This is a genomic window from Rhodococcus sp. NPDC003382 (assembly GCF_053589135.1).
Map to the genome: position 1 here is coordinate 1 of NZ_JBSFRH010000040.1, position 56,930 is coordinate 56,930.

A 56,930-nucleotide genomic window follows, 5' to 3' on the forward strand; every position below is an offset into this window, starting at 1 on the left:
GGTCGGTCTTGGACAGCCGCGCACGGGGGTGGGGGTGACTTAACGGCGCGGGGGCCCCCCCCCTCCGGGGCCCCCCCCGCCTCATCCGTTTGCGTCGACCCTCAGCGGTGGACCGCGAATCGTGCAGCCACCAGGGCGCCCACCTCGGCCATGGCCGCCCGCGCCCGCGCGACCGTCGCGGTCTGCATCGCGAAACCGTGCCCCACGCCGGGATACCGCAGCTGCGCCGTCGGCACACCGGCGTCGCGGAGGCGGTTTCCGTAGTCTTCGACGCCGTCGCGCAGTGGGTCGGCGTGTCCGACCGCGATGATCGCCGGCGGTAGCCCGGCCAGCGACGAAGCGAGTGCGGGTGTCCCGTACTCGTCGTCGGTGGCCGGATCGTCGCCGAGATAGAGGTCCTTCATCCAATCGATGTCCGCCGCAGTCAGGAACGGGCTGTCTCCGAATTCCCGCATGGACGGCCGGTCGCAGCGGCGCTCCAGACCCGGGTAGAACATGACCTGCTGGGCGATCGCCGGCCCGTCTTCGTTGCGCGCGCGCAGTGCTGTCGCCGCGGCCAGGCCACCTCCGGCGCTGTCCCCGCCGACGCCGATGCGGCCGGCGTCGACCCCGAGGACGGACGCCTGTTCATGGAACCAACACAGCGCCGCGTACGCCTCGTCGTGGGCGACGGGGTACGTGTATTCGGGGGCAAGCCTGTAGTCGACGTTGGCGATCACCGCGCCGGTGGCTTCCGCGACGTCCCGGGCCAGGCGGTCGAAGGAATCCAGCGAGCCCATGATCATGCCACCGCCGTGGAACCACAGCAGCGCGGGTGCGTCGGCTGCGGGCGCGACCACGGGACGGTAGACGCGGACCGCCACCGTCCCGTGGGGGCCTTCGAATCCCGTGTCGGCGATCGAGCGCATTTCCGGACCTGCGGGACGGACGATCGACTCGAGGTTGCGTCTCGCACCCTCGACTCCGATCTCTCGCATGGGCCGTGCGCCGGAGGCGGCCATGCGCTGCACGATCACCTCCACATCGTCGTCCCAGACGGATTCGTGCCGGACGTCGGGTTCGGTGGCAGGCAAGTCGGGTTCTCCTCGGTCGGCCGGACCTCGGCCCGGGTGGGGGAACGTGACGGGGTCGTATCAGGACTCGGTGCGGGTCGTGTTGCGCAACAACATCCCGGTGCCGGCCTCTCCGCCACGTCGGTGCTCGTTCATCAGTGCGATCAGGCGCTCGTTGTCGTGGTCGGCGAGCGCGTCGATCATGGCTTCGTGTTCGGTCACGACCCGTCGGCGCACTTCGGCGTCGAAGAGGTAGGCCGCGTGATACGGCATGGCCAGGCGCCACAGTCTGCGGATCTCGGTCACCACCAGACCCAACGGTGATCGGTCGAACATTGCGAAGTGGAAATCCTGGTTCGCCAGTCGCATTTCCAGGAGGTCGTTGCGGTCCGCCGCGGCGGCGACGCGGTCGCCGAGGCCACGGACCTCGGCGAGTGCCGAGTCGTCGAAGGCGGGGAGGGAAGCCAGCACCTCGCGCTCCAGGGCGTGCCGCATCAGGTAGATCTGGTCGAACTCCGACTGCTCGAGTCTCACGACGGCATAGCCGACGTTCCTGCGGTGCTCGACGAGGCCCTGCGAGGCGAGTTCGCGCAGTCCCTCCCGGATCGGGAGGCGACTGACACCGAGCCGTTCGGCCATCATTTCCTGCCGGATGGGCTGACCGGGGAGCAGGTCGCCGGTGATGATCATGCGTTCGATCTCGGTGGCCACCCAGTCGGCGCCGCGAACGGACGCGCCTCCGCGCGAGCCGGTGGCATCCCCATCGGCCGCTGTAGCGTGTCGGCTCACCTCGGTCCCTCCTCGCGCCACTGTCGGACCGGTGGCTGTCGGTCATGCCCTGTCGAGCGCACCGTCGCTTCTCAGGGCGTCGACGTCGTCCACGCCGTACCCCATCGCACCGAGGATCGCCTCGGTGTCGGCTCCGCGCGGTACGGCTCGACGCGGGGTTCGCGTCGAGCTGCGGCCGAGTTTGATCGGTACGCCCAGGCCACGATAGTCGACCGTGTCGAGGAACAATCCGCGGTGAACGGTTTGCGGGGCGGTGAGCGCCTGGTCCACCGTGTTGACCGGGCTGGCGGCGACACCGGCACGTTCGAGTTCGGCAGCGAGGTCGTCGCGGTTCCACCGGACGATCCGTTCGGCGAGCAGGGCGGAGAGTTCGTCGCGATGCCGGGAACGTGCGCCGTTGGAGAGGAAGCGCGGGTCGTCGGCGAGTTCCGGGACGCCGAGCACCGCGACCAACGAGCGGAACTGCCGGTCGTTGGCGGCGCTGACGAAGAAGTCGCCGTCGCGGGCCGCGAACACCTGGTACGGCACGACCGTGGGGTGATAGTCGCCCGTGCGCTGCGGCACCTTCCCGCTGGAGACCCAGTTGGAGGCGTGCGGGTGCAGGAGAGAGATCACCGAGTCGAGAAGCGTGATGTCGACGAGTTGTCCGCGGCCGCTGCGTTCGCGTTCGGTCAGGGCGAGCAGGATGCCGCTGACGGCCATGTGCGAGGCGACGATGTCGACGACGGGGACGCCGACACGCAGCGGGTTACCGTCCGGGTAGCCGTTGACGCTCATCAACCCGCCGAAGGACTGCAGCACCGCGTCGTATCCGGGCAGACCTGCCATCGGCCCGTCGACGCCGAACCCGGTGATCCGGCAGTACACCAGTCGCGGGTTGGTCTCGGTCAGCACGGTCTCGTAGTCGAAGCCCCACCGGGCCATGGTGCCGGCCTTGAAGTTCTCGATCACCACGTCGGCACCGTCCAGCAGGTGGCGCAGCACGTCGCGACCGGCGGTGGTGCGCAGGTCGAGGCAGATGTTCTCCTTGCTGTGGTTGAGCCCGGCGTAGTACGCGCTGCTCTGTCCGCCCTCGTCGAAAGGTGGTCCCCAGCCCCGTGTTTCGTCGCCGGTGGGTGCTTCCACCTTGATGACTTCCGCGCCGTGGTCGGCCAGTGTCTGGGCTGTGTACGGGCCGGCCAGGACCCGGCTGAGGTCGAGAACCCGCAGACCGGCCAGGACGCCGATCCCCGTGTTCTGCTCCGCTGCACGCCATGCAGCGCGGCCGTCGATGACGGGGCTGTCAGCAGCGGTCGGTTGTGCGGTTCCGCCCGCCGGTGGGGAAATGCTCACTGCCGGCTCCTGTTCGTGGTCGTCGGTGACTCGTCGTGCGCCGATCGGGTTCCGACGACGACATCCCAGACGTCCGCGCCGTCGTCGAGGATGCGGCGCGCCAGGGCATCGGCCCAGAACCCTTCCGAGCCGTGGCGGTCGCGCCAGCTCCACAGAGACGTGGTGAACCGGCCGAGCGGGTGTTCGGACGTGGTTCCGATGGCGCCGTGGATCTGGTGGCCCGCGGAAGCGACAGGCTGGGCGGACATCGCCGTCACCACCTTCGCGGCGGCCGTCGCCACGTACGGGTCCTCGGGGGTGTCGTCGGCCGCGGTCGCCGTGTCCACCGCGATCTCCATCATGGTGGTCAGAGCAGCGAGCTGTGCCAGTCGTTGCTGAACCGCCTGGAACTTTGCGAGGGGCCTCCCGAACTGGATGCGTTCGGAGGCATAGCGCAGCGTGTGGTCGTGTACGGCGGCGGCCGCCGCGGCCGTGGCGGCCGCATAGGCGAGCGCGCCCCGCCGGACGAACTCGTCGAGCGAGACCGGGGCAGCACCGTGGAACAGGACGGGCGTGTCCTCGAAGGTGACGTCCCCGATCGAGACGCCGATCGGATCCACTTCGGCTGTGACGGTGACGCCGGGTCCGGACATCGCCACTATCGCGACGGCCGATCCTTCGGCGCCGGGTTCGGGCGGGAGCAGCACGACGAGCGTGTCCGCGTCCCCGGCGTAGGCGACGTCGGTGACCGTGCCGTTCAGAACGGTGGCGCCGTCGAGGGAACGGACCGAGCACGAATGTCCCACTGCGGCAGACGCGGTTGCCGCGGTCGGTGTGTGACCCGCCGATGCGGCGAGCCAGTGGGCCAGGACCGTGTGTTCGATCAACGGGGTCAGCGCGCCGCGTCGCGCTGCGACCGCCACGATCGCGAGCACGTCGGCGAGTGTCGCCCCGTCGCCGCCCGCGGTTTCGGGGATACCGACGGTGGTGAAGCCGGCGGCACCGAGCTGTGCCCAGATCGCGCTGTCCATGCCCCGAGCGGGGGTCTGCAGATCGACGCCGATGCGATCGATCATCGACGTGGTGGCCGAGATCAGCTCGGCGGTGAACTCGCTCATCGAACCCCCAGACCGCGGGCGACGATCCCGCGCAGGATCTCGTTGGTGCCACCTCGAAGGGTGAACACCGGTGTGTGCAGGACACTTTGGGCCAGCATGCGGGCGAGTGGATCTGCACTGCCGCGGCGTGCTCCGACACGGCCGGACGATCGCACGGCCTCGACGAGGTCGCCTTCGAACGTCGAGCCGAGGTCCTTGACCATCGCTGCGAGTACGTCGGGCTTGCGTCCCGCGGTGAGTTCGGCGGCGACTCGCAGCGACATTCGCCGCAGGGCCCAAGCACGCGCCGTCAGTATGCCCAGGGTCTCCCTCTGGCCGGGCGTCGCGCCGGCCTCGGCGAGGTGCGCGGACCATGCGCGTAGGAGCGGCATCGTGCTGAGGTAGCGCTCGGGTCCCGAGCGTTCGAACGCGAGCTCGCTCATCACCTGGGTCCAGCCGCTGCCACGGACCCCGAGCAGTGCGGACGCGGGCACGCGCGCGTCGTGGAAGACGACCTCGTTGAAATGCTGCTGCCCGTCGATGCTACGCAGCGGACGGATCTCGATGTCGGGATGGGGGAGATCGACGATGAACTGGGACAAGCCGTTCTGCCGGTCGGCGGGTTGTCCGTCGGTGCGGGCGAGCACCACCATCGCGTGCGCGAGATGCGCGCCGGTGGTCCACACCTTGGTTCCGCTGATCGTCCACGAATCACCGTTGTCGACAGCGCGCGTGCGGACCGCTGCCAGGTCCGAGCCCGCGTCCGGTTCGCTCATCCCGATCGCGAAGAAGGTCGTGCCGGCGGAGATTCCGGGAAGATAGCGCTGCTTCTGTTCCTCGGAACCGTTCGCGAGGATGCTCGGGGCCATCTGCCGGTCGGCGATCCAGTGCGCCGCGACCGGGGCACCGTGAGCGAGCATCTCCTCGTTGACGACGAAGCGTTCGAGGGGGCTGCGTCCGCGTCCACCGTATCGGGTGGGCACCGTCAGGCCGAGCCAGCCTCGCTCGGCCACGCGGCCGCTGAAACCGGGGTCGAACCCGGTCATCCAGCTGTCGACGTCCGGAACGTAACTGCCGCGGTCGAGTTCGTCGGCGAGGAAGCCGCGCACGTCGGCGCGCAGGTCCTCGAGTCGGGTATCCGTGGGAGCGGGATGTTCGGTACGCACAGCGGTCATGAGCGATTCGGTCCTCGGGACGACCACGCGGCGTTGCCTTTCCGCGACATCGACCACATCTGCACGCCGCGCTCGATTTCGAGTGCAGACGCCCAGCCGACGGCCGGGGGACCGAGTTCCAGACGTGCGCTGGTCATGATGCGGCGGGTCAATTCGGGATCGGCAGCGGCTGTTCTCACCAGCTCGTCGACCGTTCGGGGAATGTCCTCGACCGCGACCGCGGTGTAGGCCAGACCCCGGGCGACGGCTTCGGTCCCCGTCAACGTTCGGCCGCAGGCGGCAAGAGCGATGGCTCCCGACCAGCCGAGGGCCCGCCCGAGCAGGGAGATGTGCCCGCCACCGGGGTGGATCCCGCGGGCGGAGAAGCCGCTGTCGAGCAGGGTGTCCGGGGTGACCACCATGATGTCGGCGGCCATCGCGAGATTCAGTCCGGCACCGACTGCGCCGCCGACCACGACCGCGATGGTCGGCACAGGAAGCGAACCGACGCGCACGAATGCGCCGTAGACGGCGGAAGTGCGGCGAACCGACTCGGGGGCAGCAGGATCGGAGGACGACGACGCGAGGTCGCGGGTGTCGGCGCCGCTGCAGAAGTAGCTGCCGTTGGCCTCGATCACGGCGACGCCGATCGTCGGGTCGGATTCGACGCGGTCGCAGAAGGCGACGATCTCTGCGGCCATCTCGAGGGTGATCGCGTTCTTGCGACGTGGATTGTTGAGGGTGAGGCGGGCGACGCCGTCTGCGAAAGAAGTGAGAACGGGCGGTTCCGTCGGGCCTGCACCCAGGTCCGCATCGGGAGAGGTCTGGGTCATGCGGCGACGGTAGCAGATTGGATCCACTTTTTGGATCCAATTTTGATTGACAAAAACTGCCGGGCTGCTGTGCACTGGCTGCACCACAAGTCGCCGCGCAGGCGGCGTCGGGAAGGAGTACCTGTGTTCAGCTTGGCGGGACGCATCGCGCTGGTCAGTGGAGGCGGACAGAGCGTCGGTGAAGGAATCTCGAAAGTGCTGGCGCGACAAGGCGCCGCGGTCATCGTCAACGATCTGCATGCGGAGCGCGCCGAAAAGGTCGCGGCTGCAATCGTGGAAGAGGGCAACGTCGCCGTCGCCTCGGCGTTCGACGTCACAGACTTCGACGCCACCCTGGAGCACGTGCGCGCCGCGGAAGCGGAACTGGGTGGGCACGTCGACATCGTCGTCAACAACGCTGGTGTCGCCGAAGGTCGCGTGATCAAACCGTTCCGGGAGCTGTCGCCCGAAGAATGGCGGGCGCCGATCGACCTGAACATCTTCGGGTCCATGAACTGCATCAAGGTCGCCCTCGACGGAATGTGCGACGCCGGCTGGGGGCGGGTCGTACAGATCTCGTCGGGATCCGCGCGGACGGGCCAGGACATAAACCAGACGATGTACGCGACCGGCAAGAGCGGCATCGAAGGCTTCATCCGTCATCTCGCCGCCGAGACCGGCAAGTACGGTGTGACCGCCAATATCGTGGCGCTCGGCCACCAGAAGAACCTCGAGGACAAGATGAGCCCCGAGATGATCGAGCAGATCCTGCGGACCATCCCGATCCGCCGATTGGGCGACCCGATCGAGGTCGGGGCGTTCTGCGCCTATCTCGCATCCGACGAGGCCGGTGGTATCACCGGACAGACGTTGGACTTCAACGGAGGGTCGCAGACGCGGTGACGCCGGACGCGAGCCCACAGACGACGATGTCGCTCACCGCGCTGCGGGTGGCCGATCTCGATCGCGCCGTCGAATTCTACATTCGGGGTTGCGGATTCGTGCACGACAAGGATCTCACCACCCCGGCGTTCCGTGCCGCGATCGTCCGGGCCGGTGTCGCCGGACTCGAACTGGTGCTTCCGACGGACGGGAGCGCGGACGCCGCGCCCGACCACGGCAACATGCTCGTCAAGATCGTCGTCAACACCACCGACACCGAAGCGCAGATGGCCGACGCCTGTGCGCACGGCGGTACCGAGGTGACCCCGGCGACCGGACTCGAGGCGTACGGCATGGTGATCGGATCCGTCCGCGATCCGGACGGCTATCTCGTCGAGTTCGTACAACGCGCGGTCTCCGAGCCTTCCGACCGTTGAGCGGGCGACCCGCTCGCTCCGAGGCGTAGGCGCCGTCAGGGTCCGTGACGGAGTTCCACGGACTCCGACGGAACGCGCGGTAAATACTGCTGCGAGGCAACACGTTCGACGTGGAAGTAGCCGGTTCGGGGTGACTGCTCTCTGTGGCGCCGTCGCCGCAACAGCCCGCGGCATGTCGGTGTCCGCCTGAGATCGGAGAACGTCCATCGGCCGCGGTGCCTGCAGGGGACACCGCGGCCGACGTGTTCGGTGACAGCGAGGTTCGACGAACCGGCTCGGTGTTCGACGAAGGGGCTCAGTGGGCCGCGAGGTCCGCGGCCACGCAGCGCTGCCAGATTTCTCCCGCGACCATACGCAGGGGAGCGACCATCTTCTGATGGTCGAACGTGCCCACGGGCGCGCAGACGGACAGCGCCGCCAGGTTGCCGTACATGTGATCCGGCGGGCCGATCGACACGCCGACGCACGCGATGCCGGGGAACGCCTCACCTCGATCGAACGCGGCGCCACGGTCTCGGACCAGGGCCATTTCCTCCTCGAAGCGGCTCGAGGCGGTAGGGGTGCCGTGCTTGCTCTCGGTGGCGCCGTGGAGCCCACGGGCCGAGGATGTCCCGGAGACCGCAGAGTGGGCCATGACGACCTTGCCGAGCGCGGTGAGGTGCGCCGGCACCCGCTGTCCGACAGCAGTCGGGGTGGAACCCGATGCGCGCCCGTTGATCTTGGTCAGGTAGACGGTGTCCCCGCGGTCGACGACGCCGAGCTGAATCGTGATCCCGGTGCGCTGCGCGAATGCGTGCATGACGGGACGCGCGTGCTGGAGGAGCCGGTTCTGATTGAGCGCGGCCTGCCCCATCTCGTAGGCCTTGACACCCAATTCGTAGGTCTGCTCGGGCGAGCGGGCAAGCCATCCGGCATTGGCGAGTTGTTCGAGCAGGCGGTGCGCCGACGACCTGGGTAATCCGGTACGTGCCGTGACCTTGGCCAATGTCATCGGGCCCGCGCTGAGGGCATCGAGGACCAGTGACACCCGGTCCACCACGGAAACCGGAACTCCATCGGTGCGTGACGTACTCAACCCATCCTCCTGACACCCGAACTCGGTGTGATGCCCATCACGGTACCTGCGGTGTGCTTCGGACATCAATGCACTCGAGACCGTTCTCCCGACGCGCGCCGCGTCGGGGGGCCGGCGTGTACGAATCCACGCCGTCGTCCCGGCGGAGACGCCGCCGGAACTGCTCTCCCGTTGTACGGGAGACCCGCGTCACAGAGCAAGCCCCGCTTGCCAAGCTGACCACATACCACGGGCGAGTTGTCGCGATCAGCCGATCAGGAGGCGAGGCACAGTGAGTTCCACCGATTCCGAGGATCAGATTCGCATCATCGACACCGGCATGCCACCGGCACGGTATGCGCGCGGTTGGCACTGCCTTGGGCTGGTGCGCGACTTCGCCGACGGTGAACCGCATCAGGTGGACGCATTCGGGACCTCCCTCGTCGTGTTCGCCGGCGAGGACGGGCAGCTCAATGTCCTCGACGCGTACTGCCGGCACATGGGTGGCAACCTGGCTCAGGGCACCGTCAAGGGCAACTCGATCGCATGCCCGTTCCACGACTGGCGCTGGCGCGGTGACGGGAAATGTTCCGGAATCCCCTACGCGCGCAGGGTTCCTCCCCTCGCCCGGACGCGTGCGTGGACTACGACGGTGGTCAGCGGCCAGCTCTTCGTGTGGCACGACCCCGAAGGGGCCCGGCCGTCCGGCGAAGTGGCGATCCCCGCGATCCCCACCTACGGCGATCCCGGCTGGACGGACTGGGTGTGGAACTCGATCGAGGTCACCGGTTCGCACTGCCGCGAGATCGTGGACAACATCGTCGACATGGCGCACTTCTTCTACGTGCACTACGGGATGCCCACCTACTTCCGCAACGTGTTCGAGGGACACACGGCGACACAGGTGATGCGCTCGCGGCCGCGGGCCGATGCCGTCGGAGTGAGTCAGTCCACCAACTACAGTGTCGAGAGCCGATCGGATGCAACGTATTACGGTCCGTCCTACATGATCGACAAGCTGTGGAGCGGCGGCCGGGATCCCGAATCCGAGCCGAACATCTACTTGATCAACTGCCACTACCCGATAACGCCGACGTCGTTCCGCCTGCAATACGGGGTGATGGTGGAGAAGCCCGCCGGAGTCCCGGACGAGCAGGCCGAGCAGATCGCTCAGGCGGTCGCGAAGGGCGTCGCGATCGGTTTCGAGCAGGACGTGCACATCTGGAAGAACAAGTCCCGCATCGACAATCCGTTGCTGTGCGAGGAGGACGGTCCCGTCTACCAATTGCGCCGCTGGTACGAGCAGTTCTACGTCGATGCCGCCGATGTCCGACCGGAGATGGTCAACCGGTTCGAGTACGAGATCGACACGGAACGTGCCCTCGCGAGCTGGCAGGCCGAGGTGGACGAGAACCTCGCAGCCGGGCGCAGTGCCTTCGCGCCGAACCTGACGGCAACCCGTGCGGCATCCGGGACGACCGGATCCTAGCGCGCGTCCCCCACTCGACGATTTCATCCGATTCCTCACAGGAGTACGACCATGAGCTACGAAGTGCTCGACAACATCGTCGCGATCGCGGACGACCTGCGTGCCGCCGCAGACGAATCCGACGCACTCGGCCGGCTGACCGACGACATGGCCAAGAGCCTCAAGCGAGCCGGGATCATCCGGCTGCTGCAGCGCAAGAAGTACGACGGCTACGAGGCGCACCCGCGAGAGTTCGCCGAGACCGTCATGAAGACGGCGAGCATCTACGGTTCTGCGGGTTGGGTCGGGGGCATCGTCGGCGTCCATCCCTGGCAGCTGGCGTTCGCCGACCCCAAGGTTCAAGAGGAGGTGCTCGGCTGGAACTCGGACACCTGGCAGGCGTCGCCGTACATGCCGGGCGGTATTGCGATCCCGGTCGAGGGTGGATACCGCATGACCGGACGGTGGCAGTTCTCGTCGGGAACCGACCACTGCGACTGGATCTTCCTCGGCGCGATGGTCGGCGGGCAGGACGGAGCTCCGATCATGCCGCCCAGTGGATTGCACGTGATCCTGCCGCGATCCGACTACGAAATCGTCGACGACTCGTGGGATGTGATCGGACTGCGTGGAACGGGCAGCAAGGACATCGTCGTGAAGGATGCCTTCATCCCGGACTATCGGGTGATGAAGTCGCAGGACGTGATCGACGGAACCGCGGCCAAGGAGTACGGAGTCACCGAGACCCTGTACCGGATGCCGTGGTCGACGATGTTCCCCCTCGGCATCACCTCCGCCACGATCGGCATCTGCGAAGGTGTCCTGGCCGCCGGAATCGCGTACCAGCGTGAACGGGTCGGCGCCGCCGGAACGGCGATCAAGGACGACCCGTACGTCCTCCATGCGCTGGGAGAGGCAGCCGCGGAGCTGGACGCGGCGCGGCAGCAGTTGCTCGCGAACGTCGACCGTATCTGGGATCTGGTCGACGCGGGTAAGGAAGTCGACTTCGAGACTCGGGCCTCCTCCCGGCGCAATCAGGTGCGCTCGGCATGGCGAGCGGTCCGTGCGGCCGACGAAGTCTTCGACCGCACGGGCGGCAACGCGCTGCGCGTCGACAACCCTCTGCAGCGGTTCTGGCGGGACGCGCATGCCGGCCTGCACCACGCCATCCACGTGACCAGCACGACCTACCACGCCTCGGCCATGGCCTCGTTGGGTATCGACGTCCCGAACGGCCCTCTGCGCGTGATGATCTGACGCTGTTTCCGGTGAACAGGAAGGGAACACTGTGACCGAGATCAAGGGCCTGGGATATGTGCGCGTGCTGGCCACCGACATGGATCGCTGGCGCGAGCTGGGATTCGACGTACTCGGATTCGCACCGGGTAGCGGTGTCGAAGAGGACGCGCTGCACTTCCGGATGGACGAGCGACCGTCCCGGATCACCGTAGAACGCAGCGATGTCGATCGCGTCAGCGCAGTGGGCTGGGAGGTCCGGGACGGCGCGTCTCTGCGCCGGCTCGCTGAGCGGCTCGACAGTGCCGGCTGCGAGTACAGCGAGATGCCGTTCGAGATGTGCGAGGCACGTCGCGTCGAAGGTGGGATCCTCATGAAGGATCCGGGCGGTACTCCGTTGGAGTTCTTCTTCGGCCCGGCGCTCGATCACAGCCCGGTGATCACCCGCTACGGCCAGAAGTTCGTCACCGGAGTGCAGGGGCTGGGGCACGTGGTGATGCCCACAACGATGTTCGACGCGTCGTTCCGCTTCTATACCGAGGTACTGGAGTTCCTGCCGCGCGGCGCATTCCGCATGCCCTCCCCGCCCGGCACTCCACCTCAGCGGATCCGTTTCCTCGGCGTCAACCAGCGGCACCACAGTCTTGCCATCATGCCGAGCCTCGAGGGACGAGACCCCGGGCTGATCCACGTCATGGTGGAGGTGGATTCCCTCGACGCGGTGGGGCGTGCCCTCGATCAGGTCGAGGCGCACGAGTTCCCGGTCTCGTCGACGCTCGGCAGGCACACCAACGACAAGATGATCTCGTTCTACGTCCGGGTACCCGGCGGATGGGACATCGAGTACGGCACCGGCGGAAAACTCGTCGACGAGACCTACTACACGGCGGAAGAGATCACCGCGGACAGCTATTGGGGCCACGAGTGGATGTGGGCCCGGCAGGCGGAGGCCGCGAGCGCATGACCCCGTCGACCGATTCGCAACTGGGTGAGCCCGGACCCACGGACTCCCGGACAAGGATGTGACCAGAATGGACATGCAGAGAACAGATTTCGATGCAGTTGTCGTCGGAGCCGGCATCTCGGGACTGTACGCGGTGCACAAGCTTCGTGCACGGGGAATGACCGTGCGCGGCTTCGAATCCGCGGCAGGCGTGGGGGGTACGTGGTTCCACAATCGCTATCCCGGAGCGCGGTGCGACGTGGAGAGCGTCGACTACTCCTACTCGTTCGACGAGGAGCTCCAGCAGGAGTGGACCTGGACGGAACGGTTCGCCACCCAGGCGGAGATCCTCGCCTACCTCGAGCACGTGGCAGACCGATACGACCTCCGCTCTGCATACGAGTTCCTCACCCGGGTCACCTCCACCGTGTACGACGAGGAGACGGCGCGATGGACGGTCACCACGGACACGGGTCACTCGGTGACTGCGAGGTTCTGCGTCATGGCCACCGGTGTGCTGTCGGCGACCAACCGCCCCGACATCCCGGGCCGGGACTCGTTCACCGGTGAGTCCTACCACACCGGCGAATGGCCGCACAGCCCGGTCGATTTCGCCGGCAAGCGAGTCGGGGTGATCGGAACCGGATCGTCGGGAATGCAGTCCATCCCGCTGATCGCCCAGGAAGCGGCACACGTCTTCGTGTACCAGCGCAGCCCGAACTATTCGATTCCCGCCGGAAACCGGCCGTTGACCGCCGAGCAGATCGAGGCAGTCAAGGCCACCTACCCGGAGCGTCGCCGGCTCGCGCGTCTGAGCGGAGGCGGAACCCCCTTCACGCCGTACCCGAAGGGGGCGATGGAAGTCGACGAGGCCGAGCGCCGACGGGTGTACGACGAGTGGTGGCAGCGCGGTGGATACCTGTTCGCGAAGGCATTTCCCGATCAGACCGTGAATCCGGCTTCGAACGACACCGCACGCGAATACGTCGAGGCGAAGATTCGCGAGATGGTGAACGATCCGGAGATCGCGGACCAGCTCATTCCCACCGACCATCCCATCGGGACCAAGAGAATCGTCACGGACAGCGGGTATTTCGAGACCTACAACCGGGACAACGTGACCCTGGTCAATCTGCGACGCACTCCGATCGTCGAGGTTACCGAGACGGGCGTGCGAACGAGCGAGGAACACCACGAGCTGGACATGCTCGTGTTCGCGACCGGCTTCGATGCGATGACCGGTGCGCTGTCGCGGATCGACATTCGCGGGCGCGGCGGCCGCGCTCTGCGTGACGAGTGGGCAGCGGGGCCGCGTACCTACCTGGGACTCGCGTCCCACGGCTTCCCCAACATGTTCTTCATGGTCGGTCCGGGCAGCCCGAGCGTGCTGGCCAACATGGTGCTGATGGCGGAACAGCAGGTGGACTGGATTTCCGACTGCCTCGATCACCTCGACGAACACAATGCACGGTCGATCGAGGCCGGCGAACAGGCCGTCGACGAGTGGGTCGCCGAATGCAACGAGAAGGCCGCGGGCACTCTGTTCCCGACCGCGAACTCGTGGTACATGGGTGCCAACATTCCCGGCAAGCCGCGAGTCTTCATGCCATACATCGGCGGTTTCGCCAACTACTGCAACATCTGTGCCGAGGTCGCGGCCGCGGGCTACAAGGGATTCGACATCGTCGGATCGGAGAAAGCCTGAGATGACTACGGCACATCCATCGACGAGGGGACAATCATGACCGAGACGGTGCCCGTCGACTCCGGTGCGGACGTCGACGCCCAGAGCCGCGAATCACAGTTGCGCGCAGCGATCGACGTATGTGATCCGGCGCCGCTGCTCATGTCGCTCGTACACGTAACCGGTGATACCGGCCTCCTCGACGAATTCGGGTCCCGGCTGACGATCGGCGAACCCGGCAATCACTACCGCACCGGCACTCGCCCGACCGCTCCACCCGGGCAGTACCCGGCCGAGGTCGTCGCCGACATCCGGACCCGTGCGCACGAACTGCTCACCGTCGAAATGATCGATCGCCTCGGTGTTCCCGATCGCGAGACATTTCTCCGCATGGCGACGATCGCGACGTCGGAGCGCGTCGACGACGAATTCGTCCCGATCCTGCTCGAGCAGGCCGGCTTCGTCCTGGGGGAGCGCCGCGTGCCGGTGACGGTCACGCCGCCCTCCGACTTCTCCGTCATCGTCATCGGTGCCGGGATCGTCGGAATCAACGCCGCGATCAAACTGCAGGACGCCGGCTTCACGTACCGCGTCTTCGAGGCACGGCACGAGATCGGCGGAACCTGGTCGCGCAACACGTATCCGGGCGCTGCCGTCGACACGCCCAGCCACTACTACTCGTACTCCTTCGAGCTGAACCCCGGCTGGTCGAAGTACTACCCCTCGGGCACCGAGTACCAGCAGTATCTGAAGGGTGTCGTCGACACCTACGGGATCGCCGAGAATATCTCGTTCCGGACCCGGGTGCTGTCCGCACGTTGGCTCGACGACCGGCACGTGTGGGAGGTGACCACCGAGTCCCCCGACGGATCCCGTGAGGTGCACCGCGCGAACGCGGTCGTGACCGCGCTGGGCATGCTCAATTCACCGAACATCCCCGATGTCGAGGGCCTGGATTCGTTCGGCGGCACGGTCGTCCACACCGCCGACTGGGACGAGGGTCTCGACCTGACCGGCAAGCGGGTCGTGGTCCTGGGCACCGGATGCACTTCCGTGCAGGTGGTCGCCGACATCGTCGATCGGGTGAAGACGCTCGACGTCGTAGTCCGCTCACCGCACTGGATCGTGCCGGAGAAGGCCGTCGTGAACGACGTTCCGGAGGAGGAGAAGTGGGCCCTCGCCCACATTCCCCGTTACCACGAGTGGTTCCGGCTGCGTTCGTACTGGTTCGCGTCCGACAATCTGTACACACTGCCGCGAATCGATCCCGAATGGGCGCAGACCCATTTCTCGGCCTCGCCGGCCAACGAGATGGTGCTCAACACGGCTCGGAACTATTTGCAGGACAGCTTCCCGGACCGCCCGGACCTGATCGAGAAGCTGACCCCGGACTTCCGTCCGTACGGTAAGCGGATCGTCAAGGACCCCGGGTTCTTCAAGGCACTCACCCGGGATCATGTGACATTGCATCGAGCATCGTTCGAGCGCGTGACACCGGACGGCGTCATCACAACCGAGGGCCGGTTCGTGCCCGCCGACGTCGTCATCCTGGCGACCGGATTCGCACTGGAGTTCACCACGTCGATCGAGATCACCGGGCGCGACGGTCGCACCCTCGCCGACCGGTGGAAGGGCGGTGACGATCCGCGTGCCTACCTCGGTATCCAGGTCTCCGGATTCCCGAACCTGTTCGTCACGGCAGGGCCCAACTCTGCGCCGAATCACGGTGCGGGACACAATATCCTGAGCGAAGAACACGTCCACTACATCATCGAGTGCCTGCAGTACCTCCTCGAGAACGGGCACGACGCGATGGACGTGCGTCAGGACGCACTCGACGACTACAACCGCAAAGTGGACGAAGCGCTCGACAAGACTGTGTGGGTGCATCCCGGCGCGGAGATCAACGGCTACTACCGCAACAGCCAGGGACGGGCGGTGGTGCCGTGTCCGTGGCGCCTGGTCGACTACTGGACCATGCTGAGAGAACCGAACCCGGACGTTCTGGAATTCATCGACCCGGTGGTTCCGGGATGACGATGCAGCCGCTGAACTGCGAGACGTGCGGGCGTGGTGTGCTCGTCGAGAAGTTCAGCGCCGCGCACACCTCGATCCAGTGGACCTCAGAGGCATCGGAATGTCCGATGATCGGGGACGCAGCGCAATCGCTCGGTGACCAGCGGCGCGGCTGCAGTGCGCTGCGTCGCTCCATCGACCGTGCGGTGGAGCGTCACGAACTGAGCGAATCACGGATCGATCTGCCGGCCGGATCGGATCTGCCGCGGCTGCATTGATCAGCAGTAGCACGGCTCGCTGCGGAATCCCGCAGCGAGCCGTGCTGTCCGATCGGCGTCAGGCCGGAATGTCGAGTATCGGCCACCCTGGGACGGTGGCCCTTCGAGCGCGCAAAGGGCGGTGCTGTGGGTATCTATGCGGTGACAGGATCGGCGTCGGGAATGGGCCGTGCGGTTGCGGATCGGCTCCGGTCCGCCGGGCACACCGTCATCGGTGTCGACATCCAGGAAGCCGACGTCGTCGCCGATCTGTCGACCGTCGGCGGACGGCAGAAGGCGGTGCGGGGGGTGCTCGCGGCCGCTGGCGATCGGCTGGACGGTGCCGTGCTTGCCGCCGGTCTCGGTCCGGCGCCCGGGCCGGAGCGTCCGAGGCTGATCGCAGAGGTCAACTATTTCGGTGTCGTCGATCTCCTGGAGGGGTGGCGAGACGCGCTCGCGTCGACCGGTAACGCCAAGGTCGTCGTCTTCTCCTCCAATTCGACGACCACCACCCCGGCCGTGCCCCGCCGCACGATCAAGGCCTTCCTCGACGGCGACTCGGAGCGTGCGGTGCGTTCGGTCCGGATCTTCGGACGAGGAGCTCCGGGAATCATCTACGCAGGATCGAAGATCGCCGTCAGCCGATGGTTGCGACGCGCCGCTGTACGGCCCGAGTGGGTGGGTGCCGGAATTCGGCTCAACGCTCTCGCGCCCGGCGCGATCATGACGCCGTTGCTGGAGAAGCAGCTCGCCACACCGTCCGAGGCCAAGGTCATCCGTTCCTTCCCGGTGCCCGTCGGCCGATTCGGCGACGCCGGGCAGCTCGGCGACTGGGTGGTGTTCATGCTGTCCGAAGCTGCCGAATTCCTCTGCGGAAGTGTCGTCTTCGTAGACGGCGGCTCCGACGCGTACTTCCGGCCCGACGACTGGCCTCGGTCCGTCCCGGTCGGTCGCATCGTTTCCTACCTGCGCAGGTTCCGCGCATTCGGCCGGTAGTCACCGGCCTCTCCGGAATACACACGGGAAAGGAAGGGAACCGACCCATGGGGCGATTCGGGCGCAGATCCGTGAAGCTCGCAAACTGGCGCTTGTCGTACAAGCTGACTGCGATTCTCGTAGTTCCCCTGCTCGCGGCTGTCGCTCTCGGCGCGCTACGGATCTCCACGCAGCTGGATGAGGCCCGCCGCTTCGAATCACTCTCCGAACAGCTCGCTACTATTCCTGCGCTGTTCAACTTTTCCTATGACGTTGTCACCGTGACGACTGCGGCGAGCCTCGGCATGCCGGCCATCATTCGGCCGGAACAGTTCAGGCAATCCACCGCGGACGTCCGGGCACTCGCCACTGCCGGAATCCTGGAGCCTCGAATCGTCGAGGGCCTTGCCCGCCTGATCCAAGACGGGCAAACACTCCACGACACCACGCACACCGGGGGTACGTCGGCCGAGGAACTCGATCGGCGCACGATCGACTTTCTGATCCGCTGCGAGGCGACTTTTCGTGAGTTGCTCGATCTGGCCGAGGGCACAGAGGTGCTGACCGACGGTGCCAACATGCTCAATGCCTGGAAAGCGCAACGGACGATGCTCGACCAGGCGAACGCACTCGGCTTGTTCGCCGTCGATCCCGAGACAGCACGGCTCACTGCTCAGAACGCCATGCACATCGAGGAGGCCACTCTCGGGCTGCTGCGCGGAAGTTCGCTCGATCAAGGCCGACTCGACGGCTTGCTCGAGAATCTTGCCGTCCGCTGGGCGCTGGTTGCCGATTTCGATCCTCCACGGGATTCGGGGACGGAGTTGAGCAACGCGATGTTGGCGGCTTTCCCTCCGTACCAGGAGATGAACAGCAAGGCGCACACGCAGATCACCGAGACGCTGGACCGGCTCACCGCCGACGCGCGGACCGCCGCGACGCGCGACAGTATCCTCGTCACCGCGATCCTCGTGATCGCCCTCGGCGTTGCCCTTCTCGTGGCGCGCGCTCTGTCCGTTCCGATCCGGCGACTTCGCGAGGGCACCCTCGCCGCCGCCCACCACGAACTGCCCGCCGCAATCGCCGCAGTCAATGACGGAATCGACATCACCACCGTCGAACTCACTCCCATCGAGGTGCACACCGACGAGGAAGTCGGCGAACTCGCCCGCGCCGTCGACACCGTGAACTCCGAAGCCCTCCGTCTCGCCGGCGAACAGGCACACCTGCGCCGACAGATTTCGACGATGCTCGAGACTCTCGCTCGCCGCAACAAGACCCTCGTAGAACAGCAACTGTCGCTCATCGACTCCCTCGAATACGAAGAGAAGGACCCCACCCGACTCCGGAGCCTGTTCTCCCTCGACCACCTCGCCACGCGAATGCGCCGCACCGGCGACTCGCTCCTGGTCCTGTCCGGCACCCGGCCCCGTACCCGCACCGCGGCCACCCCGCTGGGCGACGTTCTCCGGGCCTCCGTGTCCCAGGTCGAGAACTACGACCGTGTGCGGATCGGAAGAACACCTCACGGTTACCTCGTCGGCACCGCCGTCACGGACGTCGTGCACCTGCTCGCCGAACTCGTCGACAATGCGCTGCGGGCCTCGCCGCCGAACAGCACCGTCACGTTCGAATTCTCACCGGCCTTCGGTGGAGGACTGCTACTCGAAATTGCAGACTGTGGCATCGGTGCACCAGCCGAAATCCTCGGCGAGATCAACACACGTCTCGCTGCCGGCGACAGCGCCGAAATTCATGCACCCCGGCAGATGGGCTTGTTCGTGGTCGGCCGTCTCGCCGCCCGAAACGGCATCAGCGTCCGGCTGCGGCCCACGTTCGAGTCGGAGACCAATGCCGGCATCACTGCGGCCGTCTACTTCCCGGCCACGCTCCTCGCCGAGGTCCATCACGCGGAGCCCGAGCAGATGAAGGAGCGTCCCCGTCGCCTGTGCCGGTTCGACGATTCCGCCCGGCGCGATGACGACCCCATCGCGTGGGCTCCCTTCCAAGGGTGAGTTCTCCCGGCACGGACGAGCGGTCGGGGGCCGCGCGGCCGCTCGTCCGTGAACTGCTCGATTTCGTGGTCGGAACGGAAGATCAGCCCTGTGATGTTGGCTCCCTGCACTCGTAGAATCGTGGAGTCGTGTCCACGCGGAGTCGGGTCAGTGCGCGCCGGCTGATCAGCCACCTGCCGTTCTCCAGGCGGTATTCCTCATGATAGTGACCGTATCCGTGGAGGTGCTCCTCCTGATCCCCGTTCGTCCACCACAGTTTGTCCTCCATCGCCCAGATGCCCCGGGCTGTCGTGTCGGAGGTCAGCTCGATTTCGGGTGTGTGGCCGTGATGCACGGACGTGATCGGGACGCGGCCGTCCAGGACGCGCTTGATGGATGCGGTCACGGCGTCGGCGCCTACGACATCGTGGTCGCCGAACGTCGAACTCACGACGTCGTCCGTGTGGAGAGTCGGATAGACGTGCCATTCCTTGTTGTCCATGCACCGTAGCCGCGCCGCGAAGGTGCGCTTGATCTGCTCGATGGCCAGACACTGCTCGGCTGCGCTGAGAGTCGGTTCGATTGTCATGGTGGCACTGTCGGTCGTGGACTCCGGAGAATGCAACGGCTGATTCCGCTGAGCGGGTGAGTAGATCCACCACCGTCGGCACCGCGCCGATCGGTCTCCGGTACGACTGCCACGCTTCGTATTTCGGCGGATCTCCCGTAGAACGGGAGACGGTGGTGTGCGAGTGTGTCCGGCCTCATAGCGTGAGCGGATGACGACTGGGGGATTCACTTCCGATCAGAAGGAGAAAGGCGTGCGCCGATCCGATCTGCACCCCGATGTCGAGGCGATGCTCTCCACCTTGGAGGCAGGATTCCCCGACGTAACGCAGTATTCCGCTGCCGAGCTGCGGCAGATCATCGTTTCGCGGCGAGCGCCGCTGACGCGGACCCCGGATATGCGGATGGCGCGGGACGTGGTGATCGACGGGCCGGGCGGTGATCTGTCTCTGCGCGTGTACGTCCCGCACAGCGACGGGACGGTGCCGCGCCCCGTGATCGTCTTCGCGCACGGCGGCGGATTCGTCTTCTGTGACCTCGACAGCCACGACGAGTTCTGCCGATCGATGGCGGCGGCAGTAGATGCAGTCGTGGTTTCGGTGGATTACCGGTTGGCCCCGGAGAATCCGGCACCTGCGGCGATGGAAGACGTGTACGCGGCGGTGTGCTGGACGGTGGAGAACGCTGACTCCTACGGGGGTGATCCGGCACGGGTCGCGGTTGCCGGAGACAGCGCCGGTGGAAATCTCTCGGCAGCCGTCTCGGTGGCGGCACGGGAGCGTGGCGGCCCGTCGATCGCGGCGCAGATCCTGCTGTATCCCGTGATCGGGGACGATTTCGAGACGGAGTCGTACCGGAAGTACGGCGTCGGCTACTACAACACAACAAAGGCGATGCGCTGGTACTGGGAGCAGTACGCGCCGAACGGCCGCGACAGCGCCCTCGTCGTCCCCTCTCGCGCCTCGACGTTGGCGGGGCTGCCCCCCGCGCTGGTGGCCACCGCGGAACTGGACCCGCCGTGCTCGGAGGGCGAAGCCTATGCGGAGAGACTCGCCGCGGACGGGGTGCCCGTCATCGCGCACCGCTTCGACGGGTTGTTCCACGGATTCCTCACGTTCCCGCAGCTGTCGCTGACCGGGCCTGCGCGGGAAGAGTTGTGGCAGTTGATCAGCCGGATTCTCGACCCTGCCGTGCGAGGAGCAGGCTCCGCGAGCCGAGCAGGCACCTCCTGACAGGACACGACCACGACAACTCGGGATGCAATGCCCGGACAACCAGGCATACGGGGATAGAAATGACACAACGACTGACAGGCCGCACCGCTCTGGTGACCGGGAGCAGCCGGGGGATCGGGCGGGCGATCGCACAGCGGCTCGCTGCAGAAGGTGCCACCGTGGTGGTCACGGCCCGCTCGAAGACGCCGTCGCGATCGATTCGGGACGGACGTGAGCACGTGCTCGAGGGCACGTTGGACGAGACGGTGCAGTTGATCGAGAGCGCAGGCGGCCGAGCCGTGCCGATTGCGGCGGATCTGGAGGATCCGGCGCAGCGATCCGGGCTCGTCGATGCCGCGGTGGAGGCCGTCGGCGGAATCGACATCCTGGTCAACAATGCGGGGTTCGCCGATTACTCCTCCATCGAGGACATGGGTGAGGACACCTTCGACCGCACTCTCGAGCACTATCTCAAGGTTCCTTTTCTGTTGTCGCAGGCGGTGATTCCCCGCATGCGCAAGGCCGGCGGCGGGTGGATCGTGAACATCGGCTCGTCCACCGGCCTTCCGCCGATTCGTCCGTTCCGTGAGTACAACAAGACCTCCGGCGATGTGATCTATGCGTCGGCGAAGGCGGCGCTGCATCGGTTCACGCAGGGCTTGGCCGCAGAGGTTCTCGACGACAACATCGCGGTCAACGCGGTCGGCCCCTCGACGGCGATCATGACTCCGGGCGCGGCGTCGTTGCTGCCGGACGGCTACGAGACCGAGCCGGTGGAGTACCTGGCGCAGACAGTGCTCGAGATGTGCACGCTGCCGGCGGCCGAGCGCACCGGACTTGTTGCGTTCAGCCTGCACTTCCCCTGGTCGCAGGGGATTCCGGTGACGAACCTGGACGGAGGAGGCGAATTGCCTCGGCGGCAGCCTCCGGAATGGGCGAATCCGAACATCGCTGCGGACGGGCTGGTGGTGTGACCATGCCGGCAGGCAAGGCGAGCGAACGGTTCTCCCACGGCGTCGCAGTGGTGACGGGCGCGGCGGCCGGGATCGGGGAGGGGCTTGCACGCCATCTCGGATCCCTCGGAATGACGGTGGTTGTCGCGGACATCGACTACGAGCGTGCGGTGAAGGTGGCCGACGACATCGTGGCGGCCGGCGGTCGGGCGGAACCGTACGCAGTCGACGTCGCCGATCCCGAGTCCGTGGAGGCGATGGCTGCCGAGGTGTTCGAGCGCCACCGCAGTGTGGAGTTGCTCGTGAACAACGCGGGGGTGGAGTCGGCGGGGCTCCTGTGGGAGATCGACAGAGACCGCTGGCGTCGGGTGATGCAGATCAACGTCGACGGCGTATTCTTCTGTCTCCGATCGTTCGTGCCGCGGATGATCGAAGTGGGAACGCCGTCGTGCATCGCGAATCTCTCCTCGGTGGGTGGACTCAATGCCGTTGCCGTCCAGTCTCCTTACATCGTCAGCAAGCATGCCGTGCTGGCGATGACCGAGTGCCTGCATCAGGATTTGTCGATTGTCGGCGCACCGATTCAGGTCAGTGCCGTCATCCCGCACTCGATTCGCAGCGAGATCTTCCTGTCGGCGCAGCGCGACGCACCAACGGAGAATGCCACCGCGAACGCGGTGTTCGAGGCGATGCAACGTGACAATGTGGAGAAGGGACTCGACCCGCTCGTCGCGGCAGAGCACATGATCGAGCAGATCGCCCGCGGCGAATTCTGGATCCATTCCGATGACGACTTGTGCGTCGCCGCTGCACATCGACGCGGAAAACAACTTCTCGACCTCGACCCGCCCGCAGATCCGCGAAACATGCTCACCCGGATGGGAATACCGATCGAACGACCGTCGTGACCCGATGGAGGCAGGAGCAGCGGAGCTTCCCACGCCGGCAGGCGTGACCGGCGAAAGAAGGTCTCTCGTGAAGCGCAATTGCTCGCGCTTCGCGAGAGACCTTCGCTGCGTTCGGTAGAACGTGGTCAGATATCGTCCTTGCGGAGCAGGAACGCAAGTACGGCAGCGGTCCATGCCTCCTTTGCTTCGATCATCGTCCAGTGACCGCAGTTCGGGAACACGTGCAGTTCCGCGTTCGGGATGTCACGCATCGGCAGCATCGCCATGTCGACCGGGCTGACCCGATCGTCACGGCCCCAGGTCAGCAGGGTGGGGGCCGTGATCTTGCTCAGTTGTGCCCAGTACGGGGTCGCGCCGGAGGCTTTTGCGGCGGCAGTGTTGGCGGCAAATGCTGCGCTGCTGTACATCCGGGAAGCGATCTCGAGTGTCGTCGGCTCGGTTGCGAGTGCCCAGCGTTCCTCGATCAGTTCCTCGGTGACAACGGACGGGTCGTACACCATCGAGTGCAACCAGCGGACCAGTCCCTCGCGGGTCGGATTGTCGGTGAACTCCATCAGCAGCCGAATTCCCTCGCCGGGGCTGGGTGCGAAAGTGTTCTTCCCGATTCCGCCGATGGTGACGAGCTTGTTCACTCGCTGTGGCGCGTTGATGGCCACGGTGGCAGCGACGATGCCACCCATCGAGTTGCCGATCATGTCGACCGGACCGTCGACACCGATCGCGTCGAGGAACACGCCCACCGACCGGCCGGCCATCGCCATCGGATGGCCGTCGCCGGGATCGCTGACACCGAAGCCCGGAAACTCCAGCACGAGGCAGCGGAAGTGCTCGGCGAAGTCCGCCAGGACACCGCGATAGTTGCGCCAGCCCGTGACTCCCGGCCCGGAACCGTGGAGCAACAACAGCGGTGGTCCGTCGCCCGCTTCGTGGTAGCGCAGTACCCCGAGGTCGGTGGCGATCTCGCGTCGTGTGGATTCGTGGGTGAGTGCTTGTGTCATGGTCCCTACGGTCTCAATTCGACGAGCGTTGCGGCAGAGTGCTTCCCGGCCAGCGAGAGGATAGTTCACGTAGGTACGGAACGCGGGTTTCCCGTTGAGCGGGAGATGGTGGAGGGTAGGTCGGTACGTCGGTGCATAGCATGCGGCATGAACGAAACCAACTGGAGCAGAGAAGAACTCGAGAATGCGTTTCAGAACTGGCATGCAACAGTGAACCGAGCCGGTTCGGGCGAGGGCAGCTGGCGGGACTTCCTCGAACTGTTCACCGACGACGTCGTGTATGTCGAGCAGATGGCGGGTGTCCTCAACGGCAAGGACGGTATCTGGGCGTGGGCCGAGCCGAGCCTCGCCCAGTTCCCCGGTTCGCACACCGTCGCCTTCCCCGAGCACTTCCACGTCATCGACGAAACGAACGGCACGATCGTGGCCAAACTGGACGACGTGATGAGCGATCCGGGCGACGGATCCGTGTGGTCGGCACCCCACGTGAGCATCCTGACGTACGCCGGGAACGGCAAGTTCTCCAGGCAGGAGGACATCTACGACGTCACCGGTTTCCTCGACCTCATCAAGGGGTGGGGCCGCCGCGCGATGGAACTGGGCACCTTCGATGAAGCTCAGCGCGGATGGTTCGAGCAGGTCTATCCGGAGACGGTCCCGCAAACCGTGTCCGACTGAGGTCGAGGAAGCGTCGAGCCTGCGACAGTCGCGGGCTCGACGCTCGAGAGACGGGGTGCCGGCGCTGTCACGGCTGCAGGCCCGAGCGGATCGCGAACACCACCAGTTGTGCTCGGTCGCGCGCGCCGAGTTTGATCATCGCGCGCGACACGTGTGTGCGGACGGTGTCGGGACTGACCACCAGCTCGTCGGCGATCTCCTTGTTCGACCGCCCTGTCGCAACCCACGCGACGACCTCGCGTTCCCGTGCCGTGAGGTCCGCCATGCGGGGGTGGGGTTGCACAGTGTCCTGCGTGTGGACGAAGTGCTCGATCACGCGTCGGGTGACCGACGGCGCGAGCAGTGATCCTCCGTCGGCGACGACCCGGACGGCATCGAGCAGGGCCGTCGGTTCGGCATCTTTGAGCAGGAACCCGCTCGCGCCGGCGTGCAAGGCCTCGAAGACGTATTCGTCGAGTTCGAACGTCGTGAGCATCACGACGCGGACGTCCCTCAACACGGGATCGGCGGTGATCCGACGCAGCACTTCGAGGCCGTCGGGGGCAGGCATGCGGATATCGCACAGGACGACGTCGGGGTGGGTGCGCGCGATGACCGCGAGTGCTTCACCACCGTCGCCGGCTTCGCCCACGACCTCGATTTCGGGTTCGGCGGCGAACAGCGTTCGTAGGCCCACCCGGACGAGCGTCTGATCGTCGACGAGCACCACCCGCACGGTCATGCCCGGTCCTCCGTGCTCTCGGCGGCACCGACCGGAAGCACGGCCCGCACGACGAAGCCGCGTTCCGGTCCCGGTGCGGCGACGAGCGTTCCACCGAGCTCGGCTGCACGATCTGCCATCGCGCGGAGGCCGAGGCCACCGGTCGGCGCGTCGGTGGTGCGGCCACGCCCGTCGTCGGCGACCCGCACTGTCACCGCCTGTCCTTCGCGCATGATCTCGACAGTCACCCTGGTGGCCTGCGCGTGCCGGAGAACGTTGGTCGTCGCCTCCGCGACGATCGAATACGCGACATGATCGACGTCGGCCGGTAGTGGGAGGGCCGGTACCCGCACGTCGACGTCGAGGCCGGCGGCCCGGACGCGGTCGACGAGAACCGGCAGGTCGGCCAGACCACGTCGCGGTCGGCGCTCGGCGGCGTCACCCGTGAGGGTCGTCAGCTCGGTCCGCAGGTCGTTGAGGGCGTCGCGGCTCGTGTCGCGGATGGCGACCAGTGCGTCCCGCACCGCCTCCGGGTTGCGCTCGAGCACGTGCAGCGCCACCCCGGCCTGCATCGCGATCACTGCGAGCCCGTGCCCGACCCCGTCGTGCAGGTCGCGGGCGATGCGTAGTTGTTCCTCGGTCGCGGCACGGCGGATCCGCTCGGCGTTCGCATCCCGCCGAGCCGACCGCCACCACCCCACGGCCGCGGCGGCGAGGGCGAGGGCGGCGGTGCCGAGTGTCTGCCAGAGTGTGACCCACGCGGGATATCCGGCGACGAGGACCCGGGCCGTCATCCCAGCGACGAGAACCAGGACGGCGAGGGCAGCGGGAACAGCGAGGTCGCGGGCGGGACGCACGCTCGCCGCCCCGAACGCTGCGAGCGCGGGCAGGAGGAAGATCGGTCCGTCGGCTCCACCGGTCGCAAAGTAGATCCCGACCAGCGCAGGCACCGCGATCAAGGCGGTTCGTGGCCATCGCGGGGCGGTCAGTGCGACCCCCGCGCAGGCCGCGGCGAGGGCACCCGCACCGACCATCGCGGCCGGCGGGCGCATGTTGTTCGCCCCGAGTGTCGCCACGGTGACCAGGGCAACGAGCGCGAGCGTGAACCCGACGCGGAGCATCACCGGGTCGGTGACGGCACGGCCCTGATCGGTACCCACATCGTCGACGCTAGCCGTGCACGCCGGTCGATGGTGTACGCAATATCGCGTAGGTCGATGACGCCCGTGGGCGGACGACGTCGGCGTGTGTGCGGCCGACGATCGAGGCATGACCGACAACACGACACTCACTACTGCAACCGACCGGCCCGGCCGGGCGGGATCGGCCGATATCGATGCCGACGTCGTGGTCGAGACGTCGGCGCTGACCAAACGCTATGGCGACCGCGCCGCGGTCGACTCCGTAGACATGACCGTTCGACGCGGCGAGATCTACGGATTCCTCGGCCCCAACGGCGCAGGGAAGACCACGACGCTGCGCATGATCCTCGGCCTGATCCGCCCGACCTCCGGGTCCGTCCGCGTTCTCGGCAGGCCTGCCGGCTCGCGCGAATCGTCCTCGTGTACCGGTGCTCTCATCGAGGGACCTGGTTTCTTTCCCTATCTGTCGGGACGGGCGAACCTCCGCACCCTGGCGCGTCACCGCGGGTTGAGTGACCGGTGCGTGGAGGAGGTGCTGGCCCGGGTAGGTCTTGTCGACCGCGGCAACGATGCGTACAAGTCGTATTCGCTGGGGATGAAGCAGCGGCTCGGGGTCGCCGCGGCCCTGCTCGGTGACCCGGACCTGATCATGCTCGACGAGCCGACCAACGGCCTCGACCCGAGCGGCATGGCGGACATGCGTGCCCTGATCGTCGACCTCGCCAGGGCGGGGCACACCGTGATTCTGTCGAGTCACCTGCTCGGCGAGGTCCAGGAGATCTGCGACCGCGTCGGCGTGATCGCGAACGGGCGCCTGGTGCGTGAATCGACCGTGTCCACCCTGCTCGGCGACGCGATCCTGAAGGTGCGCGGCACGCCCCAGGACCGGGTGGTGTCGATCGCCTCGGATCTCGCCGGTGAGAACGGCTTCGAGATCGACGGCGACGCTGTGCTGCTGGACCTGCCACCCGAGCGTGCACCCGATGTCGTCCGGGCGCTCGTCGCCGCCGATGTGGCGGTGTCGTCGATCGGACCGACCGAACGCACCCTCGAGGACGTGTTCTTCGAGATGACCACCACTTCCACACCGATGAAAGGGGTGTGACATGTCCGCCTCGACACTCCGCTCACCCACCAGCTCGGTCCCCGATGTCGCGGGGCGCAACACCGTGGCGCGCAGTGTGCGCGCCGAACTGTTCCGGTTACGTGCGTGGCCGGCGATGTGGGCGACCCTCGGCACATGGTTCCTGCTCGCGACCGTATTCGGTTACGTGTTCCCGTACATCTCCTATACGACCGGATCGGCCGGCTTCTCCACCGAGGGACAATCTGCCGAAGCCCTGTTGCAGGGCGTCCTGCCCGAGTCGGTACCCGATGTCCTGGTACAAGGCACGCCGTTGTTCGGGGGTGCCCTCGTGCTCGTCGTCGGCGCCCTCGTCGCCGGGAACGGCTACACCTGGGGAACCTGGAAGACGGTGTTCACCCACGGCCGGCTGCGTCCGACGATCGGGGCGCTGCTCGCGCTCGCGGTGATCGTGGCCGCGATGGTGATCGTCACAGCGGTGCTGTGCACGGCCATTTCCGTCGTACTCGCCACGGTCGAAGCGCAACCGCTCACCTGGCCGTCGGCTGCCGACCTTCTCCGCTCGGCGGGTACGGCGTATCTGGTGTTCATGATGTGGGCGACGATCGGTTTCGCGCTGGGCACCTACGCCCGCAGTGCGGCGTTGTCGGTCGGCCTGGGTTTGGTGTGGACCCTCGTCGTGGAGAATCTGCTGCGCGGTGTCGGTTCCGCTCTGCCGCTCGTCCAGGACGTGACGGCATTCCTGCCGGGCACCGCCGCCGGATCGCTCGTCGGTGCGGTGACCGGGGCAGGACAGGGCACGCCCGGGGTGGTGGACGTGATCTCCGGACCCAGGGCGGTCGTCACCGTCACCGCCTACATCGTGGTCGCGGTGGTGACCACCGGGATTCTGGTGCGGCGTCGGGACGTGAACTGACCGCGATGATCCTGTCGGGTAACGAGTTTCGCGGTCTTCCCGGCATCCGCACCACCACCGGAAACAGTGGAGACTAAACTCTTCTCAACCGTTTGCTTTCCGAATGCCGGGATCGTCCTGCTGTCGGGCGCCGTCGACAAAAGCGGATGTCCAGGCCGGTCGCGGTGTACCCGGAAGGAACAGGGGAGAGGCATGCAGATCGCGATCGGCCAGTTCGCGTCCGGCGATGACACGGCCGCCAACCTCGCACGTGTCGGTGACCTGGTGAAACAGGCGGCATCGGCAGGTGCCCGTCTGCTCGTACTGCCCGAGTACTCCATGTTCACGGCGCCGGTGATGGACGATCGATTCGTGGAGACGGCGGAACCGCTGGACGGACGATTCGTCACGGAGCTGGGGCATCTGGCGCAGACCCACGACATCCACATCGTCGCAGGGATGAACGAGACCATCACGGGCGAGGACCGCATCTACAACACCGTTGTTGCGATGGCTCCCAACCGCAGCATCGTGGCGACCTACCGAAAAATCCATCTCTACGACGCATTCGGCTACCGCGAATCGGACATGGTGCAGGCCGGACCCCTCGCCGCCCCGGAGACCTTCCGGATAGGCGGAATCACCTTCGGAATCCAGACCTGCTACGACCTCCGCTTTCCCGAGGTGACGAGGACGATCGTCGATGCCGGTGCCGATGTCCTGATTCTGCCGGCGGCATGGATGGCCGGACCGCTCAAGGAAGACCACTGGACCACTCTGGTCCGGGCCCGCGCCATCGAAAACACGATCTATGTCGCTGCAGCCGACCAGAATGCTCCGGTGGGATCCGGCGCGAGCATCGTCGTCGATCCCATGGGTGTGGTGATTGCGGGGCTGGGTGAGCATGAAGGTATCGCCGTGGCCGAGGTCGATCCGGCTCGCCTGTCTGCCGTTCGTGCCAAGAATCCCGCTCTGACACTGCGCCGGTACACGGTCGTTCCGCGATAGTCGCCGTTCCGGTTTCCCGGCGCGGACCGGTTCGTCCGGTTCCCGACGGCGTGTCCCGGTGGTAGGGAACGTCCGTGCCGTCGGGGTCGATACCGGTCTACCGTCGTCCCTCGTTGCGGAACAACCAGGCGAAGGAGAGTGGCATGGCGAAGAAGCCCGTACCGGCCCCCGTCCAGGCACAGGACACCACCGTGGACCTGCTCGTGATCGGCTCGGGCACCGGCCTGGCCGCCGCGCTCACGGCGCACGAGGAGGGACTGTCGGCGCTCGTCGTCGAGAAGACGCAGTACGTCGGCGGCTCGACGGCACGGTCGGGCGGCGCGTTCTGGATGCCCGCCAATCCCGTTCTGCAGGAAGCACGTTCCGGGGACACCCGTGAGCGTGGCCGCACCTACGTCCGCGCGGTGGTCGACGGCAGCGCCCCCGCCGAGCGCGGTGACGCGTTCGTCGACAACGGCGCCGAGACGGTGGCGATTCTCAGCCGCACCACGCCGATGAAGTTCTTCTGGGCCAAGGGCTACGCCGACTACCACCCGGAGCGCCCCGGCGGCGCAGCGATCGGCCGCACGTGCGAATGCCGCCCGTTCGACCTGTCGCAGCTCGGCGACGAGCGGGGCCGGCTGCGGCCGGGGCTGATGGAGGCGAGTCTGCCGATGCCCACCACCGGCGCCGACTACAAGTGGATGAACCTCATGGCACGGGTGCCGGTCAAGGGGTTCGCGACGATCTTCCGCCGCCTCGCGCAGGGCGTGGCAGGGCTGGCGATCAAGCGCGAGTACGTCGCCGGTGGCCAGGCCATCGCCGCGGGTCTGTTCGCGGGTGTGCTGCGCGCAGGGATCCCGGTGTGGACGGAGACCTCGCTGGTGCGCCTGGTGACCGACGGCGATCGCGTCACCGGCGCGGTCGTCGAGCAGAACGGCCGGGAGGTGACCGTCACGGCTCGTCGCGGTGTGGTCCTCGCCGCCGGTGGTTTCGACCACGACATGCAGTGGCGGCACAAATTCCAGTCGGAATCGCTCGTCGACGGCGAGAGCCTCGGCGCGGAGGGCAACACCGGCGACGCCATCAAGATCGCGCAGGAGATCGGCGCCGATGTGGACCTGATGGATCAGGCGTGGTGGTTCCCGGCGGTCGCACCGTCGCGCGAAGGCAATCCGCCGCTGGTGATGCTCGCCGAGCGGTCGCTGCCCGGCTCGTTCATCGTGGACCAGAAGGGCTCCCGGTTCATCAACGAGTCCTGCGACTACATGACGTTCGGCCAGACCGTCCTCGAGCGTGAACGCTCGGGTGATCCGGTCGAGTCGATGTGGATCGTGTTCGACCAGAAGTACCGCAACAGCTACGTGTTCGCCGCGGGACTGTTCCCGCGCCAGCCGATCCCGGGCTCCTGGTTCAAGGCCGGCATCGCGCACAGCGGTGCCACCCCCGAGGAACTCGCGGCATCGATGGGAATCCCGGTGGAGGCCTTCGCCGAGACCTTCCGCCGGTTCAACGACGACGCGGTGGCGGGAACGGACTCCGAATTCGCGCGCGGCGCAAGCGCATACGACCGGTACTACGGCGACCCGACGGTCGAGCCGAACCCGAACCTGCGCCCGCTCGACCACGGCCCGTACTTCGCGGTGAAGATGACCCTGTCCGATCTCGGCACGTGCGGCGGCCTGCGCGCCGACGAACGTGCTCGCGTGCTGCGCGAGGACGGCAGCGTCATCGAGGGTCTGTATGCGATCGGCAACACCGCGGCCAACGCGTTCGGCAATCGCTACCCGGGTGCGGGCGCAACCATCGGCCAGGGTCTGGTGTTCGGATACATCGCGGCGCGCGACGCCGCGAACTCGAGCGTGTCCGTCTGACGCATTCTCGCCGAGCGAGAGGGAGAATCATCGTGAAAAGTGTTGTTCCGGAAACAGGTTCCGCACCCACCTTCCTGTCGCTCGGCGTCGCGGCGGGCCGGCTCGACGGCGCAGGTGCCGACGAGGCGGACATCGTGTTCTTCCTCCCACCTCGGGCGGACGAACCGCTCCGTGGCCGGACCCGCACGGTGCGCGACGCCGAGACCCACCGTGTGGACCGGACCGTCGAGTACTTCGACACGGTCGGCCGCAGGGTTGCCGAAGTGTTTCTGTCGGGGTGTGAGGACGCACCGGCAACCTCGGAGCGGGCCGTGGGGGAACTCGCCCGCTGTGTCGTCGACCGGTTCGGCGTCGAGAACGTCCGGAGGTTCCGCGTCCGCATCACCGGTCCCACGGCCGGTGCCGAACCGGCGAAGTGCACTGTCGGTGTGCTGCAGCACTACCGCACCGATCACGAATTCGTGCAGGACGTCGCAGTGGTGTGTGCGACCGATTCCGGAGCGGTGATCGCGCGGGCCTGGGTCACCGTCGCGGTTCCGGCGCAGTCGCACACCGATGTGGACGCCGTGTCCGCATCTGCGTGATCGAGCGCCCGGCGAAAACCCGCCGGCACCTCACCTTTCGGTGAGGAGCGCGGCGACGCGGGCGCTCATCGAACGCCCCAGCGCCGCGACCTGACCGTCCGCGTCCGGCGCGTGCGCCAGCGCTCGCAGCACGATCCGGTCGGCGACCGCCGAGGTGATCAGGGTCCGTGCCCACGCTGCGGTCCGCATCGGACCGGGCACGTACACGCGGCGGGACCGCCTCCCGAGGGCACGGACGAACGCGGCGGCGCACTCGTCGACGTCGTGGACCTTCCCGAGCGGCCCGGGTAGAGCCGTGAGCATCCGGTCGAACGCGGGCAGATCGGCGCGGGCATCGCGGATCAGCGGGGTGTCGATCCACCCCATGTGCGCCGACCCGACACCGACGCCGTGGCGTGCGACCTCGAGACGCACAGTGTTGGCGAACTGCTCCACACCGGCTTTCGCCGCGTTGTACGACGCCTGCCCCGGCATGGGCAGGTACGCGGCCATCGACGACACGAGAAGAAGGTAGCCGCGGCGCTCGATGATCGCCGGCAACGTCGCGCGCACGGTGTGGAACACCCCGACGAGGTCGACGTCGATCACTGTGCGGAACGCTTCCGGATCGACCTGCAGCACAGAGCCGTACGCGCCGACCCCGGCGTTCGCCACTGCGAAGTCCAGGCCGCCGAACCGGTCGACGCCCGCGTCGACGGCGGCCTGGACCGCGTCGAGATCCCGGACATCGGCGACCGTCCCGACCGCGCGGTCGTCGCCGATCACCGCGACCAGCTCGTGCAGTGGTTGCGCGTCCACGTCGAACAGAACCAGTTGCGCGCCTTCGGAAGCCAGGGCGCGCGCGGTCGCGGCACCGATGCCGCGCGCTGCGCCGGAGACGAGAACGGTCTTGCCTGTCAGCGCGCTCATCGGCGCTCACCTCGATTCGGGACGGGTTATCTCATGGTGGCGCAGATGGATTCGACGAACCGGCCGACCTGTTCCTCGGGCAGGTGTGTGGCCAGATCCGCTTCGCTGATCATTCCGATCAGCCGGTGGTCGCCGATCACCGGCAGTCGCCGGATCCGGTGTTCCTCCATGATCGTGAGTACGTCGTCGATGTCGGCGTCGGCAGCGACCGTGTACGGCTTGCCCTGGGCGAGGTCGCCGGCGGTCATCATCGTCGGATCCAACCCGCGCGCAACGCATTTCAGAACGATGTCGCGGTCGGTGATGATGCCGTGCAGCCGGTTGTCGTCGCCGCAGATGGGAAGTGAGCCGACGTCGAGCTCACGCATCTGCTGTGCCGCGTACTCCAGGGTTTCGTGTTCGCCGATGCACGTCGCACCGGCATGCATGATCCCTCGAGCGGTCGTCATGACGACCCTCCTCGGTGGACGAGAATGTTTGCCCATCCATCGTCCTGCCGAGGCGCGAAGCAGGCAAGCCCCGCACCCGGGCGATCAGTACGGGTCGAAGCGGATGTTCTCGACGGGGGTACCCGTCTCGATCAGCTTGTGCAGGGTCGCCCGGACCATCGCCGCGGACCCGCACAACAGGACCTGATGGTCGCCGAACGCGCCGTAGGACGTGACGACCTCGTCGAGGCTGCCCTCGATCAGATCGTCCGGGTCGGCGCCGATGTCGCCGAGCTGGGTGACGATCCGGTTGTACCAAGGGTCCGGGAAGTCCGGATCCTCGACCGATTCGACGACCGGAACCACCGTCAGCCACGGCAACGCCTCGGACAGCAGCGACAGCATGTCCGACGCGTAGAGGTCGCGGGGAGAACCGCCGCCCACGAACAGGAACGTGCGCGGCGGTTCGGGGCGGCGAGCCATGTCGAGCAGCAGTGCGCGCAGCGGGGCCAGACCGGTCCCGCCCGCGATCATGATGACGATGCGGCCGCTGTCGTCGACGTGCAGATCGCCGCCCTTCGGTTCACCGATCGTCCACACGTCGCCCGGCCGGGTGTCGGCGACGATGCTGCCGCTGACCCAGCCGCCGGGAACGGACCGCACGTGGAACTCGAGTTTGCCGTCCAGGGACGGGGGCAGCGCGGGTGACAGGCGTCGCGGCAGACCGGGCCGCTGCGGGACGGTGACGTCGACGTATTGGCCGGCGCGGAACGGCACGACCTCGTTGTCGCACTGGAGACGGATGACCGAGAGGTTGTTGCGAAGGCGATGGTGTTCGACGACGGTCGCGGTCACCGTCGTGCCTGTTTCGGCAGGTGAGGTCGAGGCAGGCTGCATTGTGTCGTATCCCCCGGGGTGCGCGGTGTTGCCCCGACTGTAATAGCCCGCCCGCGCGTCGTCCCGGTGGGTGTCGTGCGTGCGTTCGTCGCCGTCGACCGGCGGTTGGTTCTCGCCGCAAATACGCTGACGAGCCGATCGTCGATGGCGAGTGCTCGATACATTTATGCGGATTCACTTCTTCGGAGAAAGGGCCCCTCGGTGACCGGGCAGAATGTTGAAGATCGCGTCAGACGGCGTCCGAAGGACCGCAAGCAGCAGATCTTGGCGCATGCGCGGGACCTGTTCGTCGAACAGGGCTACCACAACGTCACCATGGGTGCGATCGCGAGCCGGGTAGGAATCGGGCCGAGCGCGCTCTACCGGCATTTCGCCAACAAGGCGGTTCTCCTCGAGGCCGTGATCGAGGACAGTTTCGGTGACATCGAGTTCCCGGCGAGCGGCGACATCCCGCTCGACGAGGTGATCGCCGAAGCCGCATCGATCGCCGTCGCTCGCCCCCTCGGTGTGCTCTGGTCACGCGAGGCCTGCCACTTGCCCCCCGAGGTGCGGGAGTCCCTCCGGGAACGGCTGCGCAGGTCTGCAGAAGGATACGAGCGTCTGCTGCGGCGAGACCGGCCGCAGCTGACGGCCGGTCAGGCGGAGCTGTTGGCGCGGGCGATCCAATCGGTGATGGCGAGCCCGAGCTATCGGTCGGTGCGCATCCCCGCCTCGACCCATGTCGAGGTGCTCATCCGCGCAGCGCGTGCGGTCGCGGGAGCGCGGATGGCCGACATCGGGGCTGCCGGTCCGAGCGTTGCGCGCAAGGGGCTTTCACCGGTGTCGCGCCGGGAGCGGCTGCTCTTGGCTGCGAGTCGTCTGTTCGCGGAGCAGGGTTATCAGGAAACCTCCCTGGACGATATCGGCAGTGCGGCCGAGGTGACGGGACCGAACCTCTACGGCTACTTCGAGAACAAGGCTGCCGTGCTCCGCGCAGTGCTCGATCGGGGCACCCACTCCTTGTGGCTGGATCTCGACCAGGCATTGAGCCGAACCAGCGATCCGCGCGAGGCTCTGGCTCTTCTCGCCCACGCCTATGTGTCCCGGTTCGCGGCTCAGCCGCGGATGGTGCACCAGCTGACGGGGGAAGTGGAAATCGAGGAGCGGAGTGTCGCGTATCAACGCGAGTACGTGGCCGAATGGGTAGCGCTCGTCCGAGCGGTCCGACCCGAGCTCGACCAACGAGATGCTCGACACCTGGTTCATATCGCGCTGTCGGTGGCCGATGACCTGACGACGGCGCGACATCTCGCATCCACAGAGGGTTTCGTGGCCGACGCGAGTGCGGTTGTGGTGGCAGTGCTGGAGGCGTGAGTCCGAGGATGGCGAGCGCCCGCCGCGCTCGTGACCCTCTTCACACATAAGTGAATCTCGGTTAAGGTCTAGTCTATGACTAGACCGGATCCGAGCATGAAAAATCAAGCGATCAGGAAACCTACAGTCAGGTCTGATTCCCTCGAGGCGGGCGGGTTCGGAGAGCCCCGCGTGTGGTCCGGTGGCAGGTCGCGAACCCTGGTGGAGGTCAAAGCCAGGGCCGCGCGTCTCGCCGCCGGGTTGCGAGCCTCGGGTGTCGGGCCGGGAGACCGCTTCGCCATCGTGATGCGCAACGAGGTCGCGTTCCTCGAGACCACTCTCGCGGCGGCACCGATCGGCGCCGTCCCGGTCCCCGTCAATTGGCACTGGATGGGTTCGGATCTGGCGCACCTGCTGCGGGACAGTGGGGCGAAGGCTGTGATAGCCCATTCCGACCTGATCGGTGCCGTCGTCGCCCAGGCGCCCGAGGGGGTGATGGTCATCGAGGCGGAGGTGCCGGCGGAGGTCGCCGACGCCTACGGGCTCGGTGACGTCCGGACCACCGGGCGGTACGACACCCTCGACCGTCTCATTGCGAGCAACGAGCCGATTTCGGTGGTCACCGATCAGACGCCGATGGGCGTCATCTACACCTCGGGCACCACGGGCCTTCCGAAAGGTGTTCTCAGGAATCGCATTTCAGCGGAAGATCAGGCGAAGGTGCTGAAAGCATCGATGGGCCTGCTCGGCCTGCGACCCGGGGGGAAGACGCTGCTGCCCGCGCCGCTGTACCACGCGGCCCCGAACAACCATGCGCTGTTCGCCGCGGCGCTCGACATGGACATCACGATCATGCCCAAATTCGATCCTGTCGAGTTTCTGCGTCTCGTCGAAAGTCGCCGAATCGAGTCCGTCCAGATGGTGCCGACCATGTTCACCCGCCTGCTACGGCTGCCGACGGAGGTGCGGAAGTCGTTCGATGTGAGTTCGCTGCAGGTGATCGTGCACGCCGCGGCGCCCTGTGCCCCCGAGACGAAGAAGGCGATCATCGACTGGTTCGGACCCATCGTGCGCGAATACTACGGTGGATCCGAGGTCGGGCCGTTCGTCATGTGTGACAGTGCCGAGGCGCTTGCTCACCCGGGAACGGTCGGCAAGCCTCGCTTCGGCTCCGATGTCCGCATCCTGGACATGTTCACGGGCGAGCGGCTTCCCGCCGGGACACCCGGAGTCATCTACGGCAGGAGTGTCGAGGGGTGGCCCGACTTCACCTACATCGGGAACGATGCCAAGCGCCGCGAGATCGAGCAGGACGGTTACATCACCGTCGGCGACATCGGATATGTGGACGACGACGGGTACCTGTACCTGACCGATCGGGTCAGCGACATGGTCATCTCCGGCGGCGTCAACATCTATCCGGCCGAGATCGAAGCCTGTCTCATGCGCATGGACGGAGTGGCCGACGTCGCGGTATTCGGCATTCCCGACGACGAGTTCGGTGAGTCCCTCGCCGCCCACATCGAACTCCTGCCGGGCGCCGAGGCCACGGCCGACGCCGTCCGGGACTTCGTCGCAACACACCTGGCTCGCTACAAGGTTCCCCGGGTGGTCGTGTTCGACGACGACCTGCCACGTGACGACAGCGGAAAACTGTTCAAGCGCCGGCTCAGGGAGCAGTACCGGCGGCCCACCGCATCCACCGAAAGGCGCCGATGATGTTCGACTCGAGTCCACGAGCAATTCACTTGCGTGAGAAGATGATCGACTTCCTCGAGAATCATCTCTATCCCGCGGAGAACGTGTTCGAGGAGCAGTTGCGTGATCAGAACGGGCAGCGCGCAAACCCGCCCGTTCTCGAGGACCTCAAGAAGGTTGCTCGCGACCGAGGATTGTGGAACCTCTTCCTGCCACACCCGGAGGCCGGACACGAGCCCATGACCAATCTGGACTACGCACCGTTGGCCGAATTGAGCGGCCGGAGCCTTCCCCTCGGCCCCGAGGCGATGAACTGTTCGGCACCCGACACCGGAAACATGGAACTGCTTTCGCTCTTCGGGACACCCGAGCAGAAGGCCCGGTGGCTGCGCCCCCTGATGGACGGTGAAATCCGATCCGCTTACGCGATGACCGAGCCTCGGGTCGCGTCGTCGGATGCGAGCAACATCGAGCTGTCCATCGTTCGAGAAGGTGACGAGTGGGTGCTCAACGGGCGCAAGTGGTGGATCTCGGGTGCTGCGCGCCCTCGATGCGAGCTCTTCATCGTCATGGGCATCACCGATGCCGCACCCGACGCGCCCAGGCACCGCCGGCACAGCATGGTGCTCGTTCCGAAGGACACCCCGGGCGTCACCATCGAACGGGATCTTTCCGTCCTCGGCTACCACACGTTCGAGTCGCACGCCGAGATCACCTTCACGGACGTCCGGGTTCCGGTGACCAACATGCTCGGCGAGGTGGGCGCGGGTTTCGCCATGTCCCAGGCGCGTCTCGGTCCCGGCCGTATCCATCACTGCATGAGGATGATCGGTGCTGCCGAGCGCGCCCTCGAGTCGATGATCGACAGGGTGAACAAGAGAGCCACCTTCGGCACCACGCTCGTCGATCAGGGAGTGGTCCGCGAGTGGATAGCGGATTCCCGGATCGAGATCGACCAGGCACGGCTCTACACGCTGTACACGGCGCACCTCATGGACACGGTCGGCAACACCGGAGCCGCGAGCCAGATATCGGGGATCAAGGTTGCCGTCCCCAACGTCGCCTCCCGAGTGATCGAACGCGCCATGCAGGCACACGGCGCCGCCGGTCTCGGACCGGACTTCCCGCTGGCGCGGATGTACGCCGAGGCCAAGATCGTGCGCGTGGCGGACGGTCCGGACGAGGTTCATCGTCGTGCCGTGGCACGCACCGAGCTGAAGCGATTCGCCTCCGTCACGACACCGACACCGCAGGGGGTCGCCGCGCACCTGGTCCACCAGCGATGACCGGCACATCTCGAAGGGGACCGGACGTGATCGGTCTCGATCTTCCCGCCGTGGAACGGTGGATGGACTCGGCCGGCTTGGGAAGCGGACCGGTCTCGCACGTCCGGCCGGTGGGTGGGGGGACCCAGAATCTGATGTACCGATTCGAGCGTGACGGAATCGGATACGTCTTGCGCCGCGGACCGCGGCATCCGCGCCCCGAATCCGACGACGCGCTGCGCCGTGAGATGACGGTACTGCGTGCCCTCGGCGACACCGGTGTGCCGCACCCCCGACTGCTCGGCGGATGCGAGACACCTGAGGTGCTGGGAGACTCGGTCTTCTTCCTGATGGAGCCCGTCGACGGCATCAACGCGATGGTCGCTCTGTCACCTGATCAGCAGGCATCGGCCGACCTACGTCATCGGATGGGATTGTCGGTTGTCGACGCGCTGCTCACGCTGGATGCAGTGGATCCGGACGAGATCGGACTCGGCGGAATGGGACGTCCCGACGGTTTCCTGGAACGACAGGTGCGCAGGTGGCTCGATCAGCTCGACAGCTACCGACGAATGGGGTACTCCGGCAACGAAATACCCGGTGTCGACACAATCGCCGAATGGCTCGATTGCCACCGACCCCCAGCAGCGGACCCTGGGCTGATGCACGGTGACTTCCATCTGGGCAACCTCATGTTCGCGCCGGACAGCTCGAAGGTCGTCGCGATCGTCGACTGGGAGATGTGCACGATCGGCGACCCGTTGCTCGACCTCGGATGGCTGCTGGCGGTCTGGGCCGATGCGGGGGCAAGAACGGATCTCATGGGCAGCCGCCTCGCCGAAGCGGGTGGTATCGCCACACCGGACGAACTGATCGCCCGTTACGCCGCGTCGGGCACGCGGTCGCTGGAACATCTGGACTGGTATCGCGTGCTGGCATGCTTCAAACTCGGCATCGTGCTCGAGGGGACGTACGTCCGTTCGCTCGCCGGCATGGCCACGCCGGAACTCGGGGTCGAGATGCACACGCGCACATTGCAACTCTTCGAGCGTGCGCATCGATTGATCGGGTGATCCCGGAAGTCGAACAACCCCGGCGCCCGTGCGCGTGCACGGGTGCCGGGGCGTTTGTCCGGGGCGATCGCGGTAGCTGCTTCTAGGGCATTCCGCCGTCGACTCGCAGAACCGAACCGGTACAGAACGACGATGCGCCGGTCGCGAAGAACAGCGCGGCGTCCACCACCTCTTCGGGCCGTCCACATCGCGCGAGTGCGAGGCTGCTCTCGAGGTTCTCGCGAACCCCCGGCGTCCAATTCTCGGAGATGTCGGTGAGGAACGGGCCGCACTGGATCGTGTTGACCCGAACGGTAGGGCCGAGAGCCTGGGCGAATCCCTCTGTCAGCGTGTGCAGACCGGCTTTTGCCGCCGCGTAGGGGAGGGCGTCCGGTCCGGGACGGATCGCCTCGATGGATCCGATATTGATGATCGAACCGCCACCCTGCTCCATCATGTGTGTCCCGGCCAGTGCAGCCAGACGGAACGGCGCCCGCAGGTTGACGGCGATCACCTTGTCGAACAGGGCTTCCGAAACCTGATCGAGGCTGGGGTAAAGCGGAGACAAGCCCGCGTTGTTGATCAGTACGTCGATACCGCCGAACTCACCGAGGGTCTTCTCGATCAGCGCCGTGCACTCGTCCCAGTCGCTCACATTGCACGCGAGCGGCAGTGCGCGAACGGAGTAGCGATCCTCGACCTGCTCGGCAAGAGCCTTGCAGCTCTCGAACTTCCGGCTCGCGATGACCACCGATGCGCCTCGCTCCGCGAAACCGTGCACCATCGCCCGGCCGAGGCCACGACTTCCGCCTGTGACCACGACGGTCTTCCCTGTCAGCATGCTCATTTCTCCTGTCTGCTTTCGTACTTGAGTTCAGATTCACAAGATCGCGCAGAATCTCACTGAGCGACCGTATCTATCGGCTACATACTGGCCTCTTTGACTCTTGCGGTCAACGCGTGCCTGTGTCACTCTACTTATTAGAGATTCACTTAATGAAGGAGGGCAAGATGAATCGCCGAGTATTCGTGGTCGGTGTCGGGATGACGAAGTTCGTGAAGCCCGGCGCACGCGAAGGGTGGGACTACCCCGACATGGCGCGGGAAGCGGGGAGTGCGGCACTGTCCGACGCCGGCGTCTCGTACGACCGGATCCAGCAGGCGTACGTGGGCTACGTGTACGGCGACTCGTGCTCGGGACAGCGCGCGGTGTACGAACTGGGGCTGTCCGGGGTGCCGGTCGTCAACGTCAACAACAACTGCTCGACGGGTTCGACCGCACTCTATCTCGGGGCCGAAGCCATCCGGGGCGGTCGCGCGGACTGTGTGCTCGCTCTCGGGTTCGAGAAGATGCAGCGCGGCTCGCTCAGCGCTTCCTACACCGACCGGGCGGGCGCGCTGGACAAGCACCTGGAGGTGCTCGCCCGCAAGTACCAGCCGCAGGAGCCGTTCGCCCCGTACATGTTCGGTGCTGCGGGACTCGAACACATGGAGCTGTACGGTTCCACGCCCGAGCATTTCGCGATGGTGGGGGAGAAGAACCACCGGCACTCGGTCGACAATCCGTACGCCCAGTTCCAGGACGAGTACACGCTGCAGGAGATTCTCGATTCGCGTTCGATCTACGGGCCGCTCACCAAGCTGCAGTGCTCGCCGACCTCGGACGGCTCCGGCGCCGTGGTCCTCGCGAGCGAGGATTTCGTGCGCGAGAACGGGCTGACCGAGCAGGCCGTCGAGATCATGGGCCAGGCGATGGTCACCGACCTTCCGGAATCGCTCGGTGGGAGCGCTATCTCTGCCGTCGGTTTCGACATGAGTCGTAAGGCCGCCGAGATGGTCTTCGAGCAGTCCGGCCGATCGGCCGAGGAGGTCGATGTCATCGAGCTGCACGACTGCTTCTCCGCAAACGAGCTGCTCACCTACGAGGCGCTCGGTCTCTGCGACATCGGCGAGGGGCACAAGCTGATCGAGAAGGGCGACACGACCTACGGAGGTCGCTGGGTGGTCAATCCGTCCGGTGGCCTGATCTCGAAGGGCCACCCGCTCGGCGCCACCGGCCTCGCGCAGTGCAGCGAGCTCACCTGGCAGCTGCGGGGTATCGCCGGCAATCGTCAGGTCCCCGATGCGCAGCTCGCGCTGCAGCACAACATCGGACTCGGTGGCGCCGTCGTGGTCTCGCTCTACCGGAAGGCGGCGATCTGATGGCCATCGATCGCAGCATCATCGGTCAGGAAACCGGCCGGGCGTCGTTGCTGATGACCCGGAGCCGACTGCGCGACTTCGCGGTCGCCACAGGCCAGCGGGACCCGATCTACACCGATCTCGAGGCGGCGAAGAAGGCCGGGCACCCGGACCTTCCGGTCCCACCGACCTTCCTGTTCGGGATCGGCATGGAGGACCCGGACTCCGCCGGATTCCTCGACCGCCTCGGCGTGGACCTGCGCTTCGTACTCCACGGCGAACAGCAGTTCTCCTACCGGCAGGTGGCCCACGCGGGGGACGACCTGACAGTGGTGAGCACGGTGAGCGACATCTACGACAAGCGTGGCGGCCGACTCGAGTTCCTCGTGCAGGACTCCGTCGTCACCGACCAGCACGACGCGGTCGTTGCGGAGATGCGCAGCGTCCTCGTCGTCCAACACCCGGACCCGGCCGCAGTGGCCGGCGAGGAGGGCAACCGATGAGCATCGACACCCTGGTGGCCGGAGCCACCCTTCCCGCCCTGGAGATCCCTCCGATCTCGCGGACCACATTGGCCCTGTTCGCCGGCGCTTCCGGTGACCACAACCCGATTCACATCGACCTCGACGTGGCCCGGTCGGCCGGCCTGGACGATGTGTTCTCTCACGGAATGCTCTCGATGGCGTACCTCGCCCGATTGCTCACCGACCTGGTTCCGCAGGAACGGATCCGGTCGTACAAGGTGCGATTCGCCTCGATCACACCCGTGCACGGGCAGCCCACCTGTACCGCGACGGTGGCCTCGGTCGCCGACGTCGACCGCGAACGACTCGCCACGCTCGATCTTCAGGTTTCCCTGGCCGACGGAACGACCACCCTGGTCGGCGAGGCAACCGTCGCGCTCGACTGAACCGGAACCCACCTTCTCACGACACACCCAGTAAGGACGAACAATCATGGGAAAGCTCAACGGTAAGACGGCGATCGTCACCGGCGCGGGTCGCGGCATCGGCCGGTCCATCGCCCTCCAGCTGGCAGCGGAAGGAGCCAACGTCGTTGTCAACGACCTCGATACGGTGCCGGCCACCGAGGTGGTCGACGAGATCACCGGCGCGGGTGGCGCGGCCGTCGCCTGCGCAGGCAGCGTCACGGATCCGGAATTCGCAGATCGATTCGTTGGCACCGCCACGCAGAACTTCGGCGGCCTCGACATCATCGTCAACAATGCCGGATACACCTGGGACAGCGTCATCCAGAAGATGACCGACGAGCAGTGGGACGCAATTCTCGACGTCCACCTCAAGGCGCCCTTCCGTATCCTCCGCGCCGCCCAGCCGGTGATCAGCAAGGCCGTCAAGACCGAGCGCGACGCAGGACTCCAGGTGCATCGCAAGGTCGTCAACATCTCCTCCGTGGCAGGCATTTTCGGCAATGCCGGTCAAGCCAGCTATTCCTCGGCGAAAGCCGGCATCGTCGGCATGACCAAGACCCTGGCCAAGGAGTGGGGACGCTACAACGTCAACGTCAACGCGGTGGCGTTCGGGTTCATCGAAACCCGGCTGACCATGGCACCCGCCGACGGTGACTCGACCATCGACGTGGAAGGCCGCCAGATCAAGGTCGGGGTCAACCCGCAGCTGCTCGCCGCCGCGAAGCAGATGATTCCTCTCGGCCGTCCCGGCACACCGGAGGAAGCTGCCGGTTCGGTCGTGATGCTGACCTATCCGGAATCCGACTACATCAGCGGACAGCTGATCATCACCGGCGGCGGGTACGAGGGCTGAGACATGGCTACAGCGCAGTACGTTTCGCCGTGGCGTGACCCCGAGGTCGACGCCCTCGGTGAACTCGCCACGAAGTTCTTCACCACCGAGGTGGTGCCGCACCGGGAGAAGTGGGAAAGTCAGCAGTACGTCGATCGTGAGGTCTGGCGCAAGGCCGGCGACCTCGGGCTGCTGTGCTGTTCCATCCCGGAGGAGTACGGCGGCGGCGGTGGCAACTATGCCCACGAGGCTGCAATCATCGAGGCCCAGGCCCGTTCGGGTGACGCGACATTCGGCATTCTCGTGCACTCGGCGATCGTCGCCCACTACATCTACGCTTATGGAACCGAAGAGCAGCGCCGTCGATGGTTGCCGCCGATGGCGAGGGGTGAGCGCATCGGGGCAATCGTGATGACGGAGCCGGGAACCGGGTCGGATCTGCAGGCGATCCAGACCCGGGCGGTCCGCGACGGCGACCACTTCATCGTCAACGGTGCCAAGACTTTCATCTCCAACGGTGGCACCGCCGATCTGCTCGTCGTCGCGGTCAAGACGGATCCCGAGGCCGGGGGCCGCGGAATCTCCCTCCTCGTGGTCGAAACCGACAACAGCCCAGGCTTCGTGCGAGGCCGGATCCTCGACAAGGTCGGGTGCAAGGGCGCCGACACGTCCGAACTCTTCTTCGAAGACGTCCGGGTGCCGGTCGCGAACCTGCTCGGTCCGGAGGGTCAGGGCTTCATGCAGCTGAAAACTCAACTCGCCCAGGAGCGTCTCAATATCGGGATCTCCGCCGTCGGCGCGATGGAAGCCGCTGTCGCGGCAACCGTGGACTACACGAAGTCACGTAAAGCATTCGGGCAGTCTGTCTTCGACTTCCAGAACACCAGGTTCGAGCTTGCCGAGTGCGCATCCGTGACGCATGTGGCCCGGGTGTTCGTCGACCAGTGCATCCAGCGGCACCTGGCCGGAGAACTCGACGCCACCACCGCCGCGATGGCGAAGTACTGGCTTACGGAGCAGCAGTGCGATGTCGTCGACAGATGTCTCCAGCTCTTCGGGGGCTACGGATACATGCGTGAGTACCCCATCGGACGTATGTATGCCGACGCCCGGATTCAGAAGATCTACGGCGGCACCAACGAGATCATGAAGGAGATCGTCGCACGGTCCCTGTGACCGGGACGAAACGACCATGAACACATCGAATCCGAATCACCCGCGGTCGACCGGGCCGCTTGCCGGGCTCCGAGTGGTCGAGCTGGCCGGTATCGGTCCCGGGCCGCACGCGTGCATGCTGCTGGCCGACCTGGGTGCCGAGGTGATCCGCGTCGAGCGCCATTCGGCGCCGGAACTGATCCCGGGAGTGTCGAGCGACGAAGACACCACTCTACGGGGCCGAAAAGTAGTGCGCGTCAACCTCAAGGATGCCAACGATCTCACCGGTGTCCGCGACCTCATCGGCCGGGCCGACATACTCGTCGAGGGCTTCCGCCCGGGTGTCACCGAGCGTCTCGGCCTCGGACCCGATCCCTGCCTGGAACTCAACCCGCGGCTGATCTATGCCCGGATGACCGGCTGGGGTCAGGACGGCCCGCTGGCGAACTCGGCCGGCCACGACATCAACTACATCTCGCTGACCGGAGTACTCGACAACATCGGTGTGGCGGACGGCAAGCCGGTTCCACCGCTGAACCTGGTGGGCGACTTCGGCGGCGGCTCGATGTTCTTGATCGTCGGCGTTCTGGCGGCGCTCTGGGAGCGCGAACGTTCGGGGCGCGGGCAGGTCGTCGATGGTGCGATCGTCGACGGGACCAGTGTGCTCGCCCAGCTTCTGTGGTCGTTGCGGGGAGCGGGAGCATGGGCGGCGGGCCGGGGGGAGAACTTCCTCGACGGGTCCACACCGTTCTACGACACCTACACGTGTGCAGACGGCCGGCATGTCGCCGTCGGCTGCCTGGAACCGCAGTTCTTCGCGGAGATGGTCCGTGGTCTCGGTCTGGAGATCGGTGAATTGCCGGCGCAGTGGGACCGCGCACGCTGGCCCGCGCTGAGAGCGGCTTTGACGTCGGCGTTCAAGTCCCGTACCCGGGACGAGTGGGCCGAGGTGTTCACGGGCTCCGACGCGTGTGTGACCCCGGTGCTCAGCTACGACGAGGCGCTTGCGGACCCGCACATGTCGGGGCGCGGGATCTTCGAGAACATCGGTGGCGTCGATCAGCCGCGGCCGGCGCCGCGGTTCTCGAGGACCGACCCGGCTACGCCGGTACCTGCCGGCCGACTCGACCTCGACGCGGCGATACGCAGCTGGGCCTGACCCGAAATGCGTACCAGCCGATGATCGCGTATCCGGCGCGAGCCTGTTGTCCGAGCTCGGCGCAACCGATAGGGCTGAGCGGCATCGGTTTTCGGGAGGCACTCCGCTCATGGGGCGGAGTGCCTCCCTCGAGGTGGGAGAAGTACGACGTGGTGACATGGGAGAAGACGCGATGAAGGTTCTGACCTACCGCGGGCCGAGGGACGTGGCCTGTGCCGAAGTCCCATCGCCGGTGCTGTCCGGGGACCTCGACGCGATCGTGGAGGTGACGTTGGCCGGCATCTGCGGCAGCGATCTGCACATCTGGGGCGGTCACGGATTCACCGACGACATCGGTTTCATCGTCGGGCACGAGGCCGTCGGAATCGTGAGGGAGGTGGGTGCCGGTGTCACCGGATTCGCGCCCGGCGACCGAGTGTTGGCCACGGCGTCGGTGGGCTGCACGACGTGCTCCGAGTGCGCGGCCGGTCGAGTGTCGACCTGCACCTTCAAAGCCGGTAAGTCCTGGCAGTCGAGCTGCTACGGGCTCGGCCACGCGCTGGCCGGCACCCAGGCCGAGTACCTGCGAGTGCCGAACGCCGACGTGAATCTGGCGACGATCCCGGACTCGGTCGGCGACGAGGCCGCCCTGGTGCTGACCGACAACGCACCGACCGCATGGTACGGCTGTCGGCGGGCCCGGATCGTGCCCGGCGACTCGGTGTTGGTGATCGGGCTGGGGCCGGTCGGGTTGATGTCGGTCCAGTCCGCCATCGCGATGGGCGCCGGGCAGGTCCTCGCGATCGATCCGGTGCCGGACCGCCGTGCGCGGGCCGAGGCGATGGGTGCCCGTGCGATCGACGTGGGTGACGACCGGAAGAGCCAGGTCCGAGCAGTCCGCGACGCGACGGGTGGCCGGGGCGTCGACGCCGTCATCGAGGCGGTCGGCGCGGACGCCACGATAGATCTGGCGCTGCGCGCGGTACGGGTCCGTGGGCGGGTCAGCGTGATCGGCGTCAGCCAGAACAACCGGTTCACCTTCCCGATGGAGATTGCCCAGCTCAAAGAATTGGACTTCGCGATCGGCTTGTGTTCGGTGCAGGCGGAGCTCCCGACGTTGCTGGCGCTCACCGAGAACGGGCGCCTTGATCCGGGGGCTGTCGTTTCCCACCGGTTGCCGTTGTCCGAGGGTGACCGTGCCTATCAGATGTACGGCAGCCGCTCGGACAGCGTCTGCAAGGTGGTGCTGGATCCGAGACTCTGAGCACGTCGACCCGCGCTGTTCGTCGCCGACGTCCCCGTACGCGAGCGGCGTTTGCCGACGGCTCCTCGAGGCCGCGTCGTGAAGGGACCCCGAGTGGCCGGTTGGGGCCGCGCGTGTTCATTCCCATCTGCGGACGCGGCGATACTGCGGATTCCACCAGAACCGGTGGAGGAGCCGCACCGGCAGCGGAAGTTGGCGCAGCAGCCGGCGGGTCCGGTCCTCGGGTGCTCCCTCGAACAGGTACGGGGTCGCCTCCCGGAGCTCGGAACGGGACACCGAACGTATTGCGTCCTTGGTGAGGGTTTGCACTTCCCGGGCTGTGATGGTGCGCGCCATCAGCGGTAGGGCGTCTTTCTCCTCGTGCGCGAGATGGGACCGCAGCGTGTGCACCACCGTGTCGAGGCGCTCGGCCAGGACGTCGGGTCCGTGCTCGCGGTCGTCGAACGCTTCCTCGACCGCTGCAAGTGACGGATCGAGAAGGGCGTGTTCGGCTTCCATCGCGTCGAGCACCTCGAGGGCATCGGGTTCGTCCTGGAGCCGGGTCCGCATCAGCGGCCAGAACATCTCGTCCTCGATCGTGTGGTGATGGTGCAGTATCGTGCTGAAGCCGTGCCAGCCGAGCAGCACGGCGTCGTGGGTGGCCGGGTCCTCGGGGACGCCGTGTTCGGCGACCCGTGTCAGACGTTCGCTGTCGCGCCGGAACGCATCGTGGATGAGGTACAGCATCTCGAGGTCCGCTTCGGACAGCTGAGTGGATTTCGTGGTGGGCATCGGTCCTTACCTCCTGACTCGCCCCTGACTTCAGATTCCGACCACCCGTGCCCGTTCTCAATCCCTCATTGGTGGGGAATACTGGGCTTCATGGACGCGGCGCGCTCTGCCGCCCGGTTGAAGTCGACGGTCCGTCGCGCAGTACGGACTGCGACCGATTCCGCGGATTTTCGGACGCAGATTCTCGATGCACTTCGCGAACAGGTCCCGTTCGATTGTGGGTGCGTGGCGACCGTGGATCCCGCGGTGCTGGTTCCGACGTCGGGGACGAATGTCGGTTTCGACGACCCGCTCCGCGCCATGAATACCGTCTTCGAGTTCGAATACGGGCCCGATCCGGATGCCTTCGGCTACGACGCGATGTTGCGCCGGCCGAGCGGAATCCGGAGCGTGCAGCAGGAGGGTGGGCGATACCGGGCCACCCGGCTCTATCGCGAGGTGCTCGAACCGTTCGGTATCGATGACCACGTGCGCATGGTGTTCCGTGGCCGGGACGGAACATGTTGGGGTATGGCAGATCTGGGGAGAACGGAGACGGCCGCGTTCACCGACGTGGAGATCGAGGTGCTCGCCGGGGTTCTCCGCGACATCGGGGACGGTTTCAGGACGAGCCTGCTCCGCCAGGCCGCGTACACGAATTCGGACTCGGGTGACGGTCCCGCGGTCGTGGTTGTGGACGACCAGAACGAACTGGCGCTGACCACACCGGCCGCGCTCGGGTATTTCGAGAGGCTCGGCTGGGTGGAGCCCGATCGGCCGGGGGGACTGCCGGTGTACATCCTCGCGATGCGGGTTCGTTCCTCCGGCGGCGGGCCGGTCGTGGTGCGGGCCAGGACACTCGACGGCGAATGGGTCGTGCTGCGGGCCGTGGGCACCGCGGACGGGACCGGGCCGTCCGGGGTGGTGGTCAACATCGAGCGAGCGCACCTGCCCGAGGTCGTCACGTTCGTCGCCGCGGCTCACGGCCTGTCCGCGCGGGAAACCGACGTGGTGCGTCAGGTGCTGGCCGGGCGCACCCGCGAGCAGATCGGGCGAGCGCTGTTCATCAGCCCGTACACGGTGCAGGACCACCTCAAGAGCATCTTCGCCAAGACCGGGGTGCACAGCCGGCGCGACCTGGTGGCGCGGCTGGCATGGTCGCACTACGTGCCGCGGCTCGGTGATCCGGTGGCGTCCGACGGTTCGTTCGCGGTCGCGTCGAGCGGGTGACGTCCGCCCTCCTTTCGTTCCGGGTGGGTGCCGTGCGTGCGCCTATTCCCATCTGCGGGCGCGGCGGTACCGCGGTTCCCACCAGAACCGGTGGAGGAGGCGCAAGGGCAGCGGCAACTCGCTGTACACCAGACGGATCCGGTCCTCCGGTGCTCCCTCGAACAGGTACGGCGTCGTCGCCGCGACATCGGAGAAGGACATCTTGCGCAGCGCGTCCTTGGAGATCCGGTGCCATTCCTCGGACGTCAGGGCGCGGGCGACAAGGGGCAGTGCGTCCCGTTCCTCGTGGGCGAGATGGGACCGCAGCAGGTGCACTATCGCGTCCAGACGTTCCGCCAGGACGTCGGGTCCGTGTTCGCGGTCGTCGAACGCTTCCTCGACGGCCGCGAGCGTCGGATCGATGAGTGAGTGTTCGGATTCCATCGCATCGAGCACTTCGAGGGCGTCCGGCTCCTGGTCGAGCCGGGTTCGCATCAACGGCCAGAGGAACTCGTCCTCGATCGTGTGATGCTGATGCAGTTCCCGGCTGAATCCGTGCCAACCGAGCAGCACCGCATCGTGGGTGGCCGGGTCCTCGGGGACACCCTTCTCGGCGACCCGGGCAAGACGTTCGGAGTCGCGCCGGAAGGCGTCGTGGATGAGGTACATGACCTCGAGATCGGTATCGGACATCGGAGTGGATTTCGTAGTGGTCATCGGTCCTTACCTCCTGGCTGGCCCGTCTCCAGATTCCGATCTCCCATGTCCGTTCTCAATCCCACTTTCGTGGGGAATACTGGCTCCATGGACGCGGCGCGCTCTGCCGCCCGGTTGAAGTCGACGGTCCGTCGCGCAGTACGGACTGCGACCGACTCCGCGGATTTTCGGACGCAGATTCTCGATGCACTCCGCGAACAGGTCCCGTTCGACGGCGGGGTTGTGGCGCTCCTGGATCCCGCAGTCCGCGTTCCGACGGCGGCGACGAACATCGGTTTCGACGACTATGCCGGAAAGCTCTGCGCCGAACTCGAATACGGACCGGACCCGGATACCTTCAGTTTCGACGAATTGTTTCGCCGACCGGGTGCAATCTGCAGTGTGCGGCAGGTGACCGGTGGGCGATTCAGGACCTCCCGGCCGTACCGCGAGTTCCTCGAACCGATCGGCGTCGACGACGACGTGCGCATGTTGTTCCGTGGCCGTGACGGAACATGTTGGGGTGTAGCCGAATTGTCGAGATCCGAGATGCATGCGTTCACCGACGCCGAGATCGGTACCCTCACCGCGGTCCTTCGCGACATCGGTGACGGTCTCCGGACGAGCCTGCTCCGCCAGGCCGCGTACACGAATTCGGAGTCGGATGACGGTCCTGCGGTCGTGATCGTGGACGACCACGACGAACCGGCGATGACGACACCTGCGGCGCGGGCCTATTTCGACCGGCTCGGCTGGACGGCATCCGCCCGGCCGGCGGGGGAACTGCTGGTGCGCTTCATCGCGATGCGGGTTCGTTCCTCCGGCGGCGGGCCGGTCGTGGTGCGGGCCAGGACACTCGACGGCGAATGGGTCGTGCTGCGGGCCGTGGGCACCGCGGACAGGACCGGGCCACCCGGGGTGGTGGTCAACATCGAGCGAGCGCACCTGCCCGAGGTCGTCACCTTCATCGCCGCGGCTCACGGCCTGTCCGCGCGGGAAACCGACGTGGTGCGTCAGGTGCTGGCCGGACGCACCCGCGAGGAGATCGGACGAGCCCTGTTCATCAGCCCGTACACGGTGCAGGACCACCTCAAGAGCATCTTCGCCAAGACCGGGGTGCACAGCCGGCGCGACCTGGTGGCGCGGCTGGCATGGTCGCACTACGTGCCGCGGCTCGGTGATCCGGTGGCGTCCGACGGTTCCTTCGCGGCCGCGGCGGGCGGGTGACTTCTCCGGTGCCTGCGGGCAGCGAAATGCAACATGTTTCAGTTTTCGGCGTCCGGCGGTTATCGTGACGGACAGCAGGTGACGGAGCCCACACCGGCGGAGCTGCCGTCACCCCACGCCGTCACCACGAGCGGAAGGACGACCATGACCGAGGAGTACGCCGACCTGCACCGGCCCGTGTTCACCGGGGACCTGCTGATCACCGCACTCGACCGAAGCGCCGACAAGCCCGCGCTGTACCTCGGCGACGTGGTGCTCACCGGTGGTGAAATGCGCGACGAGATAAGCCGGTTCGGGCAGGCGCTCGCGTCCGTTGGCGTCGGGCAGGGCTCGTCGGTGGCCATGCTGTCGAAGAACCGCCCCGAGGTGCTCATCTCCATGGGCGCGACGATGATCGCCGGTTGCCGCAACAGCGCCCTGAACCCGATGGGGTCGCTGACGGATCACCTGTACATCGTCGAGGACGCCGCGATCGAGACCCTCATCTTCGATCCCAACCACTTCGAGGAACGCGCCGCGGAACTGAAGGCGCAGGTCCCCACTTTGAAGAACGTGTTCTCGCTCGGTCCGTCGGAGGTCGGCACCGACATCCTGGCACTCGCGGCGACGTTCACACCGCAGCGCCTCGTCGCCGCACCGGTGGACGCCGAGGACACCTCGAGCATCGTCTACACCGGCGGCACCACCGGCAAGCCGAAGGGTGTGATGGGGGCGTTCCGGTCCGGTGTCGCGCTGACCCAGATCCAGATGGCCGAATGGGAATGGCCCGAGGAACCCCGGTTCCTGATCTGCACGCCGCTCTCGCACGCGGGCGCCGCGTTCTTCGTCCCCACCCTGCTGCGCGGCGGATCGCTGTACGTTCTGCCGTACTTCGATCCGGCGCTCGTGCTGGAGACCATCGAGAAGCACCGCATCAACGCCACGATGCTCGTGCCGACGATGATCTACATGCTGCTCGACCACCCCGACTTCGACAAGCGCGACCTGTCCAGCCTGCAGACGCTGTTCTACGGCGCCTCGGCGATGTCGCCGGCGCGGCTGCGTGAGGGCATCGAGCGGCTCGGTCAGGTGTTCTTCCAGTTCTACGGGCAGTCCGAGTGCGGCATGACCATCTCGGTGCTCCGCAAGAGCGAGCACATCGCCGACGACCCCGAGCGCCTCGCCACCTGCGGCCGGCCCGTGCCGTGGCTCGACGTGCGCCTGCTCGACGACGACCTCAACGAGGTGCCGCGCGGCGAGCTCGGCGAGATCTGCGTGCGCGGCCCCCTGGTGATGAAGGGCTACCTGAACAAGCCCGCCGAGACCGCCGAGGCGCTACGCGGCGGCTGGCTGCACACCGGCGACGTGGCCCGCGCGGACAAGGACGGGTTCCTCACCATCGTCGACCGCAAGAAGGACATGATCGTCACGGGCGGTTTCAACGTCTTCCCCCGCGAGATCGAGGACGTCATCTCCTCGCATCCCGCGGTCGCGTCGGTCGCGGTGGTCGGGGTGCCGGACGTCAAGTGGGGCGAGGCCGTGAAGGCCTGCGTCGTGCTGCGCGACGGCCAGACGGTCACGGCCGAGGAGTTGATCGAAAGCGTGCGCGCTGCAAAGGGTTCGGTGCACGCGCCCAAGTCCGTCGACTTCCTCGATGCGCTGCCGTTGACTCCGCTGGGGAAGCTGGACAAGAAGACGTTGCGTGCCTCCTACCGGTAAGTGCGGCTGACGCCGCCGGTGTGCCTTTGTGGCGGTCAGGGCCGCCAAAAAGACACACCGGCAGCGCAGCTGCACTCGGACGGTGAGCGACGTCGCCACCCGAGGCGGACGAGGACCGCTTCGACCTCGGCCGCCACGCCGCACGGGTCGCGGACGACTTCGTCGTGGCCGTAGACCAATCGGGACCGGCCGGCCAGTTCGGCGGCGTTGTCCCGGCGACGGTCGCGGAAGGCGACCTCCGCCATCGCGTGGAACCGGCGCCCGTCGAGCCGGACCGTCAACGCGGCTCCGTGGGTGTCGTACGTGCAGTCCTCGTACAGAGTTCGCCCGTCGACGACCACCGGGGTCTGACGGTCCGCCGACGGCAGACCGTGGCGGCGCTCGACGTCGGTGGCGTACCGGAACTCGAGCATCGACTGGACGCCCGAGGCGAGCAACCCGACGGCATCCTCGAGTGTCCTGCGGTAGCGATACGGCTTGCGCTCGTGCATGCGACGTCGCACCTCCGACAGGGGAATCCGCCCGTTCGTCACGATGCACACCAGGGCGCTGTAACCGTCCTGCGCAGTGGGTTCGGCCGTCGCCAGATCGATGGCGGTGTCGGCGGTGCTCGTGCGCGGCGGCATCGTCGGCACCGCGATATGCGGATGCGCGCGGCTGCGGTGGACGATCACCCCCGGATGCAGCATCTCCCCGAAGTGCGGCAGCCGGACGTCGCGGGGTTGCGCGGTCGCGAAGGTCGCGGGCTGACCCCTCGTCGACAGACCGAACGGGACGGTGACGTGTACGGGTGCGAGCGGGTCGATCGGCAGCAACCCCCATTCCTCGGCGGCCGTGCGATGGCTGAGGACCGCGACGTCGCCGCAGAACGCCAAGGCGGCGGCGAGGATCGCCGGGCGAGGCAACGGGCCGGTGGTCACCGAATACACGCCGTGGAGGACCTGCTGCCAGCGACCTCGGTCGAGGCGGTGGCGTATCCCGTGCCACGTGAATCCGTGATTCATCAGCTGGGCGCGGGTGACGATGCCGTGCTGGAACGCGACGACCCGGTCGAGTTCGGGGATCTCCGGAAGGAACGACACGCCCTCATGATTGCCGTGTAGACCGCGCGGAGACGTCCGCGAACGGCGGATCGGCGAAATCTGTGGATGAACAGGGCGGGTGGGGATAACCCCGCGGTGTGCACATGTGGCGGCGCCAACCGCCACAAAGGCACACGGGCGGCGTCAGCCGCACTACAGCGGATCGAAACTGATGTTCTGGCGCGGTGTTCCGGCCGCGGACAGGGCGTACAGCGTCGTCTTGATCATCGAGGGGGAGCCGGCGATCTGGATCTGCCGGTCCGCCCACGACCCGAACTGGGCCACGACCTTACCGAGCTTGCCGTACATCGTGCGGTGCAGACCGGTCGGCGGTTCCAGCACGGGAACCGGGTGCCACCAAGGGTTTTCCTTCTCCTCGACGACCGGGACGACGGTGAGCCAGGGGTTGGTCATCGCCAGGTGCCACAGCGTCTCGATGTCGTACAGGTCGCACGGGTACTTGCCGCCGTAGAACAGGTGGACGCGCGGATTGTCCCCGCGCATCGCCATTTCCATGAGCTGCGCGCGCAGCGGGGCCAGGCCGGTGCCGGAGGCGATCATCAGCACGTCGCCGCGCGACCGGTCGACGTGCAGACCGCCGAGTGGCGGGCCGATGACCCACCGGTCGCCGACCGCGGTCTCGCCGACGAGTGCCGGGCTCACCCAGCCGCTGGACACGCGCCGGACGTGGAACTCGATCTGCCCCTGGGGGTTCGGCGGGATCGCCGCGGACAGGTACCGCCACATCTGCGGGCGGTGCGGGGTCTGCACGCTCATGTACTGACCCGCGTGGTACGGGATGGGGGAGTCGGTCTCGAGCCGGATGATCGCCAGGTCCGGCATCACCCGTTCGTGGCCGACGACGGTCGCGCCCCACACGGCGGGCAGGTCGTCCTCCGCGGACGCGATGGCCATGGCGGCGACGAGCCGGCTGATGATCTCGCGCCAGGTGTGTTCGAGCGCGGCCGTCCACAGGATCAGCGGTGTGCACTCGCGGACCGCGACGAGCATCGCCGCCCCGGCCGCCCGGAAGTGCTCGGGTCGCACCCCGTACTTGCGGTGGTCACGGGCGAGCTGAGAGAGGAACGCCTCGACGACGGCGAAATCGCCGAGCCGGTTGACGGCCCACCCGACCGCGGTCGCGAACCGGTGCCGCATCGATTCCATGCCCGCCGGGAACAGCTCGCGCAGGGACGGGTTGTCCGCCCACAGTGCGGTGTAGAACGCGGACGCGAACCGTTCGGGGCCGGTGGGGGTGGCGACGATCGACGCGAAACTGAGCTGGACACGGGCGATGGCGAAGGCCTCCACGCCACCCTCCCACGTGCTGTTCCTGCTGGTCGGCCGCCACTGTAGCTGTTCCTTGATCAATTGCGCCACCAACAGGTGACGTCCGACCGCGGCGGATAGCGCACACTGGAAGCGGGAGGGTGACGCAGATCACCGAAATTCCCAAACTTGAGTGGAACAAACTCAACTTTGGACCCGTTGATCACATCGAGTTCCCGCGGACGGTACTGCGGGCGTAAGAATTGATACGGACACACTCGAGAATGGAAGGGGCCCGTAGTGGACTCGTTCAATCCGACCACGAAGACCCAGGCTGCACTGACCGCTGCGCTCCAGTCGGCGTCCGCTGCGGGCAACCCGGAGATCCGACCTGCCCACCTGCTGGTGGCGCTGCTCGATCAGACCGACGGCATTGCCGCGCCGCTGCTCAAGGCCGTCGGCGTCGATCCCCTCGTCGTCCGGCGGGAGGCCGAGAACCTCGTCGACCGGCTGCCCAAGGCCAGTGGCGCGACCACCACACCGCAACTCGGCCGCGAGGCCGTCGCGGCGATGACCGCTGCCCAGCATCTGGCGACCGAGCTCTCCGACGAATACGTCTCCACCGAGCACGTCCTCGTCGGGCTCGCGAGCGGCGACTCGGACGTCGCCAAGCTCCTCGCCGGCCACGGTGCCACCCCGGCCGCGCTGCGCGAGGCGTTCACCGCCGTGCGCGGCACCGGCCGCGTCACCACCGCCGACCCGGAAACGACCTACCAGGCGCTGGAGAAGTACTCGACGGACCTCACGGCCCGTGCCCGCGAAGGCAAGCTCGACCCGGTCATCGGGCGCGACAACGAGATCCGGCGCGTCGTGCAGGTGCTCTCGCGCCGCACGAAGAACAACCCGGTCCTCATCGGCGAGCCGGGCGTCGGCAAGACCGCCATCGTCGAAGGGCTCGCGCAGCGCATCGTCGCCGGCGACGTCCCCGAGTCATTGCGCGGCAAGACCGTCATCGCCCTGGACCTGGGGTCGATGGTCGCCGGCGCCAAGTACCGCGGCGAGTTCGAGGAACGCCTCAAGGCCGTCCTCGACGAGATCAAGCAGTCCGCCGGTCAGATCATCACGTTCATCGACGAGCTGCACACCATCGTCGGCGCGGGCGCCACCGGTGAATCCGCGATGGACGCCGGCAACATGATCAAGCCGATGCTGGCCCGCGGTGAGCTGCGGCTCGTCGGCGCGACCACCCTCGAGGAATATCGCAAGTACATCGAGAAGGACGCCGCCCTCGAACGTCGATTCCAGCAGGTGCTCGTCGGCGAACCGAGTGTCGAGGACACCATCGGCATCCTGCGCGGGCTCAAGGAGCGGTACGAGGTGCACCACGGCGTGCGCATCACCGACTCCGCGCTCGTCGCCGCCGCGACCCTCTCGGACCGGTACATCACCTCCCGGTTCCTGCCGGACAAGGCCATCGACCTCGTCGACGAGGCCGCGTCCCGGCTACGGATGGAGATCGACTCGCGTCCCGAGGAGATCGACACGGTCGAACGCATCGTCCGTCGCCTCGAAATCGAGGAGATGGCGTTGCAGAAGGAAACCGACGAGGCCTCGAAGGAGCGGCTCGAGAAGCTGCGCAGCGAACTCGCAGACGAACGCGAACGCCTCAACCAGCTCACCACCCGCTGGCAGAACGAGAAGGCCGCGATCGACTCCGTCCGCCAGATCAAGGAACAGCTCGAAGCCCTGCGTGGTGAGGAGGAACGAGCCGAACGCGACGGCGACCTCGGCAAGGCCGCCGAGCTGCGGTACGGCCGAATCCCTCAGCTGGAGAAGCAACTCCAGGCCGCCGCGGAAGCCTCCGGTGCCGCCGCCGACGGCGACGTGATGCTCAAGGAGGAGGTCGGACCGGACGACGTCGCCGACGTCGTCGCCGCCTGGACCGGCATCCCCGCGGGCCGCATGCTCGAGGGCGAGACCGCCAAGCTGCTGCGCATGGAGGACGAACTCGGCAAGCGTGTCGTCGGGCAGACCGAGGCCGTGCAGGCCGTCTCGGACGCGGTGCGCCGCGCCCGCGCCGGCGTCGCGGACCCCAACCGGCCGACCGGCTCGTTCCTGTTCCTCGGCCCGACCGGTGTCGGCAAGACCGAGCTCGCGAAGGCGCTCGCGGAC

At 66.8% G+C, this 56,930-nt stretch carries 53 protein-coding genes (1 of these 53 running past the window's edge); 34 read left to right on the forward strand and 19 right to left on the reverse strand.

Annotated features, from left to right (window positions below):
- Window positions 1-101: 101 nt before the first annotated feature.
- The 6 genes from ACWDUD_RS22990 to ACWDUD_RS23015 all read right to left on the reverse strand — a co-directional run bounded on the left by ACWDUD_RS22990 (window position 102) and on the right by ACWDUD_RS23015 (window position 6,236).
- Window positions 102-1,001 (reverse strand): alpha/beta hydrolase, encoded by a 900-nt coding sequence (locus ACWDUD_RS22990; RefSeq protein WP_248673010.1) that lies wholly within the window; start codon window positions 999-1,001, stop codon window positions 102-104.
- Window positions 1,002-1,133: 132 nt separating this feature from the next.
- Window positions 1,134-1,841 carry a GntR family transcriptional regulator gene (locus tag ACWDUD_RS22995; RefSeq protein WP_450110789.1) on the reverse strand — a complete coding sequence of 236 codons (708 nt, stop codon included), beginning with the start codon at window positions 1,839-1,841 and terminating at the stop codon, window positions 1,134-1,136.
- A gap of 42 nt (window positions 1,842-1,883) precedes the next feature.
- Window positions 1,884-3,113 carry a CaiB/BaiF CoA transferase family protein gene (locus ACWDUD_RS23000; RefSeq protein WP_450110820.1) on the reverse strand — a complete coding sequence of 410 codons (1,230 nt, stop codon included), beginning with the start codon at window positions 3,111-3,113 and terminating at the stop codon, window positions 1,884-1,886.
- A gap of 56 nt (window positions 3,114-3,169) precedes the next feature.
- Entirely contained in the window at window positions 3,170-4,270 is a 1,101-nt protein-coding gene (locus ACWDUD_RS23005; protein ID WP_248672914.1) for an acyl-CoA dehydrogenase family protein, read from the reverse strand.
- Window positions 4,267-5,424, reverse strand: a complete 1,158-nt coding sequence (locus tag ACWDUD_RS23010) for an acyl-CoA dehydrogenase family protein (RefSeq protein ID WP_248672915.1) — start codon at window positions 5,422-5,424, stop codon at window positions 4,267-4,269. Before ACWDUD_RS23010 ends, ACWDUD_RS23005 begins: the two co-directional genes overlap by 4 nt.
- A complete protein-coding gene (locus ACWDUD_RS23015; RefSeq protein WP_248672916.1) occupies window positions 5,421-6,236 on the reverse strand; it encodes an enoyl-CoA hydratase-related protein in 816 nt (271 codons plus the stop codon). Before ACWDUD_RS23015 ends, ACWDUD_RS23010 begins: the two co-directional genes overlap by 4 nt.
- A gap of 123 nt (window positions 6,237-6,359) precedes the next feature.
- Between ACWDUD_RS23015 and ACWDUD_RS23020 the strand changes: the two genes are divergently transcribed.
- Together ACWDUD_RS23020 and ACWDUD_RS23025 are read left to right on the forward strand one after the other, a co-directional pair.
- Window positions 6,360-7,118, forward strand: coding sequence for an SDR family NAD(P)-dependent oxidoreductase (locus tag ACWDUD_RS23020; protein WP_248672917.1), 759 nt, complete (start codon window positions 6,360-6,362; stop codon window positions 7,116-7,118).
- On the forward strand, window positions 7,115-7,534 hold the full coding sequence (locus tag ACWDUD_RS23025) for a VOC family protein (protein ID WP_248672918.1): 420 nt from the start codon (window positions 7,115-7,117) through the stop codon (window positions 7,532-7,534). The genes ACWDUD_RS23020 and ACWDUD_RS23025 overlap by 4 nt, the downstream gene beginning before the upstream one ends.
- A 295-nt stretch (window positions 7,535-7,829) precedes the next feature.
- Here ACWDUD_RS23025 and ACWDUD_RS23030 read toward each other — a convergent pair whose 3' ends face one another.
- On the reverse strand, window positions 7,830-8,609 hold the full coding sequence (locus ACWDUD_RS23030; protein ID WP_231611213.1) for an IclR family transcriptional regulator: 780 nt from the start codon (window positions 8,607-8,609) through the stop codon (window positions 7,830-7,832).
- 319 nt (window positions 8,610-8,928) lie between these two features.
- On the opposite strand from ACWDUD_RS23030, the gene ACWDUD_RS23035 reads away from it, so the two are divergent.
- The 8 genes from ACWDUD_RS23035 (at window position 8,929) to ACWDUD_RS23070 (ending at window position 19,182) form a co-directional block, all read left to right on the forward strand.
- Window positions 8,929-10,077, forward strand: coding sequence for a Rieske 2Fe-2S domain-containing protein (locus ACWDUD_RS23035; protein ID WP_248673012.1), 1,149 nt, complete (start codon window positions 8,929-8,931; stop codon window positions 10,075-10,077).
- A gap of 51 nt (window positions 10,078-10,128) precedes the next feature.
- The gene (locus ACWDUD_RS23040) at window positions 10,129-11,313 is read left to right on the forward strand and encodes an acyl-CoA dehydrogenase family protein (protein WP_197254770.1); all 1,185 of its coding nucleotides are present in this window, start codon (window positions 10,129-10,131) and stop codon (window positions 11,311-11,313) included.
- A 31-nt stretch (window positions 11,314-11,344) separates the two neighbouring features.
- Complete coding sequence (locus ACWDUD_RS23045) at window positions 11,345-12,256, forward strand: VOC family protein (RefSeq protein WP_248672919.1); 912 nt, start codon at window positions 11,345-11,347, stop codon at window positions 12,254-12,256.
- Between the two features lie 67 nt (window positions 12,257-12,323).
- Window positions 12,324-13,940, forward strand: coding sequence for a flavin-containing monooxygenase (locus ACWDUD_RS23050; protein WP_197254773.1), 1,617 nt, complete (start codon window positions 12,324-12,326; stop codon window positions 13,938-13,940).
- A gap of 36 nt (window positions 13,941-13,976) precedes the next feature.
- Window positions 13,977-15,956 (forward strand): flavin-containing monooxygenase, encoded by a 1,980-nt coding sequence (locus tag ACWDUD_RS23055; protein ID WP_450110790.1) that lies wholly within the window; start codon window positions 13,977-13,979, stop codon window positions 15,954-15,956.
- The gene (locus ACWDUD_RS23060; protein WP_450110791.1) at window positions 15,953-16,213 is read left to right on the forward strand and encodes a hypothetical protein; all 261 of its coding nucleotides are present in this window, start codon (window positions 15,953-15,955) and stop codon (window positions 16,211-16,213) included. Before ACWDUD_RS23055 ends, ACWDUD_RS23060 begins: the two co-directional genes overlap by 4 nt.
- Window positions 16,214-16,339: 126 nt before the next feature.
- On the forward strand, window positions 16,340-17,188 hold the full coding sequence (locus ACWDUD_RS23065) for an SDR family oxidoreductase (protein WP_197254777.1): 849 nt from the start codon (window positions 16,340-16,342) through the stop codon (window positions 17,186-17,188).
- A gap of 71 nt (window positions 17,189-17,259) precedes the next feature.
- Window positions 17,260-19,182 carry a HAMP domain-containing sensor histidine kinase gene (locus ACWDUD_RS23070; RefSeq protein WP_307846419.1) on the forward strand — a complete coding sequence of 641 codons (1,923 nt, stop codon included), beginning with the start codon at window positions 17,260-17,262 and terminating at the stop codon, window positions 19,180-19,182.
- A gap of 82 nt (window positions 19,183-19,264) precedes the next feature.
- On the opposite strand, the gene ACWDUD_RS23075 is transcribed toward ACWDUD_RS23070, so the two are convergent.
- Complete coding sequence (locus ACWDUD_RS23075; RefSeq protein ID WP_197254781.1) at window positions 19,265-19,750, reverse strand: nuclear transport factor 2 family protein; 486 nt, start codon at window positions 19,748-19,750, stop codon at window positions 19,265-19,267.
- Window positions 19,751-19,940: 190 nt separating this feature from the next.
- Here ACWDUD_RS23075 and ACWDUD_RS23080 point away from each other — a divergent pair, with 190 nt between their 5' ends.
- From ACWDUD_RS23080 to ACWDUD_RS23090, 3 genes are all read left to right on the forward strand, one after another.
- Entirely contained in the window at window positions 19,941-20,960 is a 1,020-nt protein-coding gene (locus ACWDUD_RS23080; RefSeq protein WP_450110792.1) for an alpha/beta hydrolase, read from the forward strand.
- 62 nt (window positions 20,961-21,022) lie between these two features.
- Window positions 21,023-21,916, forward strand: a complete 894-nt coding sequence (locus ACWDUD_RS23085) for an SDR family NAD(P)-dependent oxidoreductase (protein WP_197254784.1) — start codon at window positions 21,023-21,025, stop codon at window positions 21,914-21,916.
- A 2-nt stretch (window positions 21,917-21,918) separates the two neighbouring features.
- Window positions 21,919-22,803 carry an SDR family NAD(P)-dependent oxidoreductase gene (locus ACWDUD_RS23090; protein ID WP_450110821.1) on the forward strand — a complete coding sequence of 295 codons (885 nt, stop codon included), beginning with the start codon at window positions 21,919-21,921 and terminating at the stop codon, window positions 22,801-22,803.
- 125 nt (window positions 22,804-22,928) lie between these two features.
- On the opposite strand, the gene ACWDUD_RS23095 is transcribed toward ACWDUD_RS23090, so the two are convergent.
- Window positions 22,929-23,801, reverse strand: a complete 873-nt coding sequence (locus ACWDUD_RS23095; protein WP_450110793.1) for an alpha/beta fold hydrolase — start codon at window positions 23,799-23,801, stop codon at window positions 22,929-22,931.
- A gap of 147 nt (window positions 23,802-23,948) precedes the next feature.
- On the opposite strand from ACWDUD_RS23095, the gene ACWDUD_RS23100 reads away from it, so the two are divergent.
- The gene (locus ACWDUD_RS23100) at window positions 23,949-24,479 is read left to right on the forward strand and encodes a nuclear transport factor 2 family protein (RefSeq protein WP_450110794.1); all 531 of its coding nucleotides are present in this window, start codon (window positions 23,949-23,951) and stop codon (window positions 24,477-24,479) included.
- Between the two features lie 67 nt (window positions 24,480-24,546).
- On the opposite strand, the gene ACWDUD_RS23105 is transcribed toward ACWDUD_RS23100, so the two are convergent.
- Window positions 24,547-25,200, reverse strand: coding sequence for a response regulator (locus tag ACWDUD_RS23105; RefSeq protein ID WP_248672928.1), 654 nt, complete (start codon window positions 25,198-25,200; stop codon window positions 24,547-24,549).
- Window positions 25,197-26,339, reverse strand: coding sequence for a sensor histidine kinase (locus ACWDUD_RS23110; protein WP_450110795.1), 1,143 nt, complete (start codon window positions 26,337-26,339; stop codon window positions 25,197-25,199). The genes ACWDUD_RS23105 and ACWDUD_RS23110 overlap by 4 nt, the downstream gene beginning before the upstream one ends.
- Before the next feature lie 109 nt (window positions 26,340-26,448).
- On the opposite strand from ACWDUD_RS23110, the gene ACWDUD_RS23115 reads away from it, so the two are divergent.
- From ACWDUD_RS23115 to ACWDUD_RS23135, 5 genes are all read left to right on the forward strand, one after another.
- A complete protein-coding gene (locus ACWDUD_RS23115) occupies window positions 26,449-27,426 on the forward strand; it encodes an ABC transporter ATP-binding protein (RefSeq protein ID WP_450110796.1) in 978 nt (325 codons plus the stop codon).
- 1 nt (window position 27,427) lies between these two features.
- Complete coding sequence (locus tag ACWDUD_RS23120) at window positions 27,428-28,321, forward strand: ABC transporter permease (RefSeq protein WP_450110797.1); 894 nt, start codon at window positions 27,428-27,430, stop codon at window positions 28,319-28,321.
- A gap of 192 nt (window positions 28,322-28,513) precedes the next feature.
- Window positions 28,514-29,308 (forward strand): carbon-nitrogen hydrolase family protein, encoded by a 795-nt coding sequence (locus tag ACWDUD_RS23125; RefSeq protein WP_450110798.1) that lies wholly within the window; start codon window positions 28,514-28,516, stop codon window positions 29,306-29,308.
- Window positions 29,309-29,451: 143 nt separating this feature from the next.
- Window positions 29,452-31,161, forward strand: coding sequence for a 3-ketosteroid-delta-1-dehydrogenase (locus ACWDUD_RS23130; RefSeq protein ID WP_450110799.1), 1,710 nt, complete (start codon window positions 29,452-29,454; stop codon window positions 31,159-31,161).
- A 32-nt stretch (window positions 31,162-31,193) separates the two neighbouring features.
- Window positions 31,194-31,745: a hypothetical protein gene (locus tag ACWDUD_RS23135; RefSeq protein WP_450110800.1), complete on the forward strand. Its 552-nt coding sequence runs from the start codon at window positions 31,194-31,196 to the stop codon at window positions 31,743-31,745.
- A 30-nt stretch (window positions 31,746-31,775) separates the two neighbouring features.
- On the opposite strand, the gene ACWDUD_RS23140 is transcribed toward ACWDUD_RS23135, so the two are convergent.
- The 3 genes from ACWDUD_RS23140 to ACWDUD_RS23150 all read right to left on the reverse strand — a co-directional run bounded on the left by ACWDUD_RS23140 (window position 31,776) and on the right by ACWDUD_RS23150 (window position 33,979).
- Entirely contained in the window at window positions 31,776-32,654 is an 879-nt protein-coding gene (locus ACWDUD_RS23140) for an SDR family oxidoreductase (protein WP_450110801.1), read from the reverse strand.
- Window positions 32,655-32,680: 26 nt separating this feature from the next.
- Entirely contained in the window at window positions 32,681-33,103 is a 423-nt protein-coding gene (locus ACWDUD_RS23145) for a CBS domain-containing protein (RefSeq protein ID WP_450110802.1), read from the reverse strand.
- 84 nt (window positions 33,104-33,187) lie between these two features.
- On the reverse strand, window positions 33,188-33,979 hold the full coding sequence (locus tag ACWDUD_RS23150; protein ID WP_450110803.1) for an FAD-binding oxidoreductase: 792 nt from the start codon (window positions 33,977-33,979) through the stop codon (window positions 33,188-33,190).
- Window positions 33,980-34,180: 201 nt separating this feature from the next.
- Between ACWDUD_RS23150 and ACWDUD_RS23155 the strand changes: the two genes are divergently transcribed.
- From ACWDUD_RS23155 to ACWDUD_RS23170, 4 genes are all read left to right on the forward strand, one after another.
- Window positions 34,181-35,332, forward strand: coding sequence for a TetR/AcrR family transcriptional regulator (locus ACWDUD_RS23155; protein WP_450110804.1), 1,152 nt, complete (start codon window positions 34,181-34,183; stop codon window positions 35,330-35,332).
- A gap of 171 nt (window positions 35,333-35,503) precedes the next feature.
- Window positions 35,504-37,030, forward strand: a complete 1,527-nt coding sequence (locus ACWDUD_RS23160) for an AMP-binding protein (RefSeq protein WP_450110805.1) — start codon at window positions 35,504-35,506, stop codon at window positions 37,028-37,030.
- Entirely contained in the window at window positions 37,027-38,295 is a 1,269-nt protein-coding gene (locus tag ACWDUD_RS23165) for an acyl-CoA dehydrogenase family protein (RefSeq protein ID WP_450110806.1), read from the forward strand. Before ACWDUD_RS23160 ends, ACWDUD_RS23165 begins: the two co-directional genes overlap by 4 nt.
- Complete coding sequence (locus ACWDUD_RS23170) at window positions 38,292-39,347, forward strand: phosphotransferase family protein (RefSeq protein ID WP_450110807.1); 1,056 nt, start codon at window positions 38,292-38,294, stop codon at window positions 39,345-39,347. The genes ACWDUD_RS23165 and ACWDUD_RS23170 overlap by 4 nt, the downstream gene beginning before the upstream one ends.
- Before the next feature lie 82 nt (window positions 39,348-39,429).
- Here the strand turns inward: ACWDUD_RS23170 and ACWDUD_RS23175 are convergent, their stop codons facing one another.
- Window positions 39,430-40,167, reverse strand: a complete 738-nt coding sequence (locus tag ACWDUD_RS23175; protein ID WP_197254938.1) for an SDR family NAD(P)-dependent oxidoreductase — start codon at window positions 40,165-40,167, stop codon at window positions 39,430-39,432.
- 170 nt (window positions 40,168-40,337) lie between these two features.
- Here ACWDUD_RS23175 and ACWDUD_RS23180 point away from each other — a divergent pair, with 170 nt between their 5' ends.
- From ACWDUD_RS23180 to ACWDUD_RS23210, 7 genes are all read left to right on the forward strand, one after another.
- On the forward strand, window positions 40,338-41,528 hold the full coding sequence (locus ACWDUD_RS23180; protein ID WP_450110808.1) for a lipid-transfer protein: 1,191 nt from the start codon (window positions 40,338-40,340) through the stop codon (window positions 41,526-41,528).
- The gene (locus ACWDUD_RS23185) at window positions 41,528-42,010 is read left to right on the forward strand and encodes a MaoC family dehydratase N-terminal domain-containing protein (RefSeq protein WP_450110809.1); all 483 of its coding nucleotides are present in this window, start codon (window positions 41,528-41,530) and stop codon (window positions 42,008-42,010) included. The genes ACWDUD_RS23180 and ACWDUD_RS23185 overlap by 1 nt, the downstream gene beginning before the upstream one ends.
- Window positions 42,007-42,417 (forward strand): MaoC/PaaZ C-terminal domain-containing protein, encoded by a 411-nt coding sequence (locus ACWDUD_RS23190; RefSeq protein ID WP_450110810.1) that lies wholly within the window; start codon window positions 42,007-42,009, stop codon window positions 42,415-42,417. Before ACWDUD_RS23185 ends, ACWDUD_RS23190 begins: the two co-directional genes overlap by 4 nt.
- A 46-nt stretch (window positions 42,418-42,463) precedes the next feature.
- Complete coding sequence (locus tag ACWDUD_RS23195) at window positions 42,464-43,291, forward strand: SDR family NAD(P)-dependent oxidoreductase (RefSeq protein ID WP_450110811.1); 828 nt, start codon at window positions 42,464-42,466, stop codon at window positions 43,289-43,291.
- Between the two features lie 3 nt (window positions 43,292-43,294).
- Window positions 43,295-44,446, forward strand: a complete 1,152-nt coding sequence (locus tag ACWDUD_RS23200) for an acyl-CoA dehydrogenase family protein (protein WP_420750354.1) — start codon at window positions 43,295-43,297, stop codon at window positions 44,444-44,446.
- 16 nt (window positions 44,447-44,462) lie between these two features.
- Window positions 44,463-45,584, forward strand: coding sequence for a CaiB/BaiF CoA transferase family protein (locus ACWDUD_RS23205; RefSeq protein ID WP_450110812.1), 1,122 nt, complete (start codon window positions 44,463-44,465; stop codon window positions 45,582-45,584).
- 172 nt (window positions 45,585-45,756) lie between these two features.
- Window positions 45,757-46,827 (forward strand): alcohol dehydrogenase catalytic domain-containing protein, encoded by a 1,071-nt coding sequence (locus ACWDUD_RS23210; RefSeq protein ID WP_450110813.1) that lies wholly within the window; start codon window positions 45,757-45,759, stop codon window positions 46,825-46,827.
- Window positions 46,828-46,944: 117 nt separating this feature from the next.
- Here ACWDUD_RS23210 and ACWDUD_RS23215 read toward each other — a convergent pair whose 3' ends face one another.
- Window positions 46,945-47,598: a hemerythrin domain-containing protein gene (locus ACWDUD_RS23215; protein WP_450110814.1), complete on the reverse strand. Its 654-nt coding sequence runs from the start codon at window positions 47,596-47,598 to the stop codon at window positions 46,945-46,947.
- Window positions 47,599-47,823: 225 nt separating this feature from the next.
- Here ACWDUD_RS23215 and ACWDUD_RS23220 point away from each other — a divergent pair, with 225 nt between their 5' ends.
- The gene (locus ACWDUD_RS23220) at window positions 47,824-48,807 is read left to right on the forward strand and encodes a response regulator transcription factor (RefSeq protein WP_450110815.1); all 984 of its coding nucleotides are present in this window, start codon (window positions 47,824-47,826) and stop codon (window positions 48,805-48,807) included.
- Between the two features lie 42 nt (window positions 48,808-48,849).
- Here ACWDUD_RS23220 and ACWDUD_RS23225 read toward each other — a convergent pair whose 3' ends face one another.
- Window positions 48,850-49,503, reverse strand: coding sequence for a hemerythrin domain-containing protein (locus tag ACWDUD_RS23225; RefSeq protein WP_450110816.1), 654 nt, complete (start codon window positions 49,501-49,503; stop codon window positions 48,850-48,852).
- Between the two features lie 87 nt (window positions 49,504-49,590).
- On the opposite strand from ACWDUD_RS23225, the gene ACWDUD_RS23230 reads away from it, so the two are divergent.
- A complete protein-coding gene (locus ACWDUD_RS23230) occupies window positions 49,591-50,709 on the forward strand; it encodes a response regulator transcription factor (RefSeq protein ID WP_248672939.1) in 1,119 nt (372 codons plus the stop codon).
- A gap of 144 nt (window positions 50,710-50,853) precedes the next feature.
- A complete protein-coding gene (locus ACWDUD_RS23235) occupies window positions 50,854-52,407 on the forward strand; it encodes an AMP-binding protein (RefSeq protein WP_450110822.1) in 1,554 nt (517 codons plus the stop codon).
- Window positions 52,408-52,442: 35 nt separating this feature from the next.
- Here the strand turns inward: ACWDUD_RS23235 and ACWDUD_RS23240 are convergent, their stop codons facing one another.
- Both ACWDUD_RS23240 and ACWDUD_RS23245 read right to left on the reverse strand, forming a co-directional pair.
- Complete coding sequence (locus ACWDUD_RS23240; RefSeq protein WP_450110817.1) at window positions 52,443-53,489, reverse strand: type IV toxin-antitoxin system AbiEi family antitoxin domain-containing protein; 1,047 nt, start codon at window positions 53,487-53,489, stop codon at window positions 52,443-52,445.
- Between the two features lie 153 nt (window positions 53,490-53,642).
- Window positions 53,643-54,800: a globin domain-containing protein gene (locus ACWDUD_RS23245; RefSeq protein ID WP_450110818.1), complete on the reverse strand. Its 1,158-nt coding sequence runs from the start codon at window positions 54,798-54,800 to the stop codon at window positions 53,643-53,645.
- Between the two features lie 258 nt (window positions 54,801-55,058).
- Here ACWDUD_RS23245 and clpB point away from each other — a divergent pair, with 258 nt between their 5' ends.
- Window positions 55,059-56,930 carry the 5' portion of an ATP-dependent chaperone ClpB gene (gene clpB / locus ACWDUD_RS23250; RefSeq protein WP_450110819.1) on the forward strand. 684 nt of this gene lie beyond the right edge of the window, so 1,872 of the gene's 2,556 nt are visible here — the first part of the coding sequence; its start codon is at window positions 55,059-55,061; its stop codon lies beyond the right edge, outside the window.

Excerpts from the sequence above, each read along its gene's own strand:
- ACWDUD_RS22990 (WP_248673010.1), bottom strand. The coding sequence starts at position 1,001 with ATGGCCGCCTCCGGCGCACGGCCCATGCGAGAGATCGGAGTCGAGGGT.
- ACWDUD_RS23005 (WP_248672914.1), bottom strand. The coding sequence starts at position 4,270 with ATGAGCGAGTTCACCGCCGAGCTGATCTCGGCCACCACGTCGATGATC.
- ACWDUD_RS23010 (WP_248672915.1), bottom strand. The coding sequence starts at position 5,424 with ATGACCGCTGTGCGTACCGAACATCCCGCTCCCACGGATACCCGACTC.
- ACWDUD_RS23015 (WP_248672916.1), bottom strand. The coding sequence starts at position 6,236 with ATGACCCAGACCTCTCCCGATGCGGACCTGGGTGCAGGCCCGACGGAA.
- ACWDUD_RS23035 (WP_248673012.1), top strand. The coding sequence starts at position 8,929 with ATGCCACCGGCACGGTATGCGCGCGGTTGGCACTGCCTTGGGCTGGTG.
- ACWDUD_RS23040 (WP_197254770.1), top strand. The coding sequence starts at position 10,129 with ATGAGCTACGAAGTGCTCGACAACATCGTCGCGATCGCGGACGACCTG.
- ACWDUD_RS23050 (WP_197254773.1), top strand. The coding sequence starts at position 12,324 with ATGGACATGCAGAGAACAGATTTCGATGCAGTTGTCGTCGGAGCCGGC.
- ACWDUD_RS23055 (WP_450110790.1), top strand. The coding sequence starts at position 13,977 with ATGACCGAGACGGTGCCCGTCGACTCCGGTGCGGACGTCGACGCCCAG.
- ACWDUD_RS23060 (WP_450110791.1), top strand. The coding sequence starts at position 15,953 with ATGACGATGCAGCCGCTGAACTGCGAGACGTGCGGGCGTGGTGTGCTC.
- ACWDUD_RS23075 (WP_197254781.1), bottom strand. The coding sequence starts at position 19,750 with ATGACAATCGAACCGACTCTCAGCGCAGCCGAGCAGTGTCTGGCCATC.
- ACWDUD_RS23080 (WP_450110792.1), top strand. The coding sequence starts at position 19,941 with ATGACGACTGGGGGATTCACTTCCGATCAGAAGGAGAAAGGCGTGCGC.
- ACWDUD_RS23085 (WP_197254784.1), top strand. The coding sequence starts at position 21,023 with ATGACACAACGACTGACAGGCCGCACCGCTCTGGTGACCGGGAGCAGC.
- ACWDUD_RS23090 (WP_450110821.1), top strand. The coding sequence starts at position 21,919 with ATGCCGGCAGGCAAGGCGAGCGAACGGTTCTCCCACGGCGTCGCAGTG.
- ACWDUD_RS23095 (WP_450110793.1), bottom strand. The coding sequence starts at position 23,801 with ATGACACAAGCACTCACCCACGAATCCACACGACGCGAGATCGCCACC.
- ACWDUD_RS23100 (WP_450110794.1), top strand. The coding sequence starts at position 23,949 with ATGAACGAAACCAACTGGAGCAGAGAAGAACTCGAGAATGCGTTTCAG.
- ACWDUD_RS23105 (WP_248672928.1), bottom strand. The coding sequence starts at position 25,200 with ATGACCGTGCGGGTGGTGCTCGTCGACGATCAGACGCTCGTCCGGGTG.
- ACWDUD_RS23115 (WP_450110796.1), top strand. The coding sequence starts at position 26,449 with ATGACCGACAACACGACACTCACTACTGCAACCGACCGGCCCGGCCGG.
- ACWDUD_RS23120 (WP_450110797.1), top strand. The coding sequence starts at position 27,428 with ATGTCCGCCTCGACACTCCGCTCACCCACCAGCTCGGTCCCCGATGTC.
- ACWDUD_RS23125 (WP_450110798.1), top strand. The coding sequence starts at position 28,514 with ATGCAGATCGCGATCGGCCAGTTCGCGTCCGGCGATGACACGGCCGCC.
- ACWDUD_RS23130 (WP_450110799.1), top strand. The coding sequence starts at position 29,452 with ATGGCGAAGAAGCCCGTACCGGCCCCCGTCCAGGCACAGGACACCACC.
- ACWDUD_RS23140 (WP_450110801.1), bottom strand. The coding sequence starts at position 32,654 with ATGAGCGCGCTGACAGGCAAGACCGTTCTCGTCTCCGGCGCAGCGCGC.
- ACWDUD_RS23145 (WP_450110802.1), bottom strand. The coding sequence starts at position 33,103 with ATGACGACCGCTCGAGGGATCATGCATGCCGGTGCGACGTGCATCGGC.
- ACWDUD_RS23150 (WP_450110803.1), bottom strand. The coding sequence starts at position 33,979 with ATGCAGCCTGCCTCGACCTCACCTGCCGAAACAGGCACGACGGTGACC.
- ACWDUD_RS23165 (WP_450110806.1), top strand. The coding sequence starts at position 37,027 with ATGATGTTCGACTCGAGTCCACGAGCAATTCACTTGCGTGAGAAGATG.
- ACWDUD_RS23170 (WP_450110807.1), top strand. The coding sequence starts at position 38,292 with ATGACCGGCACATCTCGAAGGGGACCGGACGTGATCGGTCTCGATCTT.
- ACWDUD_RS23175 (WP_197254938.1), bottom strand. The coding sequence starts at position 40,167 with ATGCTGACAGGGAAGACCGTCGTGGTCACAGGCGGAAGTCGTGGCCTC.
- ACWDUD_RS23180 (WP_450110808.1), top strand. The coding sequence starts at position 40,338 with ATGAATCGCCGAGTATTCGTGGTCGGTGTCGGGATGACGAAGTTCGTG.
- ACWDUD_RS23185 (WP_450110809.1), top strand. The coding sequence starts at position 41,528 with ATGGCCATCGATCGCAGCATCATCGGTCAGGAAACCGGCCGGGCGTCG.
- ACWDUD_RS23190 (WP_450110810.1), top strand. The coding sequence starts at position 42,007 with ATGAGCATCGACACCCTGGTGGCCGGAGCCACCCTTCCCGCCCTGGAG.
- ACWDUD_RS23195 (WP_450110811.1), top strand. The coding sequence starts at position 42,464 with ATGGGAAAGCTCAACGGTAAGACGGCGATCGTCACCGGCGCGGGTCGC.
- ACWDUD_RS23200 (WP_420750354.1), top strand. The coding sequence starts at position 43,295 with ATGGCTACAGCGCAGTACGTTTCGCCGTGGCGTGACCCCGAGGTCGAC.
- ACWDUD_RS23205 (WP_450110812.1), top strand. The coding sequence starts at position 44,463 with ATGAACACATCGAATCCGAATCACCCGCGGTCGACCGGGCCGCTTGCC.
- ACWDUD_RS23210 (WP_450110813.1), top strand. The coding sequence starts at position 45,757 with ATGAAGGTTCTGACCTACCGCGGGCCGAGGGACGTGGCCTGTGCCGAA.
- ACWDUD_RS23215 (WP_450110814.1), bottom strand. The coding sequence starts at position 47,598 with ATGCCCACCACGAAATCCACTCAGCTGTCCGAAGCGGACCTCGAGATG.
- ACWDUD_RS23225 (WP_450110816.1), bottom strand. The coding sequence starts at position 49,503 with ATGACCACTACGAAATCCACTCCGATGTCCGATACCGATCTCGAGGTC.
- ACWDUD_RS23230 (WP_248672939.1), top strand. The coding sequence starts at position 49,591 with ATGGACGCGGCGCGCTCTGCCGCCCGGTTGAAGTCGACGGTCCGTCGC.
- ACWDUD_RS23235 (WP_450110822.1), top strand. The coding sequence starts at position 50,854 with ATGACCGAGGAGTACGCCGACCTGCACCGGCCCGTGTTCACCGGGGAC.